60 protein-coding genes and 1 other RNA gene (2 of these 61 running past the window's edge) are annotated in these 57,671 nt (G+C 39.1%); 55 read left to right on the forward strand and 6 right to left on the reverse strand.

The window, feature by feature from the left end; translation table 11 throughout:
- A protein-coding gene (gene rpsA / locus NQZ71_RS09175) for a 30S ribosomal protein S1 (RefSeq protein ID WP_144452812.1) crosses the window boundary here: on the forward strand, positions 1 to 466 show its end. The gene continues 677 nt to the left of window position 1, outside the view; 466 of the gene's 1,143 nt are visible here — the last part of the coding sequence; the start codon falls outside the window, past its left edge; the stop codon is at positions 464 to 466.
- Between the two features lie 73 nt (positions 467 to 539).
- Here rpsA and NQZ71_RS09180 read toward each other — a convergent pair whose 3' ends face one another.
- Positions 540 to 686, reverse strand: a complete 147-nt coding sequence (locus tag NQZ71_RS09180; RefSeq protein WP_127737604.1) for a YpzI family protein — start codon at positions 684 to 686, stop codon at positions 540 to 542.
- Between the two features lie 143 nt (positions 687 to 829).
- Here NQZ71_RS09180 and NQZ71_RS09185 point away from each other — a divergent pair, with 143 nt between their 5' ends.
- The 26 genes from NQZ71_RS09185 (at position 830) to NQZ71_RS09310 (ending at position 25,934) form a co-directional block, all read left to right on the forward strand.
- The gene (locus tag NQZ71_RS09185; protein ID WP_275005759.1) at positions 830 to 1,438 is read left to right on the forward strand and encodes a YphA family membrane protein; all 609 of its coding nucleotides are present in this window, start codon (positions 830 to 832) and stop codon (positions 1,436 to 1,438) included.
- Entirely contained in the window at positions 1,438 to 2,328 is an 891-nt protein-coding gene (locus NQZ71_RS09190; protein ID WP_144453388.1) for a YIEGIA family protein, read from the forward strand. The genes NQZ71_RS09185 and NQZ71_RS09190 overlap by 1 nt, the downstream gene beginning before the upstream one ends.
- Positions 2,325 to 2,510 (forward strand): capping complex subunit for YIEGIA, encoded by a 186-nt coding sequence (locus tag NQZ71_RS09195; RefSeq protein ID WP_127737606.1) that lies wholly within the window; start codon positions 2,325 to 2,327, stop codon positions 2,508 to 2,510. Before NQZ71_RS09190 ends, NQZ71_RS09195 begins: the two co-directional genes overlap by 4 nt.
- A gap of 306 nt (positions 2,511 to 2,816) precedes the next feature.
- Positions 2,817 to 4,127, forward strand: coding sequence for a ribosome biogenesis GTPase Der (der, locus tag NQZ71_RS09200; protein WP_127737607.1), 1,311 nt, complete (start codon positions 2,817 to 2,819; stop codon positions 4,125 to 4,127).
- 14 nt (positions 4,128 to 4,141) lie between these two features.
- Entirely contained in the window at positions 4,142 to 5,191 is a 1,050-nt protein-coding gene (locus tag NQZ71_RS09205; protein ID WP_144452816.1) for an NAD(P)H-dependent glycerol-3-phosphate dehydrogenase, read from the forward strand.
- 581 nt (positions 5,192 to 5,772) lie between these two features.
- On the forward strand, positions 5,773 to 7,251 hold the full coding sequence (gene spoIVA, locus NQZ71_RS09210; protein WP_144452818.1) for a stage IV sporulation protein A: 1,479 nt from the start codon (positions 5,773 to 5,775) through the stop codon (positions 7,249 to 7,251).
- A 418-nt stretch (positions 7,252 to 7,669) separates the two neighbouring features.
- Entirely contained in the window at positions 7,670 to 7,942 is a 273-nt protein-coding gene (locus NQZ71_RS09215) for an HU family DNA-binding protein (RefSeq protein ID WP_016203034.1), read from the forward strand.
- A 231-nt stretch (positions 7,943 to 8,173) separates the two neighbouring features.
- Positions 8,174 to 8,737, forward strand: a complete 564-nt coding sequence (gene folE, locus NQZ71_RS09220; protein ID WP_144452819.1) for a GTP cyclohydrolase I FolE — start codon at positions 8,174 to 8,176, stop codon at positions 8,735 to 8,737.
- A gap of 133 nt (positions 8,738 to 8,870) precedes the next feature.
- Positions 8,871 to 9,662 (forward strand): heptaprenyl diphosphate synthase component 1, encoded by a 792-nt coding sequence (locus NQZ71_RS09225; RefSeq protein WP_144452821.1) that lies wholly within the window; start codon positions 8,871 to 8,873, stop codon positions 9,660 to 9,662.
- 6 nt (positions 9,663 to 9,668) lie between these two features.
- A complete protein-coding gene (locus NQZ71_RS09230; RefSeq protein ID WP_144452823.1) occupies positions 9,669 to 10,376 on the forward strand; it encodes a demethylmenaquinone methyltransferase in 708 nt (235 codons plus the stop codon).
- A gap of 46 nt (positions 10,377 to 10,422) precedes the next feature.
- Entirely contained in the window at positions 10,423 to 11,385 is a 963-nt protein-coding gene (gene hepT, locus NQZ71_RS09235) for a heptaprenyl diphosphate synthase component II (protein WP_317011697.1), read from the forward strand.
- Positions 11,386 to 11,473: 88 nt separating this feature from the next.
- Complete coding sequence (ndk, locus tag NQZ71_RS09240) at positions 11,474 to 11,920, forward strand: nucleoside-diphosphate kinase (RefSeq protein ID WP_144452827.1); 447 nt, start codon at positions 11,474 to 11,476, stop codon at positions 11,918 to 11,920.
- Between the two features lie 245 nt (positions 11,921 to 12,165).
- Positions 12,166 to 12,939, forward strand: a complete 774-nt coding sequence (locus NQZ71_RS09245) for a CheR family methyltransferase (protein WP_317011698.1) — start codon at positions 12,166 to 12,168, stop codon at positions 12,937 to 12,939.
- Between the two features lie 110 nt (positions 12,940 to 13,049).
- Complete coding sequence (gene aroC / locus NQZ71_RS09250; RefSeq protein ID WP_127737616.1) at positions 13,050 to 14,222, forward strand: chorismate synthase; 1,173 nt, start codon at positions 13,050 to 13,052, stop codon at positions 14,220 to 14,222.
- On the forward strand, positions 14,222 to 15,301 hold the full coding sequence (aroB, locus tag NQZ71_RS09255; protein ID WP_144452830.1) for a 3-dehydroquinate synthase: 1,080 nt from the start codon (positions 14,222 to 14,224) through the stop codon (positions 15,299 to 15,301). Before aroC ends, aroB begins: the two co-directional genes overlap by 1 nt.
- A gap of 3 nt (positions 15,302 to 15,304) precedes the next feature.
- Entirely contained in the window at positions 15,305 to 15,673 is a 369-nt protein-coding gene (gene aroH, locus NQZ71_RS09260) for a chorismate mutase (RefSeq protein WP_275005738.1), read from the forward strand.
- Positions 15,674 to 15,695: 22 nt separating this feature from the next.
- On the forward strand, positions 15,696 to 16,799 hold the full coding sequence (hisC, locus tag NQZ71_RS09265; protein WP_144452834.1) for a histidinol-phosphate transaminase: 1,104 nt from the start codon (positions 15,696 to 15,698) through the stop codon (positions 16,797 to 16,799).
- A 29-nt stretch (positions 16,800 to 16,828) separates the two neighbouring features.
- A complete protein-coding gene (locus NQZ71_RS09270) occupies positions 16,829 to 17,932 on the forward strand; it encodes a prephenate dehydrogenase (RefSeq protein WP_317011699.1) in 1,104 nt (367 codons plus the stop codon).
- A 26-nt stretch (positions 17,933 to 17,958) separates the two neighbouring features.
- Positions 17,959 to 19,248, forward strand: a complete 1,290-nt coding sequence (gene aroA, locus NQZ71_RS09275) for a 3-phosphoshikimate 1-carboxyvinyltransferase (protein WP_144452838.1) — start codon at positions 17,959 to 17,961, stop codon at positions 19,246 to 19,248.
- A 164-nt stretch (positions 19,249 to 19,412) separates the two neighbouring features.
- Entirely contained in the window at positions 19,413 to 20,318 is a 906-nt protein-coding gene (locus tag NQZ71_RS09280; RefSeq protein ID WP_260054817.1) for a hypothetical protein, read from the forward strand.
- Positions 20,319 to 20,330: 12 nt separating this feature from the next.
- Positions 20,331 to 21,593: a tetratricopeptide repeat protein gene (locus NQZ71_RS09285; RefSeq protein ID WP_317011701.1), complete on the forward strand. Its 1,263-nt coding sequence runs from the start codon at positions 20,331 to 20,333 to the stop codon at positions 21,591 to 21,593.
- Positions 21,594 to 21,670: 77 nt separating this feature from the next.
- Positions 21,671 to 22,222, forward strand: a complete 552-nt coding sequence (locus tag NQZ71_RS09290; protein WP_127737624.1) for a ReoY family proteolytic degradation factor — start codon at positions 21,671 to 21,673, stop codon at positions 22,220 to 22,222.
- Between the two features lie 151 nt (positions 22,223 to 22,373).
- Complete coding sequence (locus NQZ71_RS09295) at positions 22,374 to 22,961, forward strand: lipoprotein heptaprenylglyceryl N-acetyltransferase LhaT (protein WP_127737625.1); 588 nt, start codon at positions 22,374 to 22,376, stop codon at positions 22,959 to 22,961.
- An 85-nt stretch (positions 22,962 to 23,046) separates the two neighbouring features.
- Positions 23,047 to 23,841 carry a sporulation protein YpjB gene (gene ypjB / locus NQZ71_RS09300; protein WP_317011702.1) on the forward strand — a complete coding sequence of 265 codons (795 nt, stop codon included), beginning with the start codon at positions 23,047 to 23,049 and terminating at the stop codon, positions 23,839 to 23,841.
- Between the two features lie 66 nt (positions 23,842 to 23,907).
- A complete protein-coding gene (locus NQZ71_RS09305) occupies positions 23,908 to 24,582 on the forward strand; it encodes a zinc metallopeptidase (protein WP_275005727.1) in 675 nt (224 codons plus the stop codon).
- A 128-nt stretch (positions 24,583 to 24,710) separates the two neighbouring features.
- On the forward strand, positions 24,711 to 25,934 hold the full coding sequence (locus NQZ71_RS09310) for an MFS transporter (RefSeq protein ID WP_260054821.1): 1,224 nt from the start codon (positions 24,711 to 24,713) through the stop codon (positions 25,932 to 25,934).
- A gap of 30 nt (positions 25,935 to 25,964) precedes the next feature.
- On the opposite strand, the gene NQZ71_RS09315 is transcribed toward NQZ71_RS09310, so the two are convergent.
- The gene (locus NQZ71_RS09315; protein ID WP_144452844.1) at positions 25,965 to 26,843 is read right to left on the reverse strand and encodes a YitT family protein; all 879 of its coding nucleotides are present in this window, start codon (positions 26,841 to 26,843) and stop codon (positions 25,965 to 25,967) included.
- Positions 26,844 to 27,105: 262 nt separating this feature from the next.
- On the opposite strand from NQZ71_RS09315, the gene NQZ71_RS09320 reads away from it, so the two are divergent.
- The 17 genes from NQZ71_RS09320 to NQZ71_RS09400 all read left to right on the forward strand — a co-directional run bounded on the left by NQZ71_RS09320 (position 27,106) and on the right by NQZ71_RS09400 (position 43,808).
- Positions 27,106 to 27,426, forward strand: coding sequence for a nucleotide pyrophosphohydrolase (locus NQZ71_RS09320; protein ID WP_144453392.1), 321 nt, complete (start codon positions 27,106 to 27,108; stop codon positions 27,424 to 27,426).
- A gap of 63 nt (positions 27,427 to 27,489) precedes the next feature.
- On the forward strand, positions 27,490 to 28,296 hold the full coding sequence (gene dapB, locus NQZ71_RS09325) for a 4-hydroxy-tetrahydrodipicolinate reductase (protein WP_317011703.1): 807 nt from the start codon (positions 27,490 to 27,492) through the stop codon (positions 28,294 to 28,296).
- A gap of 11 nt (positions 28,297 to 28,307) precedes the next feature.
- Positions 28,308 to 28,730, forward strand: coding sequence for a methylglyoxal synthase (gene mgsA, locus NQZ71_RS09330; RefSeq protein WP_144452847.1), 423 nt, complete (start codon positions 28,308 to 28,310; stop codon positions 28,728 to 28,730).
- Positions 28,699 to 29,439: a bacillithiol biosynthesis deacetylase BshB1 gene (bshB1, locus tag NQZ71_RS09335; RefSeq protein WP_275005723.1), complete on the forward strand. Its 741-nt coding sequence runs from the start codon at positions 28,699 to 28,701 to the stop codon at positions 29,437 to 29,439. Before mgsA ends, bshB1 begins: the two co-directional genes overlap by 32 nt.
- Entirely contained in the window at positions 29,436 to 30,578 is a 1,143-nt protein-coding gene (gene bshA / locus NQZ71_RS09340) for an N-acetyl-alpha-D-glucosaminyl L-malate synthase BshA (RefSeq protein ID WP_144452851.1), read from the forward strand. Before bshB1 ends, bshA begins: the two co-directional genes overlap by 4 nt.
- Positions 30,575 to 31,771, forward strand: a complete 1,197-nt coding sequence (locus NQZ71_RS09345) for a CCA tRNA nucleotidyltransferase (protein ID WP_317011704.1) — start codon at positions 30,575 to 30,577, stop codon at positions 31,769 to 31,771. The genes bshA and NQZ71_RS09345 overlap by 4 nt, the downstream gene beginning before the upstream one ends.
- The gene (locus NQZ71_RS09350) at positions 31,756 to 32,739 is read left to right on the forward strand and encodes a biotin--[acetyl-CoA-carboxylase] ligase (RefSeq protein ID WP_317011705.1); all 984 of its coding nucleotides are present in this window, start codon (positions 31,756 to 31,758) and stop codon (positions 32,737 to 32,739) included. The genes NQZ71_RS09345 and NQZ71_RS09350 overlap by 16 nt, the downstream gene beginning before the upstream one ends.
- A 247-nt stretch (positions 32,740 to 32,986) precedes the next feature.
- The gene (gene panB, locus NQZ71_RS09355; RefSeq protein ID WP_275005717.1) at positions 32,987 to 33,820 is read left to right on the forward strand and encodes a 3-methyl-2-oxobutanoate hydroxymethyltransferase; all 834 of its coding nucleotides are present in this window, start codon (positions 32,987 to 32,989) and stop codon (positions 33,818 to 33,820) included.
- On the forward strand, positions 33,817 to 34,704 hold the full coding sequence (gene panC / locus NQZ71_RS09360; RefSeq protein ID WP_317011706.1) for a pantoate--beta-alanine ligase: 888 nt from the start codon (positions 33,817 to 33,819) through the stop codon (positions 34,702 to 34,704). Before panB ends, panC begins: the two co-directional genes overlap by 4 nt.
- Positions 34,689 to 35,072, forward strand: a complete 384-nt coding sequence (gene panD / locus NQZ71_RS09365) for an aspartate 1-decarboxylase (RefSeq protein ID WP_317011707.1) — start codon at positions 34,689 to 34,691, stop codon at positions 35,070 to 35,072. Before panC ends, panD begins: the two co-directional genes overlap by 16 nt.
- A gap of 242 nt (positions 35,073 to 35,314) precedes the next feature.
- Entirely contained in the window at positions 35,315 to 38,095 is a 2,781-nt protein-coding gene (gene dinG, locus NQZ71_RS09370) for an ATP-dependent DNA helicase DinG (protein ID WP_144452863.1), read from the forward strand.
- A 123-nt stretch (positions 38,096 to 38,218) separates the two neighbouring features.
- On the forward strand, positions 38,219 to 38,692 hold the full coding sequence (locus NQZ71_RS09375) for a cell wall elongation regulator TseB-like domain-containing protein (RefSeq protein ID WP_144452865.1): 474 nt from the start codon (positions 38,219 to 38,221) through the stop codon (positions 38,690 to 38,692).
- Positions 38,693 to 38,809: 117 nt separating this feature from the next.
- On the forward strand, positions 38,810 to 40,012 hold the full coding sequence (locus tag NQZ71_RS09380) for a pyridoxal phosphate-dependent aminotransferase (RefSeq protein ID WP_144452867.1): 1,203 nt from the start codon (positions 38,810 to 38,812) through the stop codon (positions 40,010 to 40,012).
- A 295-nt stretch (positions 40,013 to 40,307) separates the two neighbouring features.
- On the forward strand, positions 40,308 to 41,600 hold the full coding sequence (gene asnS / locus NQZ71_RS09385) for an asparagine--tRNA ligase (protein WP_150908953.1): 1,293 nt from the start codon (positions 40,308 to 40,310) through the stop codon (positions 41,598 to 41,600).
- Between the two features lie 177 nt (positions 41,601 to 41,777).
- Positions 41,778 to 42,482, forward strand: coding sequence for a DnaD domain-containing protein (locus tag NQZ71_RS09390; protein ID WP_275005707.1), 705 nt, complete (start codon positions 41,778 to 41,780; stop codon positions 42,480 to 42,482).
- A 157-nt stretch (positions 42,483 to 42,639) separates the two neighbouring features.
- Complete coding sequence (nth, locus tag NQZ71_RS09395; protein WP_144452871.1) at positions 42,640 to 43,299, forward strand: endonuclease III; 660 nt, start codon at positions 42,640 to 42,642, stop codon at positions 43,297 to 43,299.
- Complete coding sequence (locus NQZ71_RS09400) at positions 43,296 to 43,808, forward strand: YpoC family protein (RefSeq protein WP_260054828.1); 513 nt, start codon at positions 43,296 to 43,298, stop codon at positions 43,806 to 43,808. Before nth ends, NQZ71_RS09400 begins: the two co-directional genes overlap by 4 nt.
- A 34-nt stretch (positions 43,809 to 43,842) precedes the next feature.
- On the opposite strand, the gene NQZ71_RS09405 is transcribed toward NQZ71_RS09400, so the two are convergent.
- Together NQZ71_RS09405 and recU are read right to left on the reverse strand one after the other, a co-directional pair.
- The gene (locus NQZ71_RS09405; protein ID WP_317011709.1) at positions 43,843 to 46,581 is read right to left on the reverse strand and encodes a transglycosylase domain-containing protein; all 2,739 of its coding nucleotides are present in this window, start codon (positions 46,579 to 46,581) and stop codon (positions 43,843 to 43,845) included.
- A 46-nt stretch (positions 46,582 to 46,627) separates the two neighbouring features.
- Positions 46,628 to 47,233, reverse strand: coding sequence for a Holliday junction resolvase RecU (gene recU / locus NQZ71_RS09410; protein WP_275005702.1), 606 nt, complete (start codon positions 47,231 to 47,233; stop codon positions 46,628 to 46,630).
- Between the two features lie 90 nt (positions 47,234 to 47,323).
- On the opposite strand from recU, the gene NQZ71_RS09415 reads away from it, so the two are divergent.
- The 4 genes from NQZ71_RS09415 to NQZ71_RS09430 all read left to right on the forward strand — a co-directional run bounded on the left by NQZ71_RS09415 (position 47,324) and on the right by NQZ71_RS09430 (position 49,813).
- Entirely contained in the window at positions 47,324 to 48,316 is a 993-nt protein-coding gene (locus NQZ71_RS09415) for a DUF2515 family protein (RefSeq protein ID WP_144452876.1), read from the forward strand.
- Between the two features lie 136 nt (positions 48,317 to 48,452).
- Positions 48,453 to 48,710: a hypothetical protein gene (locus NQZ71_RS09420; RefSeq protein WP_260054830.1), complete on the forward strand. Its 258-nt coding sequence runs from the start codon at positions 48,453 to 48,455 to the stop codon at positions 48,708 to 48,710.
- Positions 48,711 to 48,761: 51 nt separating this feature from the next.
- A complete protein-coding gene (locus NQZ71_RS09425) occupies positions 48,762 to 49,118 on the forward strand; it encodes a YppE family protein (RefSeq protein ID WP_317011710.1) in 357 nt (118 codons plus the stop codon).
- Between the two features lie 149 nt (positions 49,119 to 49,267).
- The gene (locus tag NQZ71_RS09430) at positions 49,268 to 49,813 is read left to right on the forward strand and encodes a YppG family protein (RefSeq protein WP_260054831.1); all 546 of its coding nucleotides are present in this window, start codon (positions 49,268 to 49,270) and stop codon (positions 49,811 to 49,813) included.
- Between the two features lie 68 nt (positions 49,814 to 49,881).
- Here NQZ71_RS09430 and NQZ71_RS09435 read toward each other — a convergent pair whose 3' ends face one another.
- Entirely contained in the window at positions 49,882 to 50,034 is a 153-nt protein-coding gene (locus NQZ71_RS09435) for a YpzG family protein (RefSeq protein WP_144452884.1), read from the reverse strand.
- A 119-nt stretch (positions 50,035 to 50,153) separates the two neighbouring features.
- A complete protein-coding gene (locus NQZ71_RS09440; RefSeq protein ID WP_317011711.1) occupies positions 50,154 to 50,630 on the reverse strand; it encodes an Hsp20/alpha crystallin family protein in 477 nt (158 codons plus the stop codon).
- A 173-nt stretch (positions 50,631 to 50,803) separates the two neighbouring features.
- On the opposite strand from NQZ71_RS09440, the gene NQZ71_RS09445 reads away from it, so the two are divergent.
- The 7 genes from NQZ71_RS09445 to rnpB form a co-directional block, all read left to right on the forward strand.
- Positions 50,804 to 51,589 (forward strand): alpha/beta fold hydrolase, encoded by a 786-nt coding sequence (locus NQZ71_RS09445; RefSeq protein ID WP_317011712.1) that lies wholly within the window; start codon positions 50,804 to 50,806, stop codon positions 51,587 to 51,589.
- Positions 51,590 to 51,793: 204 nt separating this feature from the next.
- Positions 51,794 to 54,040, forward strand: coding sequence for a DEAD/DEAH box helicase (locus NQZ71_RS09450; protein ID WP_144453396.1), 2,247 nt, complete (start codon positions 51,794 to 51,796; stop codon positions 54,038 to 54,040).
- A 58-nt stretch (positions 54,041 to 54,098) separates the two neighbouring features.
- On the forward strand, positions 54,099 to 55,364 hold the full coding sequence (locus tag NQZ71_RS09455; protein WP_144452890.1) for a ribonuclease H-like domain-containing protein: 1,266 nt from the start codon (positions 54,099 to 54,101) through the stop codon (positions 55,362 to 55,364).
- A 329-nt stretch (positions 55,365 to 55,693) separates the two neighbouring features.
- Positions 55,694 to 56,050 (forward strand): CotD family spore coat protein, encoded by a 357-nt coding sequence (locus tag NQZ71_RS09460; protein WP_144452892.1) that lies wholly within the window; start codon positions 55,694 to 55,696, stop codon positions 56,048 to 56,050.
- A gap of 242 nt (positions 56,051 to 56,292) precedes the next feature.
- On the forward strand, positions 56,293 to 56,853 hold the full coding sequence (locus tag NQZ71_RS09465; RefSeq protein WP_144452894.1) for an SLOG family protein: 561 nt from the start codon (positions 56,293 to 56,295) through the stop codon (positions 56,851 to 56,853).
- Between the two features lie 73 nt (positions 56,854 to 56,926).
- Positions 56,927 to 57,232: a cell division regulator GpsB gene (gene gpsB / locus NQZ71_RS09470; RefSeq protein WP_144453398.1), complete on the forward strand. Its 306-nt coding sequence runs from the start codon at positions 56,927 to 56,929 to the stop codon at positions 57,230 to 57,232.
- Between the two features lie 76 nt (positions 57,233 to 57,308).
- Positions 57,309 to 57,671: RNase P RNA component class B (gene rnpB / locus NQZ71_RS09475), an RNA gene on the forward strand (it continues 20 nt past the right edge of the window).

A 57,671-nucleotide genomic window follows, 5' to 3' on the forward strand; every position in this document is an offset into this window, starting at 1 on the left:
ACCTTCTGATGTTGTCCAGGAAGGTCAAGAAGTGAATGTGAAAATCTTGAGTGTTGACCGCAATAATGATCGCATTTCCTTGTCTATTAAGGATACTTTGCCAGGGCCGTGGGCAAATATTGCTGAAAAAGCGGAAAAAGGCAGTGTTTTAGAAGGAACAGTTAAACGCATTGTGTCATATGGTGCATTTGTTGAAGTATTCCCAGGTGTTGAAGGACTTGTTCATATTTCACAAATTGCTCATAAACACATCGGAACACCGCATGAAGTTCTTAAAGAAGGTCAAACTGTTCAAGTGAAAGTACTTGATGTAAATGAAGAGGAACAACGACTTTCATTAAATATCAAAGACTTGACTGAAAAAGAGCAGGAAGAAGATGAAGTATATGAGCTTCCAGAAGAATCAAAAGGCTTCCAGCTGGGAGATATGATTGGGGAGCAATTGAAAAAATTAAAGCAACAATAATAGTATAGAGCTGTCTTAAAAAGAGCAGTTCCTTCTCCGTTATGAGAAGGGACCGCTCTTTTTTTATGGGAATTTATTCACTGTATTTATTATCGTTTAATGCGCGGCCTTCCGCAGGGCTTTGCAATCTTGTCGCCCCATTATAATGGATTGCCTGATCTCTGTCAGATTCTACACGATGACTTTTCTTTAACTTTTTTTCTTGTCGATCTTTACCCACTTAAACACACCCCCTAACAATAGAATGATATATAATACTACACTTTATACAGACAATTTCCCTGTGTTTTTACTTGCCTGCTTTTTTCTTAGTTTAAAGTACATATTAAATTGACATAATGGAAAAAGTAGGAGTGTGAACAGATGATGGAAGGTAATTGGTTTTATTGGTTCGCGTGGATGCTTTGGGTAATATCGACCTTTATGATGGACAAGGATAATCGAAATAGGTTTTTTTACGCATCCATATTATTAGTTGCAATGATTTTATTTCCTTATCATTTTTTTATAGGCGGTGTGGAAGTATCCGTCTTGTTGTTAATTCAATTAGTAGCAGCATTTATATTTGCCTCAAGACTGAAGCTATCTCTGCAGCTGTTTTCCGTGTTAACTTCGTTTATGACAATGCTTGCATATGTTTCTTTTCAGCTATTGAGCATTCTTGATCCAGTGTGGCTGATTGCTGACAAAAGGTTGCTGTTAGCTGCAACGCTTGTCCTATTAGCCCTTTTATTACATAAGTCTGTATTCTGCCAAGTCATAATGATTGTATTAGGAAGCTCATTTGGTGAGGTATTGTATGGCGGCTTGCTGCATTATTATCGTATGGATGCTGGAATTGGGACACCTGCCTATTTTGACAGTTTGCTTATAGGGATTAGCAGTGTGGCTGTACTTCACATGATGAAAGTCTTTCTTGCAAGATTGGAACAGCATATTTATTTACTTGAAAAGGAGAAGCAAAAACTATGATGACTACATTTACATATCCGATCATGTTCGGACTCGTGATTGGAACTGCCCTCCGCATGTTTATGCTTCGTACAGATTACCGACAGTATCCAACATATTTGCATGGGAAGATTATACATATTGCCCTTGGGTTTATCGCAGCTGGTCTAGGTACAGTCGCCATTCCCTCTATATTAGACAAGGATTTCACTGCAGTGACCTTCTTAACTGTCGCAGCATCACAATTTCGCGATGTTCGCAACATGGAGCGAAACACACTAACAGAGCTAGATAGCTATGAAATGGTTCCGCGCGGGAAGACATATATTGAAGGGATTGCAATTGCCTTTGAAAGCAGAAACTATCTTGTTATGTTTGCGAGCCTGCTTAGCACCTTTGGATATATAACCTTTCAAATCTGGGGAGGCATAGTCGCTGCTATTATCTCCTTTTTTATTAGCCGGAAGCTGATGTCTGGTGGAAAGCTTCGTGACATTGTAACAATCGATTATGTTGAGCCGAGATTCGATGGACCGGGTCTTTATGTTGATAATATTTATATCATGAATATCGGGATACCAGCACGGCAGGAGGAAGTATTGAAATATGGTATGGGCTTTATCCTGACACCAAAGAATTTCAATGCACGAACAACAATTGCTAATCTTGGGCAAAGACAGGCTATTTTGTATGATGTCTCAACAGCTTTAGGAGTGTACAGGGATTCGGGAACACCTGCATTGGTACCCTTGGCGAAAAGAGACTTAGAGGATGGAAGGGTTGCTGTGTTTATTTTGCCGCAAAACAACGAAAAGGAAAAAGCGCTTGAAATAATTGGCGCTGTCCCTACCCTTGAAAATGCCATCCGTATGCCGAGCAAAAGGCTGCGACGGGAGGAAGAAGCACGGTGACAATTGAAAAGTATATTTTAGCAGCTATTACAACAAAACCGGACAAAGTAGCACCAGGAACTGGCGTCTTTTATTGCAGTGATGTTAATGAAATGGAAGCAGTTGCAACAAACCTGGAGGCGATTCTTGACGGAATAGCCCATAAAATTAGTGAGGACGTATTTATTATCGTCAAGCATTGACTTATCAGGGTATTAGGAAAACTATGTATAGGCCATCTCCCCCTACAATAAACAAATTTCTAGCTCTTGCCTGTACAAGGCCACTCTGTTAAGATATATTAGTTAGGGGACTGCCTCAAAAAATAGGTAATCCCCTAATTGTTTTTAGTTAGTTTGAAAAAGGTGGCATTTAAACAATTTTTATTTCCTTATGATAGACACAAACACAAGGCAATAAATTAGCAGCTTGGAATAACAAATATACATAGTATTTTGTGAACATAAAGCAAAACAGACTATTTGAAGTATGGAAGGGTGTAAGTAAGAATGGCGAAACCTGTAATAGCAATAGTAGGAAGGCCTAACGTAGGTAAGTCTACTATTTTCAATAGAATTGTTGGAGAAAGAATCTCCATTGTAGAAGATATTCCTGGAGTAACAAGAGATAGAATATACAGCTCAGCAGACTGGCTGAATCATGATTTCAATCTAATCGATACTGGCGGAATTGACATTGGTGATGAGCCGTTTCTTGATCAAATTAGAGCACAGGCAGAGATTGCAATTGACGAGGCAGATGTTATCATTTTCATCACAAATGGCCGTGAGGGAGTAACAGCTGCTGATGAAGAGGTTGCAAAAATCCTTTATCGTGCAAAGAAACCTGTTGTTCTTGCGGTTAATAAAATTGATAATCCAGAGATGCGTGAGCAAATTTATGATTTCTACTCATTAGGATTTGGCGAGCCAATGCCAATTTCAGGATCACATGGCTTAGGTCTTGGGGACCTTCTGGATGAAGCAGCTAATCATTTCCCGAAAGGAAATGGACAAGAATATGATGATGATGTTATTAAGTTCTCCCTTATCGGACGCCCGAACGTCGGGAAATCCTCACTAGTAAACGCCATGCTTGGAGAAGACAGGGTAATTGTCAGCAATATTGCTGGTACAACAAGGGATGCGATTGACTCTCAAGTAACTGTAAACGGTGAAAAGTACGTAATCATTGATACTGCCGGAATGAGAAAAAAAGGGAAAGTGTATGAAAGCACAGAGAAATACAGTGTGCTGCGTGCATTAAGAGCGATTGAAAGATCAGACGTTGTTTTAGTTGTTATTGACGGAGAAGAAGGCATTATCGAGCAAGACAAAAAAATCGCAGGCTATGCACATGAAGCTGGCAGAGCTGTCATCATTGTTGTAAATAAATGGGATGCTGTCGAAAAAGACGAAAAGACAATGAAAACATTTGAACAAAATATTAGAGAGCATTTCCTATTCTTGGATTATGCACCAATTGTGTTCTTGTCTGCTAAAACGAAAAAACGTATTCATACATTAATTCCGATGATTAATGTTGCGAGTCAAAACCATACATTAAGGGTAGAGACAAGTGTATTAAATGATGTTGTTATGGATGCTGTTGCGATGAATCCAACACCAACTGATAAAGGAAAACGTTTGAAAATTTACTATACGACTCAAGTTGCAGTCGGACCGCCAACATTTGTTGTATTTGTTAATGATCCTGAGCTAATGCATTTCTCTTATGAGCGTTTCTTACAGAACCGTATACGAGATGCTTTTGGCTTTGAAGGAACACCAATAAGAATTTTTGCGCGTGAAAGAAAATAATAGAGGTGGATCTAATGGGTAATCAAACAAAAGTCGCAATGATCGGAGCTGGAAGCTGGGGAACAGCACTTGCACTTGTACTTGCTGACAATGGACACACTGTGCATCTTTGGGGGAAAAACGAGCAGGATATTGAAGAAATAAATAAAAACCATATTAACAAAAGATATCTTCCGGAAATTAAGCTTTCAGAAAACATCATTGGATTTACTTCCATGCAAGAAGCATTACAGGATGTCCATTTTATCGTCATGTCTGTGCCGACAAAAGCGATGCGTGAAGTAATGCAGCAAATGATTCCTTATTTGGATGAGCCGAAAACATTTATTCATGTTAGTAAAGGGATCGAGCCAGGCACGCTACTGCGTATATCTGAAATTATGGAAGAAGAAATACCGGCACAACTATTGAAAAGTATTGTCGTGTTGTCAGGACCAAGCCATGCAGAAGAAGTGAGCTTGCGCCATTTGACAACAGTTACCGTATCTTCAAAAAATATGGAAGAAGCAGAAAAGGTTCAAGATCTATTCATTAATTCTAAATTCAGAGTTTACACAAATCCAGATATAGTCGGAGTTGAGATTGGCGGAGCGTTGAAAAATATCATCGCTGTTTGTGCCGGTATAACAGATGGCTTAGGGTTTGGAGATAATGCAAAAGCGGCTCTTATCACAAGAGGGCTTGCTGAAATGGCAAGATTAGGAACGAAAATGGGTGCTAATCCCTTGACGTTCTCAGGCTTAACTGGGATTGGTGATTTAATCGTGACATGTACAAGCGTCCATTCACGCAACTGGAGAGCCGGAAATCTGCTTGGAAAAGGCTGCCCGCTAGAAGAAGTCCTTGAGAACATGGGAATGGTCGTAGAGGGCATCAGAACGACGAAAGCAGGACATCAGCTTTCTGTTAAATACGGAATTGAGATGCCGATAACAAATGCCTTATACGATGTGCTGTTTAACGGGAAGAATGCAAGGGATGTCGTTGAAGGCTTAATGACAAGAGACAAAACGCATGAGATGGAAGATCTTGTGAATATTCTTGCTTCCCAGTATACGGAATAATCATCATCTTTTCTAACATTTTGGTTTTTGTTTTTTAGAAAATGTTACATTACTTTAGGCATTTTCATGATACGAAATATATATTTATGCATACAATGCCTTGAAGCAACCTGGTGGAATGAACAGGTGATGGGCAATATAGTCATTAAATCAAAGTAAAGGTTCCCCTGCTTTTACTTTGATTTTTTTTGAGAAGAAAAATTAGCTGTTTAATTGGTGTACACAAGCAAAATTAAATAATTTTTTCGAAAACTGTCATAACCCTTTTTTTTCATGTGTATACATGATTTAGAAGGGTTATTTTTTTTGGCGTGAATAAAACCCTAAAAGAAAACTTCACTAGTAGCATTTCTTTTAAGGTTTGCGATAAAGTCCGCTATTTTCCTGTGTTTGTGCTAGTTAAGAGAATGGTTTAAAAGAAATTAAGGCTGTTGATTTACAAGTTGCCTAGCAAAAAAAAAGGGGGAATTTTTAAAAGTAGTCATAATGAGATAGGACAACATCATAAATATATAATGTCTAAATGTATTATATGGATTTTTGTTAATCTCTACACTAGGGAGAGTTCAGGAGGGGATCATTTGGAAAAGGTTAATATTTTTAAGGATATTGCCGAGAGAACTGGCGGTGATATTTACTTAGGTGTAGTAGGTGCTGTTCGTACAGGCAAGTCTACTTTCATAAAGAAGTTTATGGAATTGGTCGTGATTCCTAATATGGATAATGAAGGAGATCGTGCAAGGACGAAGGATGAGTTACCTCAGAGCGCTGCAGGCAAAACAATCATGACGACTGAGCCAAAATTTGTTCCTAACCAAGCAGCATCCGTTACTGTAGACGAAGGATTGGATGTAAATATCCGATTAGTTGATTGTGTCGGCTACACAGTTCCAGGTGCACAAGGGTATGAGGATGAAAATGGACCTCGAATGATTAATACTCCATGGTATGAAGAGCCGATTCCATTTCATGAGGCGGCTGAAATTGGTACAAGAAAGGTTATACAAGAGCACAGCACAATCGGTGTTGTCATTACAACAGATGGGACGATTGGGGATATTCCAAGAAGTAATTACTTAGAAGCAGAAAATCGGGTTATTGAAGAGCTGAAAGAGGTTGGTAAGCCTTTTATTATGATTATCAATAGTGCTCAGCCTTTTCATCCAAACACAGAAAAACTTCGCAATGAGCTGTCTGAAAAATATGATATTCCAGTCATTGCAATGAGTGTTGAAAGCATGAGAGAGTCAGACGTTCTTAATGTAATGAGAGAAGCATTATTTGAGTTTCCAGTATTGGAAGTTAACGTAAACTTGCCGAGCTGGGTTATGGTTCTCAGAGAAAATCACTGGCTTCGTGACAATTATCAAGAGGCAGTGAAAGAAACAGTTAAAGATATTAAGAGACTGCGAGATGTGGATCGTGTTGTTCAGCAATTCAGTGATTTTGATTTTATTGATAAGGCTGGTCTTGCTGGAATTGAGATGGGGCAAGGTGTGGCGGAAATTGATTTGTTTGCACCAGACGAATTATATGATGAAATCCTCAAGGAAATTGTTGGGGTGGAAATCAGAGGGAAAGACCATTTGCTTGAGTTAATGCAGGATTTTGCCCACGCAAAAACGGAATATGATCAAATTTCAGATGCATTGAAAATGGTGAAGCAAACAGGCTACGGTATCGCCGCACCATCCCTTGTGGATATGAGCCTAGATGAGCCAGAAATCATTCGCCAAGGCTCTAGATTTGGTGTAAGACTTAAGGCTGTTGCTCCATCCATCCACATGATAAAAGTTGATGTAGAATCCGAATTTGCACCAATTATCGGTTCTGAAAAACAGAGTGAAGAACTTGTCAGATACTTGATGCAGGATTTTGAGGATGATCCACTATCTATTTGGAATTCAGATATTTTCGGCAGAAGCCTTAGCTCCATTGTAAGAGAAGGAATTCAAGCTAAGCTTTCTCTTATGCCAGAAAATGCTCGATACAAACTAAAAGAAACGCTAGAGCGCATCATCAATGAGGGCTCTGGAGGACTTATAGCTATCATTTTGTAGGAAACTCTCTATTGGGAGTTTCTTTTTTTTTATTTTAAAATGATCAGCTATGAGATACGTGTAGAATTACGTAGGGGCCATTGTTACTATGGGTTTTGGCCGACTGTAAAATTGTGGTTTCCTTATTACACTTTTATATCAATTACTGAAAAGATTGCTATCATTATATAAAATTTCTTGATAAGCTCAAACGATTATGATAATCTTTTAAAGGAATCAGCGTCATTACAGCGATTAAAGCATTATGATGTTTCTTATTAATGCTTGTCATGTTAGAAGTAGCATCATTTTAAACAATGGTGTGAACGAGGAGAAAATATTCTTAATGACGTATAAAATTCCGATAAATTGTTTACAAATAATGATATGAAACGATTTTTTAGGATTTATTTGAAACATTTGGGAGGAGGTGAAAGGCATGAACAAGACAGAATTGATTAACGCGGTTGCAGAAGCAAGCGAATTATCAAAAAAAGACGCTACTAAAGCAGTTGATGCTGTTTTTGATACAATCTTGAATGCTTTAAAAGATGGTGATAAAGTACAACTTATCGGTTTTGGTAACTTTGAGGTTCGTGAGCGTGCAGCACGTAAAGGACGTAACCCTCAAACTGGTGAAGAAATCGAAATTGCAGCAAGCAAAGTTCCTGCTTTTAAACCAGGTAAAGCACTTAAAGACGCAGTGAAGTAATCTACATACATTGCATATTATTTCTCTAAAAACCGCGAATTACTCGCGGTTTTTTTGCTTTTTTTTTAACAGAATGGCATAAGTAGCAGCTGGCATTATTCTAGGATTTACAGAAGGTGTTGGATGTAAATGGATGATAAAAGAATTAGCAGCCATTCGTGGTGTTAGTTGTTTTTATATGCTAATATGGTTAAAGGAAATTGGATTGATAGCTTTAGGAGGAAAAAAAGAATGTCGAATGTTGATTTGGCCAAGATAGAAGATGCGGTAAAACAAATTTTGGAAGCAATAGGGGAAGATCCTGAAAGAGAAGGATTGCTGGATACCCCGAAAAGGGTTGCCAAAATGTATAGTGACATATTCTCGGGATTAAATGAGGATCCGAGAGAATATTTCCATACGATTTTCGGTGAAGAACATGAGGAGCTAGTGCTTGTAAAAGACATTCCGCTGTACAGCATGTGTGAACACCATCTCGTTCCGTTTTATGGAGTGGCTCATGTGGCATATATTCCTAGAAACGGCAAAGTAACGGGCTTGAGTAAATTAGCAAGAGCTGTCGAGGCTGTAGCAAAACGTCCACAGCTTCAAGAACGCATTACATCAACTGTGGCTGATGCCATTATAGAAATGCTTGACCCTCATGGTGTTATGGTTGTCATTGAAGCAGAGCATATGTGCATGACAATGCGAGGAGTAAACAAGCCTGGTGCGAAGACGGTAACTACCGCAGTGCGCGGAAGATACGCGGAAAATGCAGAAGCGCGCGCAGAAGTGCTTACTTTAATAAAATAAGACATGCCTATAGGCCTTTTTAAGTGGTGTTGTCAGGTGTTTATGCTATAATAATCTAGACTTTATACAAATATAATGACGATTGTGTTAAAAAAGATACAAAGAGAAATTTTGGGGGAACAAGGGTGATATTATGATGTTATTTCAAGAAATGGTGGAAATGGTGCGTGAAGAGGTTTTGCAAAAGATTGCTCATCCTTATCTTTTTAAGCATATAGACAACCCGGTAATTGATGAAGACAAGCTTTTGTTAACCGTATTTCTGTTAAAGCAGGCTGACTTAAACGACAGTCAGGTCATCACATATGCCACAACGAAGATGCTTATTCAAATTGCCCTTGATACCCATGAACTTGTAACAAATGACAGCGTTCATAAAGGAATAGAAAAGAACAGGCAGTTGACAATATTGGCAGGTGATTTTTACAGTGGCCAGTATTACAAGCTGTTGGCAGACCTGGAAGATTATGAAATGATAAAAGTATTCGCTGAAGCGATTAAAGAAGTGAATGAGAATAAAATGATCATTTATCAGCAGGCGTTTGCTGGACTGTCTGAAATGAGAGAGGCAATCGTAGCTGTGGAATTTTCCATCCTGGAAAAATTGATCGACCGTTTCCGCTTGGATAACTGGAAAAACTTTGCGCTGTCATTTCTATTTCTGAACAGAATGCTGCAAGACAGGAATACATATAATTTGACTGGTAATTCATTTTTATTCAACAGGCTGACTAATCATAGTGAAGAGCTCGCCCGTCTCGCAGAGGATAATAAATATCTTTTGTTCGAACCGTTTATTCAAGAGGCAGCTGACATGCTCACAGAAGCACTAACGAGCTCTAAAAATGTCGAAGCCAGCATTACAGCAAGGACATCAGCAATATTGGATAAAATAAAACAACAAATGTATGTGGAAGAAGGGTAAGAGGCAATGCGGGAGCACCAATCAAAAGAAGAAAAAGTGCACCATGTATTCGAAAAAATATATGGCAATTATGACAAGATGAATACGGTGATAAGCTTTCAACAGCATAAAATTTGGCGCAAAGACACAATGAAAAAGATGAATGTCACAAAAGGTGCTAAAGCTTTGGATGTATGCTGTGGTACTGCCGACTGGACAATCAGTCTTGCAGATGCTGTTGGGCCGACTGGTGAAGTCAAAGGGCTTGATTTCAGCGAGAATATGCTGAGCATTGGGAAAGAAAAAACCAAGGGCTACAGCAATATTGAATTGATACATGGGAATGCAATGGAACTTCCGTTTCCAGATGACAGCTTCGATTTTGTGACAATCGGATTTGGCTTGCGAAATGTGCCAGACTATTTGCAAGTTCTTAAGGAAATGAAAAGAGTAGTGAAACCAGGAGGAAAGGTTGTCTGTCTGGAAACATCGCAGCCTACAATGCCTGTTTTTAAGCAAGGCTATTACGTTTATTTTCGCTTCATCATGCCGATGTTCGGAAAGCTTTTTGCCAAAAGCTTTAAGGAATACTCATGGCTGCAGGAATCGGCACGGGATTTTCCCGGCATGAAGGAACTTGCTTCTCTGTTTGAAAAGGCAGGCTTGTCAAATGTGACGTTTAAACCATACAGCGGTGGTGTAGCTGCTGTGCATATTGGCTTTAAAGAAAAATAATGTCTGTATCTATTTTTATGCAGCAGTTAAAGACGGGTGAAGTTTAGTGAAATTAAAAATGATATATTCATTTTTGAATTCGGATTTGGAGATAATTGAAAAAACACTTGAAGAAACAGTGAACGCCAACACTTCCATTTTAAGAGATTCGTCACTTCATCTTCTCAAGGCAGGCGGCAAGCGGATTAGGCCAATTTTTGTCCTGCTTGCAGGCCAAATTGGCCAATATGATATTCATGTCATTAAAAAAGCAGCTGTTGCTCTAGAGCTCATTCACATGGCTTCCCTTGTTCATGATGATGTTATTGATGACTCAGACCTGCGCAGGGGCCAGCCGACGATTAAAGCAAAATGGGATAATAAAGTTGCCATGTATACAGGCGACTATATCTTTGCTAAATCACTTGAAATAATGAGTGAGCTAAAGAAGCCTGCTGCACATAAGGTGCTGGCTGATACGATAGTGGAGGTTTGCATAGGAGAAATTCAGCAGATTAAGGACAAATATTACTTTGAACAAAATGTCAGAGATTATTTCCGCCGTATAAAAAGAAAAACGGCCCTCCTCATTTCAGCTAGTTCTTTAGTAGGTGCAATTGCTTCCGATGTGGAAGAAAAGCATCAGAAAAAACTACATAAGTTTGGATATTACGTTGGGATGTCCTATCAAATTATTGATGATGTTCTGGATTTTGTTGGTACAGAAGAAGAGCTTGGAAAGCCTGCTGGCGGTGATTTACTGCAAGGTAATATCACATTGCCTGTTCTGTATGCAATGGAAGATGAAGGTATTCGTAAAAGGGTGTCCACCGTACACGAAGAGATGAATCGGGAAGATCTTTTAGAAATTATCGAGCTGATTAAGAGTACAGATGCTATTGACCGTTCGATGAAAATAAGTAACGCTTACCTCCAAAAAGCATTGGATGCAATTGCAGACCTGCCAAAGGGAAGAAGTAAAACAGCACTTATTAATATTGCGAAATACTTAGGTAAAAGAAAGTTCTAAGTTAAGCTTTGCAAAGTACTTCTATGTATGATATCGTTTTCATAAATACTAGTTTTTCTTTTTATATTCATACATAGGAGTGAATCAAATGGAGAAGACGTTTTTGATGGTCAAACCGGATGGAGTGCAAAGAAATTTAATCGGCAAGATTGTGGAGCGCTTTGAAAGTAAAGGATTCCAGCTTGTTGGTGCAAAATTAATGGTCGTGTCGCAAGACCTTGCCAAGCAGCATTACCAAGAGCATGTGGACAAGCCATTTTTTATGGAGCTCGTTGATTTTATTACATCAGGACCAGTATTCGCGATGGTATGGTCTGGCGAAGATGTAGTGACAAAGGCGAGGGCCATGATGGGCAAAACGAATCCGTTGGATGCGCCGCCTGGCACAATTCGAGGAGACTTTGGTGTAGTAATGAGAAAAAACGTCATTCATGGCTCTGATAGTGTGGATAGCGCTGCGAGAGAAATCGGTTTATTCTTTAAGGAAGAAGAATTAGTAGAGTATAATAAGTTAAGCAATACATGGGTCTATTAATCCAGTAATAACTGTCCTTTAAGGCGAAAGCTTCACATTAACTATTGTGAGGCTAGCTTTAAAGGACAGTTTTTTTAATTTCTAACAAGTATGAATGTGGGCACAATCCAAATAATAGGAATACACGTAATAGACGATATTTGCCTTTCGATTATAAACACACCTAAATTATTACCCCATTTTCAATAAATATCGTTTATACTAATAAAAAGAAAATTAATAGCATCAGGATGCGAGGTTTAACTATGGAAAAAGACTACCAAGAGTTCATCAAAAATTTTCATCAAGTATCAGGCATCGATTTATCTTTGTATAAGGAAGCACAAATGAAAAGAAGATTGACGTCCCTCTACGAAAAAAGAGGATATCGTTCCTTTAAGGAATACTCGATGGCAATCGGCAAAAATAAGGAGCTTCTTGAGGAATTGCTGGACCGCATGACGATTAATGTGTCAGAATTTTACCGTAATTTCAGAAGGTGGGAAGTTCTGGAAAATAAAATATTGCCAAATCTGATTAAAACCAGTGCTAATTTAAAGGTTTGGAGTGCTGCTTGTTCAACGGGCGAGGAGCCTTATACGCTTTCCATGATTCTGTCAAACCACCTGCGTCCATCTAACTTTCAGATAAAAGCAACTGATATCGACATAAATGCTATTGAAAGAGCAAAGGTAGGTCTTTATGTGGAGCGCTCATTAAATGAGGTTCCAGCAGTACAAAAGCAAAAGCATTTTAGTCAGTCGGGAAGTATGTTTAAAATTAGTGATGTAATAAAAAGGCCTGTTACATTTAAGCAGCAGAACTTATTGTCAGATCCATTCCAAGGGCCTTTTGATTTAATAGTCTGCCGCAATGTTATGATATATTTTACAGAAGAAGCAAAGGATATTTTATATCAAAAATTTGCGAATGCTTTAAGACCAGGCGGAATATTTTTTGTTGGCAGTACAGAGCAAATTTTTAATCCTGGCAAGTACGGATTAGAAACAGAGGATACTTTTTTCTATAAAAAGATGTAAAATTTAAGTTTTTTATAGCTTTCAAGGATTTTTTACTATTCATATTCGCAAACGTATGATATATTGAAACATATTTCCTTTAAAGCGTTGAAGGGAGAAAGGATTTTGATATGAGATATTTAACTTCAGGGGAATCACATGGTCCAAAACTAATTACAATTATAGAAGGTCTTCCAGCAGGTATGCCATTAACTGCTGAGGATATTAACGAACAGCTTGCTAGAAGACAAAAAGGGCATGGCCGAGGCAGAAGAATGCAGATTGAAACAGATACTGCTGAAATCGGTGGCGGAATTCGACACGGCCAGACACTTGGCTCACCAGTGTCGCTTATTGTTGAAAATAACGACTGGAAGCACTGGACAAAAGTCATGGGTCAAGGACCGATTGATGAAGAGGAATCAAGTGAAATTAAACGGAAGATTTCCCGTCCAAGACCAGGTCATGCTGACTTGAACGGTGCCATTAAGTATGGACACCGCGACATGCGCAACGTATTAGAAAGATCTTCAGCAAGAGAAACGACAGTTAGGGTTGCCGCAGGTGCAGCAGCAAAGAAATTATTGTCATTATTAGGAATCAAGATTGCTTCACATGTCTTGGAAATAGGCGGAGTGAAAGCCGACATACAAGAATATCCTTCCATTGATAAAATCATTGAATTAACGGAGCAGTCTCCTGTCAGATGCTTAGATCCTGTTGCAGAGAAAAAAATGATGCAAGCTATCGATGATGCAAAGACAAATGGAGATTCCATCGGCGGAATTGTAGAGGTTATCGCAGAAGGAATGCCTGTTGGCGTTGGCAGCTATGTTCATTATGACAGAAAGCTTGATGCGAAGCTTGCAGGTGCGATTATGAGTATTAATGCATTCAAAGGAGTCGAAATTGGCATTGGCTTTGAAGCGGCAAGCAAGCCTGGAAGCGAAGTACATGATGAAATCATTTGGGACAGCATTCACGGCTACACGCGCAAAACGAATCGCTTAGGCGGCTTTGAAGGCGGAATGACGACAGGTATGCCTGTTATTGTTAAGGGTGTTATGAAGCCGATTCCGACGCTTTACAAGCCATTAAACAGTGTTGATATTGAAACGAAGGAACCTTTTGCAGCAAGCATTGAGCGCTCAGACAGCTGTGCTGTTCCTGCAGCAGCAGTTGTTGCAGAAAGTGCTGTTGCATGGGAATTGGCAAGTGCAATCGTTGATCAGTTTTATTCTGACCGTTTTGAAGGCTTGCTTGAAAATGTGGAAAAGCATCGTCAATATGCGAGGGAATTTTAATGAAGACAGTTCAAGTTGATGCAGGTTCTAAATCGTATCCTGTTTTTATCGGCGATAACACAGTCACACAATTAAACGGCTTTATACAAACCCATTTACCTGAATGCACAAAGGTGCTTATTATAACAGACGAGACAGTTGCAGCGCTCCATTTACAAGCACTGCAGCGGGAAATAACAGGATTTCCTGTTGTTTCCCATATCGTTCCTGCAGGAGAACACGCAAAAACATTTGATGTGTTTTACAGCTGCCAAAGCTTTGCACTTGAAGAAAAGCTGGATAGAAAATCACTAATCATCGCTTTAGGCGGAGGGGCTGTCGGTGACCTTGCCGGTTTTGTCGCATCCTCCTATATGCGTGGCATTCCGTTTATCCAGGTTCCAACAACCATTCTTGCACATGATAGTGCAGTTGGCGGGAAAGTAGCCATTAACCATCCGCTCGGCAAAAACATGATTGGTGCTTTTTATCAGCCAGAGGCTGTTTTTTACGAGACTGGTTTTCTTCGTACATTGCCTGCGCTTGAGCTCCGAAGTGGATTTGGTGAAGTAATAAAGCATGCCTTGATAAGTGATGCACGCTTTTATGAAACATTGCTAAATGAGATTGATGAGCTAGAGAAAGTACCAGAAAAGACATGGGAAGTGCTATTGGAAAAGGGGATTCTTGTTAAAAGTAAAATTGTTGCCAAGGATGAAAAGGAAGCGAATGTCCGTGCATTTCTAAACTTTGGCCATACACTTGGCCATGCGATTGAAGCAGAAATGGGCTATGGGAATATGTCACACGGTGAAGCAGTTGTTATCGGCATGTTGTTTGCATTGCGCCTAAGCAAAAAGAAGCTTCAGCTTGATTTCTCCATCAACAACCTTGAAGCTTGGCTGCAATCATTGGGATATGAGACAAAGGTTCCAGCACATTTAAAGGTAGAAGCCCTGATAGATAGAATGAAACAGGATAAGAAATCTGTAAGTGGAACAATCCACTTTGTCCTGCTTGATGCCATTGGCAATCCGGTTATCGTTAAAATGGATGAAAAAGAATTAATGGAAGAACTACATATTTTCAAGGGAGAATAGAGCATGATTAGAGGAGTACGGGGAGCAATCACGGTTGAAGTAGATGAAGAAACGGTGATTTTGGATGCAGCAGAGAGGCTTGTAAAGGAAATGATAGGAAAGAATGCAATCATAGCGGACGATGTTGCGTCTGTATTCGTTTCTGTAACAGATGACTTAACTTCTGCTTTTCCTGCCAAAGTGATTCGCCTTCAAGAGGGATGGACTTATGTTCCTGTCATGTGCATGAAGGAAATTGATGTGCCGAATGCATTGCAAAAATGCATCCGCATTATGATACATGTTAATACGAATACGGCTCAAAAGGATATTAACCATATATATTTAGAAAGAGCAATCCAATTAAGACCAGATCTTAAGCAAGAGAATTAATACATTATAGAGGTGAATGTTGATGAAATGGAAAGAGCAGTTATTAGGGCTTCATGCATATCAGCCTGGTAGAACGATTGATGAAGTGAAACGTGAATTTAATCTAGAAAAAATTGTAAAGCTTGCTTCGAATGAGAATCCTTTCGGCAGCTCACCGCATGTTACAGAGGAACTAAAAAAAGTAGATGGTTCTTTTGCTTTATATCCAGATGGCTATGCAACAAACCTGCGCCATGCACTAGCTGAGTTCCTTCAAGTGTCTCCTACTGAGCTCGTGTTGGGAAATGGTTCTGATGATTTAATTCTCATGATTTCAAGGGCATTGTTGGCACCAGGCAGAAATACAGTTATGGCAAGCCATACATTTGGTCAATACAAGCATAATGCGATAGTGGATGGAGCAGAAGTAAGAGAAGTTCCATTAACTGAAAAGGGTGAACATAATCTGCCTGCAATGCTTGAAGTAATGGATGAAAATACAAGCGTCGTTTGGGTATGCAGTCCTAATAACCCAACTGGAACTTATAATTCAGAGTCGTCATTAGTCGAATTTTTGAAGCAGGTTCCTGAGGATGTGCTTGTCGTTTTAGACGAAGCTTACTATGAATATGTGGTAGCAGAAGATTACTATGATGCATTAGAGCTAGTTAAACAGTTCCATAACTTGATTGTGTTAAGAACATTCTCAAAAATCTATGGTCTTGCAGCGTTCCGTGTTGGATATGGAGTTGCTTCAGAAAGCTTAATCCAAACACTAGAACCAATTCGTGAGCCTTTTAATGTTAATACTTTAGGGCAAATTGCTACACAAGCTGCAATTTCTGATCAGGACTTTGTGACAAGCTGTTCTATCAAAAACCGCGAAGGCCTCACACAGCTGTATTCTTTCTGTGAGGAACACGGGTTGACATATTTTCCTTCTCAAACAAATTTCATTTTAATTGATTTTAAAGTGGACGGAAATGAAATATTCCAATACTTAATGAAACATGGATATATCGTGCGTTCTGGTGTGCCACTAGGTTTCCCGACATCTGTCCGCATTACCATTGGTTCAAAGGAAGAGAACGAAGGTCTGCTGAATGTTCTTACAAAGTTCTTGCAAGAGAAAGCAGCAGCCATTTAATTTTAGCAAAAAGAGAAGGCGGTGATAGGATGAATGGTCGCGTCTTCGTTATCGGATTGGGACTTATTGGAGGATCATTAGCACTATCCATAAAAAACAATCATCCACATTGTACGATAATTGGGTTTGATATAGCCGAAAAAAATAAAAAGCTTGGTAAAATGCTTGGCGTCATTGATGATTGTGTAGATACACTGGAGGCTGGAGCAGAAGAGGCTGATTTAATCATTATCGCAACACCAGTCAGACAAGCGGAAATGATGATTGAAAAATTAGCGCAGATGCCATTGAAAAACGATGTTCTTGTGACTGATGTTGGAAGCACAAAAGGAAAAGTCGTCGAAAAATCACGACTTCTTCAAGAAAAAGGCATCACCTTTATTGGAGGCCATCCAATGGCAGGCTCACACAAAAGCGGTGTGTCTGCCTCCAAAGCACTTTTGTTTGAAAATGCCTTTTATTTGCTGACACCAGAGGAAACGGTTGATAAGAATTCTGTTCAATTATTAATGAACTGGTTATCTGGAACAAGAGCGAAATTTTTAGTAGTATCTCCTGAAGAACATGATTTGTTGACAGGAGTAATCAGTCATTTGCCACATATTGTTGCAGCATCTCTTGTCCACCAAGCAGACGATGTCGCAAAATCAAACGAGCTTGTTACAAGGCTTGCAGCAGGTGGTTTTAGAGATATAACGAGAATTGCTTCAAGCAGTCCAGCAATGTGGCGTGACATATTATTGCATAATAAAACAGTACTTCTTGAGCTTCTCGACAAATGGACGAAGGAAATGGAGAAGGTCAAAACACTGATTAAGACAGAAGAGGCTAATGAGATATTTGATTATTTTCAAGTAGCAAAAAATGTCAGAGATGAACTTCCCCAAAATCAAAAAGGTGCAATTCCGGCATTTTACGATTTATATGTAGATGTACCTGACTATCCAGGAATCATTTCAGAGGTTACAGGATTTCTGGCAAAGGAAAATATAAGTATTACCAATATTCGTATCATTGAAACAAGAGAAGAGATATATGGTGTACTTGTAATCAGCTTTCAGACGGAAGAGGATCGAAAAAGGGCGCAAGCATGTATTGCTGCGTATTCCACTTACGAAACCTCTATCGGATAAAGACTTGTATGGATTAGGTGATAAAAATGGATCGAAAACAGTTGAAGCGAGCATCAGGACCATTGGCAGGGGAAATTGCAATACCGGGCGATAAATCTATTTCCCACCGCTCTGTCATGTTTGGCGCAATTGCAGAGGGTAAAACGACAGTTACTAATTTCTTAATGGGAGAGGATTGCTTAAGTACAATATCCTGCTTCCAAAAGCTCGGCGTCAGCATTCAGCATGACAATGAGAAGGTTATTATTGAGGGAAAAGGACTTGATGGTCTACAAGAACCACTGGAATTGCTGGATGTCGGCAATTCAGGCACAACCATCAGACTTATGTCAGGTATTCTTGCAGGCAGAGATTTTCACAGCACATTAGCAGGTGATAGCTCTATTGCTAAAAGACCGATGACAAGAGTTGTAGGTCCTTTAAGAGAGATGGGTGCTAAAATCGATGGAAGAAGCAATGGTGAATTTACACCTGTATCCATTCGTGGAAATTCGTTAAAGGCAATCTCTTATAAGCTTCCTGTTGCAAGTGCACAGGTGAAGTCTTCTATTCTATTTGCAGGACTGCAGGCAGAAGGAACAACAACTGTAATAGAGCCGGTATCCACTAGAGATCATACGGAAAGAATGATCAAAAGATTCGGTGGCAATATTAATGTCGATGGGAAAAGTATCCATATTACAGGCGGCCAGCGTTTAACAGCGGCCGATATTCATGTACCTGGAGATATTTCTTCTGCGGCATTCTTCCTTGTGGCAGCAAGCATTGTTCCTAATAGCTCTGTAATATTAAAGAATGTTGGCCTAAATCCGACAAGAACTGGTATTATGGATGTTCTCAAGAATATGGGTGCAAATGTATCCATTTTGGATTCTAATGATGAGTTTGAGCCGACAGGTGATCTACGCATTGAGGCATCTACTTTAAAAGGGACTACAGTTGATGGGGAAATTATTCCACGGTTGATTGATGAAATTCCGATTATCGCACTGCTGGCAACACAAGCAGAAGGAACGACCATCATTAAAGATGCAGAGGAATTAAAAGTGAAGGAAACGAATCGTATTGATACGGTAGTTAATGAATTAAAAAAGCTAGGCGCAAATATTGAAGCAACAGAGGATGGCATGATTATACATGGTGGTGCGCCACTTAAAGGTGCTGTAGTAGACAGCCATGGAGACCATCGCATCGGCATGATGCTTGCAGTTGCATCATTAGTTACAGATGGTGCTGTTATTCTTGAGAATGCGGAAGCTATTGCGGTTTCTTATCCTTCCTTCTTTGAACATATGGAAAGTTTAACAAAACAATAAACCAGCACTAAAACAGAGTGGAAAACTCTTAAGTGCAAATAAACCCCATTTTCGAATGGGGTTTATTACGTATTTAGCAGAAAATGAGAAAAACATTCACCAAACTAGGCATAAAACAAATAAAATCATCATAGCTTGTCTAAAAAAAGCATGGTGGTGAGAAAATGGCCTATATTATTGAAAATATAAACATTTTAAAAAAACAGGCTTTAAAGAAAACTTCTATGCTCGTAGACCATAATCGTATTGATGCGTTAAAGGAAACCTTTTGGAAGGGAATTATGAGAATGGATGGAAGTCCATATATTATGACTCCAACACCTATAGTTTACGACAATCATGTAAAGGAATTGCTGGATCCGAAGCAGCAACGAGACTATATTCAAGAAAACCTCATAAAAAAAGGCTGTACAATGTTCGCTACAGCATGTAATGTCAAAAAGGAAAGGGAGTTGTTGGGCGAGCTTAATAAGACAAAAAACAGGCTGTTGAATTGTGCAGTCGATTATGTTATATGTATTAAAATCCCTCTGAAAATCCTTACAACAAGTCTTATCAGAACCTGTAAAAAAGAAAAAATTCCTGCTATAATCATTGAAATAAATAATTCGAATGATTTATATAAAGTGCCATGGGGCTGGATTAAGGAAGCAATCTTTCCATTTAATTGTCCGCTTATCCCTGAATTTTTAATGAGTGATGAGGAAGAACAAAAAAAAGCACAAATAACATGGGCAGCAATTATGCGTGATACTAATATACCTTCTGTCAAAAAAGAATTGGCGGAATGTGATATCATTCCATATGAGGCACTCATTAAAATGGGCATTTACCCTTTTAAAGGCAATATTTATCAAAGCGGAGAAGTGACCTATAATCTTTATGAGAAAAGCCGAACAATCATAAATATTGATGAAAAGGAATTATTTCATTATCATTATAATAGAATCCTTGTCACTTACCATAAAGGCAAATGTATTAGAGCTGGCGAGAAAGTATTCTATTATCCGGGATTTGGGGAGCAGATGGAAATAAAAGTACCTTCCTTCTTTAGCGCAGGAGGAGTTTAGAAAGGATACAAGATGGAAAAAGTAAACGAAATACTATCATTATTAGAGAATGGTCAACAAGCAAAAGCTTTATCATATTATGAGGAAATACTTAATCAAGGTTCGAATGAAGAACGATTCGTGTTAGGGGAGGAATTGTTCCAGCTTGGTTTTCTTGAGGAAGCTAAAGCATTATTCCAAATTTTATTGGAGGCATACCCAGAAGAAGGAGAGCTTTTGGTTATGCTTGCAGAGGCAGAGATGGAAATTGGCAATGAGGAAGAGGCCATTTCACAGCTGGAAAAAATTAACCCGGAAGATGCTAGCTATCCACAAAGCCTTCTTCTGTTAGCAGATTTATATCAAATGGACGGGCTTTATGAGGTAAGTGAGCAAAAGCTTCTTCAAGCAAAAAAAATCCTTCCAAATGAAGTTATCATTGATTTTGCTTTAGGAGAGCTCTATTCCGAGCAAGGCAGAATTACAGATGCCATTAAAGCATACAAAGTTGTTGCCGCAGAGCAGTCAACAGTTGCCGGTGTTAATGTTAACGGAAGAATTGCCGACAATTTAAGTGCAGGTGGAGCATTCGAGGAAGCAATCAACTATTACGAGCTTGCGATTGAAGAAAAAGTGGAGATAAATACAGTGTTTAACTTGGGCTTAACAGCATTGCAAGCAGGACAGCTGACAATTGCCATCAATCGTTTTGAGGAAGTAAGAACTTTAGATCCATCCTTCCAATCCCTATACTTATATCTTGCTAGAAGCTATGAGCAAGAGGAAATGCTGCAAGAAGCGTATGAGACAGTACTTGAAGGCTTAAAGCATGATGAGTTCAATAAAGAACTGTTTTTGCTTGGCGGAAAACTGGCGCTTAAGAACGGGATCGAGGAAGGGGCCGAAAAGCATTTTAGAGAAGCATTGGCAATAGACCCAGAATTTGCTGAAGCTGTGTTGCTTTTAAACAAATTGTTTTTGACACAGGAACGCTTCGAGGATATTATCGAGCTAATAGAACTAATGGATTCTCAAGATATAGAGGAGCCCCAATTATTATGGGATGCAGCAAAAGCCTATCAAGGAAATGAAAATTATTCAGTGGCATTAAACAAATACCAAGAAGCATATACTTTCTTTAAAGAACTCCCAGACTTTTTATACGATTACGGATATTTTCTTTTGGAAGAAGGAAAAAGACAGGAAGCTGCAGAAGTGTTTAATAGCCTTTTAGAAAAAGATCCGAGCAATGAAGAATTTATCGAAATCGTGCAGCGTTTAACAAGCGGCCAGTAAACATTTAGCCAATTGCAGCAAGAAAGATTACGGTGTTAATACAAAAAAATGGTTGCAAGCAGAGGAGGGAAACAAACATGAAAACCCCTGTATCTGTCAACGAAAAAAAAGACTTCATTCGTTGGTTTCTGAATCACTATCAATTAAAAAGAAGAGAATGTGTTTGGATTTTAAATTATTTGATGAGTCATGATCAGCTTATGGAAAAAGTGCATTTTGTTGAAAATGCAGAGAAGTGCCCAAGGGGATTGGTCATGTCCACACATTGTGTTGATGAAGTCCCGTTTCGCTTTTATAAGGAAAATGTCATGACGACAGATGCAGAAAAGTCCTTTCATGATATTCGCTTAAACAGAGATGAAGACATCTATATCCAACTGAATTTTTATGGTTCCAATAAGGCCCATCAGTATGCTGCCGTGCTTGTAGAAAATCCTTTCATGCCAAAAAATCTGCATATTAGTGAAAAAGACCGATTCATTGCAGAGCAATTTCTCGTTGCCAGCATAGAAAAGTTCCAAAAGGAAAAGCTGCTGGAGCTAATAGACGAGGCGCTTGATAATGGAGACGAACATGCATTTCGGGAGCTGACGGATCGTCTTAAGCAATTACAAAGCACAGAGAGCTAAATACAAATACAATAAAAGCGGTCTGGCTAAGCGTTAAAACGTTTGCCAGACTGCTTTTTTGTTCTGTCCTATATAAAAAGACCAAAAACAAATGGAAACTTTTTATGCTATTATTAAAGAAAATAATAATATAAAGGAGGTGGCTGCCTGTATGAATTGGTTACGGTTTATATTAGGAAATCGGTCATTTATTTGGCTGCTGCTTATCGTAAACTTACTTGGGACAATCTATGGTTATTACTGGTATAGATTTCAATTGGCGGAAACGCCGGACATTTTCTTATTATTTGTCCCAGACAGTCCTACTGCAAGCTTGTTTTTTGTGATCGTTTTAATCGCATTTCTTTTCAAACGAAACACGCCTTTATTTGAGGCATTAGCACTCCTAACACTATTCAAATATGGTGTTTGGGCAGTTGTTATGAATTTCCTCGTTTTTGCTAAAACAGGCACTGTAGAGATAGAATCGCTTATGTTAATTGTTTCTCACGGTGCAATGGCCATACAAGGGCTTTTATACATACCATATTACCGAATAAAATGGGTGCATGTTAGCATTGCAGCTATATGGACATTACATAATGATGTCATTGATTATGTATTTGATATGATGCCAAATTATAGCATTCTCAATGAGTCTATGGACCAAATCGGTTATTTCACGTTTTGGCTGAGCATTTTAAGCATTGCGATTTGTTTTTATGCAGCTAAAAGAAAAAACACGTTAACGATTTCTTAAACAAGCAAGTCAAATCCAAAATTTTTTAGTCTATCCTTGTCCGTCCTGACATACATTTTTAATAGTATATCGGGGAGGGACAAGTATGAAGAAGGCTAAATTGGTTGTGTTATTAATGTTATTAATCCTGCTTAAGCCTATTTCTATATCTGTTTATGCAGACCAAGATTCGCCTATAGACGAGTTAGATACATTATCAGATGAAGCACTGCAGTTGGTAAAATCAGAAAGATACGATGATGCAAAAAAAATCCTTGATTATTTTTCTAACCAATTCAGTATAGTGAAGCAGCAACAACGGACATTTACAATGGATGAGCTCCAAATACTCACAGGTGCCCGTGATGAAGCAGTTGAGGTAATCACAAGCCCGTCTGCTGATACGAACGAGCGGATTAACTCTGCAATCAAGTTCAGATTAGCAGTTGATGCAGTTTCAAGCGGCCAGCAGCCACTATGGACGCAAATGGAAGAGCAAGTGATGGCATCCTACAGGGAAATGAAGGATGCTGCCATAAACCAAAACAAAGTGGAATATGAAGCGAAATTAAATTCCTTCCTGACGCTTTACCAAATTATAAACCCAAGCTTGAAGCTGGATGTGACAACAGCGCAATTTCAAAAACTGAATACACTTGTGGATTTCCTTGATACATACCGCCTTCAAGTCTTCACAAAAGCTGAGACAAAAGAGCTGGACGAGTTAGAAGCAGAGCTTGAGGACGTATTTAATCAAGTGTATGAAGATGAAGCAGATCCGTCCCTTTGGTGGGTAATTATTTCAACTGGAAGCATCATTATCCTTACATTATCCTATGTTGGTTGGAGAAAATATTTAGGAGATAAGGAAGAGAAGAGAAGAAGACATAAAAGGCCATAACATTTGACTCTTAGTTTCTCCCTGCTTAAAATAATAACTACTAACTCGAGATATGGGGGAAAAAGCATGTTTATTATCTACTTCATCATCATACTCATCATTCCTCTATGGGCACAAATGAGGGTAAGTGGGGCATACAAAAAATATTCAAAAGTAGCTGCTTCTTCTAATATGACTGGAAGGGAAGTTGCAAGAAGAATTTTGGATTCCAACGGATTATATGATGTATCTATTGAAGAAACGAGAGGCGTTCTGTCTGACCACTACGATCCACGGTCAAAAGTTGTCCGTTTGTCTACAAATAACTATCACGGGCATTCTGTTGCCGCTTGTGCGATTGCGGCACATGAAGTTGGCCATGCCATTCAAGACCAGCAAGAATATGCTTTCCTGCGTTTCCGGCATGCATTGGTTCCAGTTGCCAATATCGGCAGCAATTTTTCGTGGATACTTATATTAATCGGAATGCTGCTTGGTGCAAGCAATTTTGTTCTGTTAGGAATTATTTTTATGGCAGCAGCCGTCCTGTTCCAATTTATAACACTTCCAGTTGAGTTTAACGCATCAAACCGTGCAATGGATGAAGTGGTCGCATTAGGAATTATTCGCAATGATGAGGAAAAAGAAACGAAAAAAGTCCTAAATGCAGCAGCCCTTACCTATGTTGCGGCAGCAGCAGTAGCCATACTCGAATTGCTGCGACTAATTATGATTTATACAGGAATGCAAAGAAACGACTAGTCTATGGGATAATCTCCATAGACTTTTTTTTGCAGAATTTATTTCCATAAGCGAAAGGTAGTTGTATAATTATAGCTGATTTTATATTTAATGTACTTATTACATAACGAAAAGAAAGAAGGGTTAATTTGCAGGCTGAACGAGCATTACCTACTAACCAACCGATAACAGTCTATCGTATTCTGTTTGCGATAAGCCTGGGTCATTTTATCAATGATTGCATGCAATCAGTAGTACCGGCATTGTTTCCGATTATAGGGCCTACGATGAACTTGAATTATACAGAAATCGGTTGGATTGCCTTTACACTCAACATAACCTCCTCTATCATGCAGCCAGTTTTTGGCGTGCTGGCAGACAAAAAGCCGCTTCCCTATTTTTTGCCGATCGCAATGTTTTCAAGTTTGCTTGGAATGCTTGGCTTAGCACTGGCACCTAATTTTATAAGCGTGCTAGTTTCTGTCCTGTTTATCGGATTTGGATCAGCTATTTTCCATCCAGAAGGATCAAGAGTAGCTTACATGGCAGCAGGAAGCAAACGAGGCTTAGCACAAAGCATATATCAGGTCGGAGGCAATGGCGGCCAATCACTTGCCCCATTATTTACAGCTTTTATCTTTATAGGAACAGGTCAATTTGGAACAATCTGGTTCACACTGCTTGCAGCAGCAGGTATGTTTGTGTTGTTTTTTGTGTCTAACTGGTATAAACAAGAGCTTCTTGTCAAAGTGCCGGCAGCAAAAAAGACGCAAGCACATACAGAGAAACGCATGCTGAACAAGGAAATCATCATAGCAATTTGCTTATTAATCTTTTTAGTGTTTGCAAGGAGCTGGTATGGTGCTGGGATTAATAACTTTTTCCATTTTTATATGATTGAGAAATTTGATAGCAGCATTAAGCATGCACAAATATATGTTTTCTTATTTATGCTCGCAGGTGTTGTAGGCACATTCTTTGGTGGACCGCTGGCAGACAGATTTGGCAAACGCACGATTCTGCTTTTTTCTTTAATTGGCGCAGCTCCGTTTGCATTAATGCTGCCACATGTTCCTCAATGGCTAATCGCGCCACTACTTGTGCTTATCGGCTTTATTCTCCAATCGAGCTTTAGTGTAACCGTCGTCTATGCTCAAGAGCTGCTTCCAGGTATGATTGGACTTGTATCAGGACTAATTGTCGGCCTAGCGTTTGGGATGGGAGCATTAGGAGCTGTTATTTTCGGAGTAATTGGCGATTTATACAGTCTGCAGACAATCATGGTATTTTGCAGTGTGCTTCCTATTTTAGGAATACTAACTGTTTTGCTTCCGAGCGATGCAAAGGTTAGAGAAATTCATCAACGAACATAAAAAAGAAGGGGGATGGTAATCCTCCTTCTTTTAATGCTCAATCGGCCGTTTGTATTCATCTAAAGTAAAGCCTTCACCCAATACATCGTGAACAACGGTGACAGACACAAATGCATGTGGGTCAACACTTGTGATAATGGATTTCAGTCGGACAATCTCGGTTTTTGCAACAACACAGTAAAGGACTTCTTTATCTTGCTTCGTAAATGAACCGTGTCCTTTTAGCACAGTCACACCGCGATCCATTTCCTTCATGATTTTATCAGCAATATCTGGATTTTTATCAGAAATAATGATGGCTCCTCTTGCTGCATAAGCACCTTCTTGCATGAAGTCAATCAGCCTTGTGCCAACAAAAACAGCAACAAGTGTATACATTGCCTCTCTATAACTCAAGTATGTCAGCAAGGACAGCGTGATAACACATGCGTCAAACAGAAACATCGTTTTTCCAATACTCCAATGGAAGTATTTATTGACAAGTCTTGCAATAATATCGACTCCGCCAGTTGTACCGCCAAAACGAAAGATTATGCCAAGACCAATCCCAATAAAGGTTCCAGCAAACAAGGATGCGAGTGTTAAATCCTCCCGCAGTGGAATTTGCAGTTCAATTTGGGGCAGCTGGAAAAACCATAAAAACACAGATACGCTGATGGTGCCTATAATCGTGTAGATGAGAACATTTCTGCCAAGCAGTTTCCAGCCGATAAAAAACAGCGGGACATTTAAAATTAAATTTGTGATGGAAGGGTCCCAGTTGAATCTTGCGTACAAAAGGAGCGTGATTCCTGTGAAGCCACCCTCTGCCAAGTTATTTTGCATATTAAAATGTACAATTCCAAAAGAAAAGATAGCCGAACCGAGCATAATGAAGAAAATATTTTTGAGCTTTAACGTCTTAAACATCTTTTCGCCTGCTTTCTATGTATAGCTGTCATTAATATAGCCTTAGTATGGACCATTTATGTTGGAGCCTATCCATTATATCGAATAGGTGTTATATGAGCAATCTCCTATTGCTAAAAAGCCAGATTGCTGATAGCTTCATATAAAAGGTATTTTTCCCGTAAATAATAATCAAAAACATTTGTAAAAAAAGAAAATGTTAGCTAACATGAAGGGGAATAGGAAGAATAATGCAGCTTTGAGGTGAAAAGGTTTGAAAACAATGCAAGAGCTTCAAAAAGAAGTGGATGACTATATCGGACAATTTAAAGAAGGCTATTTCAGCCCATTGGCCATGATGGCAAGGCTCACAGAAGAGCTTGGAGAGCTGGCCCGTGAAATAAATCATTATTATGGAGAAAAGCCAAAAAAAGCTTCTGAAAATGAAAAAGAAATTGCTGACGAGCTTGGTGACATGTTGTTTGTGCTAATTTGCTTGGCAAATAGCTTAAACATTGATCTCGAAGAATCTCATAATAAAGTGATGCATAAATTTAACACGAGAGATAAAGACCGCTGGACTAAAAAAGACCAGGGTTCTTAAGTACGATTATTTTTAATAAATACAAAATACATAGAAGAAAAGCAATAAAGGAGCGTACGAATAGTGGAAAAAGTTAAAATTGTCATTGCAGGACCTAGAGGAAGAATGGGCAAGGAAGCGGTTTACCTGACAGGACGTACCGATCATTTCGAGTTAGTTGGTGTTTTGGATTATAAGCATGAGGGGAAAAGATTAAATGAATTAGATGATTTCACATCACCTGCTTATGATGTACCAATTTATACAGACATCGAAAAATGTTTGCAGGAAGTTAAACCAGATGTATTGATTGATTTAACTACTCCAGAGTTTGGAATGTTTCATGCTAAAACGGCTCTTCAATATGGAGTTAGACCGGTTGTTGGGACAACAGGCTTTACGAATGAAAATCTAGCAGAGCTTGAGGCATTATGTGAAGAGATGAATCGAGGCTGCATAATTGCCCCGAATTTTGCATTAGGCGCTGTTCTGATGATGAAATTTTCTAAGCTTGCCGCTAAATATTTTGATGATGTGGAAATTATCGAGTTGCATCATGACCGCAAGCTGGATGCACCAAGTGGCACTGCTGTTAAAACGGCCGAATTAATTGCAGAAGTAAGAAAACCGAAAAAACAAGGACATCCAGAGGAAAAGGAAACAATACAAGGTGCTAGAGGAGCAGACTTTGACGGAATGCGCATTCACTCTGTCAGACTTCCAGGGTTAATTGCCCATCAGCAGGTGATGTTCGGTGCTGACGGTGAAACACTTACATTAAAGCATGATTCCTACAACCGTACCTCCTTTATGTCTGGTGTTAGGTTTGCTGTCGATGAAGTGCTTAAGGCAAATGTGCTTATATATGGTCTTGAAAATATAATGGAGTAGAGGTGTAATTAATGAATATTGCATTAATAGCTCATGATAAGAAGAAAGATGATATGATTCGTTTTGTTGTTGCTTATAAAAAGATTTTTGAAAAGCATTCCTTGTTTGCGACAGGTACTACTGGAACAAAGATACAAGAGGCAACTGGATTGGATGTACATCGCTTTTGTTCAGGGCCATTAGGAGGAGACCAAGAAATAGGTGCATATATTGCCAACAATAATATGGATATGGTCTTTTTCTTTCGCGATCCGTTAACTGCACAGCCCCATGAGCCAGACGTAACGGCACTTCTCCGCTTATGTGATGTTTACTCTGTTCCATTGGCTACAAATATGGGAACAGGAGAAGTGCTGATAAGAGGTCTGGAACAAGGGGATATAGATTGGAGAAACATTGTACATGGAAATACAGACAGAGTTACAGACATTTAATATACAAGATGTAGATATATTGGCAATTGGCGCCCATGCTGACGATGTTGAGATCGGCATGGGTGCAACCCTTGCTAAATATGCAGCTGCAGGCAAAAACATTGTTATATGTGATTTAACACATAGTGAACTTTCCTCCAATGGGACAGTTGAAATCAGACAGAAAGAGGCGCTCGCTGCCGCAAAGCTGCTTGGCATTAAGGCACGTTTTACTCTCGACATCAAAGACAGAGGTCTTTGGAATGTAGACGATAATATTGCAAGCATAGTCGAGGTTATAAGAACAGTTAAGCCGAAAATCGTTTTCGCTCCATATTGGGAGGATCGCCATCCTGATCACGGTAACAGTTCCAAACTAATTGAAGAGGCAGTATTTTCGGCAGGTGTTCGCAACTTTATTGTAAAAGACACGGAGTCCCATCGTGCAAGCAGTCTTTATTTTTATATGATAAATGGGTTCCATAAGCCTGATTTTGTAATTGATGTTAGCGAATATATGGAAGCAAAAAAACAAAGCTTAAACTGTTATGCAAGTCAATTTATAAAAACAGAAGGCAGTGTGGATACACCGCTCGTCAACGGCTATATCGAAACCGTTGAAGCGAGGGAACGACTTTTTGGGAAAGAAGTCGGAACGTTCTATGCGGAAGGCTTTAAAACAAAGAAGCCTATAGTTATACATAATGATTTATTGGGTGGTAGTTTATGAAAAAGCTGAAGATAGGAATAACTTGTTACCCGACTGTTGGGGGATCTGGCGTCGTCGCGACAGAATTAGGGAAGCTGCTTGCTGAAAAAGGACATGAAATACATTTTATTTCATCAAGTATGCCTTTCCGTCTGAACAAAATGTACCATAATATATTTTTTCATCAAGTAGAAGTCAGTCAATATTCTGTTTTTCAATACCCGCCATATGATATTGCCTTAAGCAGTAAAATGGCTGAAGTGATAAACAGAGAGGAGCTCGATCTCCTGCATGTTCACTATGCGATTCCGCATGCTGTTTGTGCCATTTTAGCAAAGCAAATGAGCGGAAGAGACGTTAAGATTGTGACAACACTGCATGGAACAGATATCACTGTTTTAGGCTATGATTCATCACTTGCAGACAGCATTCGTTTTGGTATTGAAAAGTCGGATGTTGTGACAGCAGTATCGGAATCTCTTGTGAACCAATCATATGATGTAATTGGTCCGAAAAAAGACATTAAAACTGTCTATAACTTCATTGATGAACGTGTATATCGCAAGGTTGATTCCTCTCATTTGAAAAAGGAATTTGCCATCCATCCAGATGATAAAGTCGTCATTCATGTCTCTAATTTCCGCCCGGTAAAGCGTGTTACAGATGTTGTGAAGGCATTTAAAGGAATAGCTGAAAAGATGTCTGCAACACTTCTGTTAGTTGGGGATGGTCCTGAAATGTCGAATGTATGCAAGCTTGTCGACGAGCTCGGCTTAAAAGGGCAGGTCCGCTTTTTAGGAAAGCAGGAAAACCTAGAGGAGCTATACAGCATAAGTGATTTGATGCTGCTTCTATCAGAAAAGGAAAGCTTTGGTCTTGTTGCACTTGAAGCAATGGCTTGTGGCGTACCTTGTGTCGGCACAAATGTTGGCGGTATTCCTGAGGTAATTGTTGATGGTGAAACAGGTGTGATTTGCGAGCTTGGCAATATCGATGAAATAGCGAAAAAGTCGGCAGCTCTTCTCCTTGATGAGCAAAAGCATAGACAGTTTGCTGCTAACTCAGTGGTAAGAGTGAGAGATCATTTCCGCGGTGAAACGATTGTCAGTCAGTATGAGAAGATATATGAGGAATTAATTCTCTCTGGAGAATACATATGAAACAGCCATTTCTTTCTGCCATCCCGATAATTGAGGCAATAGAAAACGCAGGTTTTATTGCCTATTTTGTCGGCGGAGCGGTAAGAGACTATTTGCTGGAAAAACCTATTCATGATATTGATATAGCGACATCTGCAACCCCAGCTGAAGTGAAGAATATCTTTCACACAACCGTTGATATCGGAATAGAGCATGGCACCGTTATGGTCATATATGAGAATGAGACATATGAAGTAACTACCTTTCGAACGGAAAGCGAATATGAAGATTTCAGGCGACCAAAGGATGTAGCGTTTGTCCGCAATCTTCGTGAAGATTTGCAAAGAAGAGACTTTACGATGAACAGCTTAGCCATGGATAAAAACGGTACAATCATTGATTATTTTGACGGAAAAACAGCTCTTGCTAACAAAAGGATTGAAACGGTAGGATCAGCTGATGAGCGGTTTACAGAAGATGCACTTCGTATGATGCGTGCGATTCGATTTGTCAGCACACTCGGGTTTAAGCTAGAAGACCAAACGAGAATTGCCATTGAGGACAATAGATATCTCCTTGAAAAGATTGCAGTGGAAAGAATAACAGCAGAATTCGAGAAATTATTGCTTGGAAAAGCAAGGGATGAAGCAATTTTGCTGATGGTTCAATCAAAAATTTACGAACACCTGCCAATGCTGAAATCCCATAGAGAAGGGTTGATGCATATGGCATCCTTTTCTTTGGAGAGCTTAAATATTGAAGAAATGTGGTCTGCCCTTTTGATTGCTTGTAATGTCTCAGCAAAAGAAGCAGATGCTTTTCTGCGTAAATGGAAGCTTCCTGTAAAGAGGATTAAAACAGTCCAACATATTATCAAGAGTGTGTTTGAACGAAAGAATCAAGGGTGCTGGACAAGCTTGCATTTATTTCAATCTGGCTTGGATATTGCAATAAGCGCAGAAAAGGTATTCAGCGTAATAACGGCAAAACAGCAGGATATTGTCAGTGTAAAGGATGCCTTTGCTGCACTTCCGATTAAAGGAAGGGACGAGCTGCAAGTAACAGGACGCGACCTATTAGAGTGGAGCATCAAGCCTGCTGGTCCATGGATGAAGGAAACGATTGCTACTATTGAAAATGCTGTTGTGGAAAAGAAGCTTACAAATGAAAAACAGGCTATAAAGGAGTGGCTTAAGCAGTGGGAAATGATTTAAGAACAAAGCTGTTGCAGGCCTTCGCCGACAGGCCGAATGAATATATATCTGGCCAAGAGCTGGCCGAGGTTCTAAGGTGTTCAAGAACAGCTATATGGAAACATATCGAGGAATTGCGCAAGGATGGTTTTGTGCTCGAAGCAGTAAGGAAAAAGGGCTATCGAATTGTTGAGGTACCTCATAAAATAATACCAGATGAAATTAGATTTGGTTTAGAAACAAAACAATTAGGAAGAAGTATCCATTACGAGGAAACAGTTGATTCCACCCAACGAATTGCCCAAAGACTCGCTTATGATGGAGCTACAGAGGGAACGATTGTCATTGCAGAGGAACAGCTTGGCGGAAGAGGGAGATTAGAACGATCTTGGCATTCCCCAAAATACAAAGGGATATGGATGAGCATTATTTTGCGCCCTCGCATTCCGATTATGCAAACGCCCCAGTTGACATTATTGATGGCTGTCGCTGCAGTTAAGGGAATAGAGCAGGCAACTGGTTGTGAGCCTGGTATAAAATGGCCGAATGATTTGCTCCTGAATGGAAAAAAAATCAGTGGGATTTTAACAGAGCTTCAAGCTGACAGTGACCGCATACATTCCTTGATTATTGGAATTGGCATTAATGTTAATCTTGAATTAGAGGATTATCCAGAAGAACTCCGCAATACAGCTTCCTCTCTGTTTATTGAAACAGGGAAGGAATGGGACAGGGCAACAATTGTTCAAACCATTTTACTTGAGCTTGAGAAGCTGTACAGCCTGTACTTAGAAAACGGATTTTATCCGATAAAGCTTCTTTGGGAAAGCTATGCAGTCAGTATCGGCAAACGAGTGAAGGCGACGACCTTGAATGGCAGCTTTACAGGGATTGCTAAAGGGATAACAGATGAAGGAGTCCTGCTTCTAGAAGATGATAATGGCAAAGTCCATCACATTTATTCTGCCGACATACTGATTGAATCTTAATGTTTTTAGTAGTAAGACATTTAGTTGTCTGCTATAATGCTATTGCTGGGCGGTATCATAAGAACCGCACCAAAAATGCACGCAATAAAGTAAGATATGATAACGATGTATCTGCCTAGATCCAAACAAATAAGGACAAGGACAGAGGGATAAAAAATAAACAAGTAACAGTATCCTTCTATTTTTTTAGAGGGATTTTTTTGTTTTTTTTACGATTCCCCTCTTCCGATTAAAGGAGGAAAAAGAATTGAAAACAACAAGTGATTTCATCAAGATGAAAAATGCAGAGAAAATTAGTATGGTGACCGCTTATGATTATCCGTCTGCCAAACAGGCAGAACTTGCAGGGGTTGATATGCTGCTTGTCGGTGACTCTCTTGGAATGGTAGTGCTTGGCTATGAGTCTACTATTAAGGTGACGATGGAGGATATGATTCATCATGGAAAAGCGGTCAGACGCGGAGCGAAAAATAGCTTTATCGTCATTGACATGCCCTTCATGAGCTATCATCTTTCAGACAGAGACACTTTACTAAATGCAGCAAGGCTTATTCAGGAAACAGGAGCAAATGCTGTTAAGCTGGAAGGCGCAAATGATGTTTTTGATAAAATTCGATTGCTGACAAATGCAGGAATTCCAGTGATGGCACATCTTGGCTTAACGCCCCAGTCTGTCGGTGTATTAGGGGGCTATAAAGTACAAGGGAAAAGCAGGGAAGACGCTTTAGAGTTGCTCGAAAATGTGAAGAAATGTGAAGAAGCAGGAGCATTTTCGGTCGTTTTAGAATGTATTCCAATGCAGCTTGCAAGGGAAGCAGCAAAAGCGATTAATATTCCTACTATTGGCATAGGAGCCGGTGCAGACACAGACGGTCAGGTTCTCGTCTATCATGACATGCTCACATATGGTGTTGACAGGGTTGCCAAATTTGTTAAGCAATACACAAATATAGATGAGCCGATTGCACAGGCGCTTATAAATTATGTGCAAGAAGTAAAAACGGGCAAATTTCCGGAAGTAAAGCACAGCTACACGATGAATGAAGGCGTATTGGATGGTTTATATGGAGGAAAACGATGAAAATTATCACAACGAAGGCAGAACTGCAGGAATTGACATTAAGCTTGAAACAGCAAAAAACAATCGGCTTCGTACCAACGATGGGATACTTACATGAAGGTCATCGTGCTTTATTAAAGGAAGCGAGAAGAGAAAATGACATACTGATCTTAAGTGTGTTTGTCAATCCGCTTCAATTTGGTCCAAATGAAGACTTGGAATCCTATCCAAGAGATATAGAGCAGGATAAACTTACAGCAAAGAATGAGGGTGTCGACTATTTGTTTATGCCATCAACAGAAGAAATGTATCCGAGCACACCTTCTGTCACAGTTCATGTTCAGAAAAGAGCAGATGTATTATGTGGCAGAACAAGACCAGGCCATTTTGACGGTGTTGCCACAGTACTGACAAAGCTGTTCCATCTTGTTCAGCCTGATAATGTTTACTTTGGAAAAAAAGATGCACAGCAAGTTGCTGTTGTTGATGGATTAATACAGGATTTTCATTTTCCAATTACCCTTCATGCCGTTCAAACGGTCAGGGAAGAGGATGGACTTGCGAAGAGCTCAAGAAATGTGAAGCTGTCCCATAATGAAAGGCAAGAAGCAGGCATTCTTTATCAAACACTCTCCATGGCAAGAGAAGAGCTGATAAAGGGTAATCATGATGCCAGGGCTATTACGGATTCGTTAAGTAAAAGGATTGAGACAAATACGAGCGGTAAAGTTGATTATCTGGAAATCCTGACATATCCTGAGCTGCAAGAACCGAGCCATTGGGAAGGTTCGCTTATAATTGCAGTGGCTGTCCGCTTTAATAACGCTAGATTAATTGATAATATCATTTTTGATATAAATGAAATGGCTATTGGAAAAGGAGCAAGCACATGTTCCGAACAATGATGAATGGGAAGATCCATCGAGCGATAGTGACAGAAGCAAATTTGAATTATGTTGGCAGTATTACAATTGATGAGGACATTCTGGATGCAGTGAATATGCTTCCAAATGAAAAGGTACAGATTGTTAACAATAATAATGGCGCTCGCCTGGAAACATATATTATTCCAGGAAAAAGGGGCAGTGGAACAATCTGTCTAAATGGTGCAGCAGCAAGACTAGTGCAGGTTGGTGATACAGTTATCATCATTTCCTATGCAGTTATGACGAATGAAGAAGCACATCTTCATAAACCAAAGGTTGCCATTATGGGAGAAAACAATCGAATTGCAGAACTGCTGAGCCAGGAGCCAGAAAAGACAATTCTGTAAAGTTAAAATTAACAGGCTTTTTGTTATTATTCTGCGCATTTGTAAAAGCTATTAATGCGTGAGAAGAGGAACAAAAAGCCTTTTTGCAGCCTGTTTTAGCATTTCAATGGGAATACAGGCAGAGCAATCCGGTTGAAGAACACTTTTAAAGGTATTATTGGACAATAAATATGCAGTAATTTCTTTTCCTTTTCTCTATTTTATGATACCGTTTGAATGACTGAAAGTTAGAGGTGGATGTAATGGGGAATAAATATGTGGTGGTCGATTTGGAAACAAACGGGAATTCACCAAAAAAAGGAGATCGAATCATTCAGTTCGCGGCAGTCGTGATTGAGGATGGGAAAATAGTAGAGGAGTATTCCTCCCTGTTGAATCCTCTGCAGCCAATTTCTCCCTTTATAGAGGAACTGACTGGCATAAATGATGAGATGGTGGAGTCGGCGCCATTATTTGATGAAATTGCAGAAAAGGTGCAGTCCTTACTTAAGGATGCCTACTTTGTTGCACATAATGTAATGTTTGATCTGTCATTCTTGTCAGATGAATTGGAACAGGCCGGTTTTGAAGGGTTTTATGGACCGATAATTGACACGGTGGAAATGGCTAGGATTTTGTTTCCTACAGCGGACAGCTACAAGCTGACAGATTTGGCAATTCAGGAAAACATCGAGCATGACCGTCCACATCAGGCTGATAGTGATGCGTATGTAACAGCAGAGCTGTTGCTTATTATGTTAAATAAACTAGAAGAACTGCCTTTGCAAACAATTAGGCAATTAGAAAGCTTGAGCGGTGCATTAAAAAGCGATCTGGACCAGCTTCTGGATCAAATAGCTATCAAACAGCAGAAAACGAATTCTTTTATGCGTGAAGGGCTGGAGATATACAGAGGATTGGCGCTCAAACTGGAAGATACGGAAAAAGCTGCAAAAAAGAATTTGCAGGATTACATAGAGTTTAACGAAAAAGATATTGAGAATAGAATGAGGCAAGTGTTGCCGAACTATGTTACAAGAGCTGGTCAGCAAGAAATGATTCAAGACGTTCTTAAGTGCTTTAATGGGAATATGCATGGGCTAATCGAGGCTGGAACGGGTATTGGCAAATCATTGGCCTATTTGCTTGGAGCAGCCTATTTTGCCAAAAAGGAAAAGAAGCAGATTGTCGTCAGCACCTTCACAACACAGCTGCAGGAACAGCTTACTCACAAGGATTTACCGATCCTTGAGAGCATTATTCCATTTCCTATCATGTCCACTGTGCTGAAGGGAAGAAACCACTATATCAGCTTAGATAAGTTTGAGGTTTCTCTTAAGGAACAGGATGACAACTACGATATCGTTTTAACGAAAATGCAAATTTTAATCTGGCTGACAGAAACGCAGACAGGTGATAAGGATGAACTGAATCTGTCGAGCGGGGGCCTTAAGTTTTGGCATAAAATAAAAAATAACGGCAACTTTTCCTTGCCTTTTTCTAAAGAATGGGCTCCAAAGGATTTTTACCGACGTACAAGAAATGCGGCACAAAAGGCTGATATTATCATCACAAATCATGCTTTAATGCTTAATAATCTTACAGCAGACAAGGGGCTTCTGCCTAATTATGAGTATGCGATAATTGACGAAGGACATCATTTTGAGAAAAATGCCATAAAGCATTTTGGGCACCAGTTTTCCTATGTCAGCGCAAAGCTTAGCTTCCAAGCTATTGGAACATACGAGCAGAAACAGCTGCTTTATAAACTGCTCTCCAATTTTGATGAGGTTCATGATGAAAAAATCAAGCTGAATAGACTGCTAGCAGATCTTCTATTGGAGCTTGATGAGCTGTTTAGGACAATATTAAGATATGTTAAAAGGACTGCAAATAAGTCTTCAAGTAAAGCAAGCATTCGTATTAAAAGAGACGGATCTATTCAATGGAATCAAATTGAAATTGTCGCAGAGCGATTTATTTTTTTACTGAAGGATTGTAAAAACGCGCTTTTACAATCACTTGAAGCTTTTTATGGAAAAACCGATATATCCGCACTTCCCATGAATCAAGTGTTGGCAGCGGATAGAATAAAAGGAATCCTTGAAGAATGGGATAAATACATGCTGACACTGCGCCAGATTTTTTTGCGAGAGGAAGAAAATATAACATGGCTTGAGGTTGATTGGAAAAGCTATCCCCATCAAGCAGTGCTTTATGCTCAGCCTCATTCCGTATCAGAGCTGCTTTTACAGCATTTGTTCGCAAAAAAGAAAAGTGTTGTGTTCGCGTCTGCGACATTAACTGTAAATAACAGCTTTGATTATTATGTAAAAGCATTAGGGCTTGCTGAAACAAACCATGTTGAAAAACAGATTCCTTCTCCGTTTCAATATGACAAGCAGGTCAGGCTGATAGTGCCAGATGAAGTGCCGGAGATTAATAATGTACCGCTTGATGAGTATATAGAGGCAGTAACAGGACATATTGTGACAATCGCACAGGCAACGAGCGGACGTATGTTGATTTTGTTCACATCCAATGAAATGCTGAAGAAAACATATGAGCTTATAAAAGAAAAAGGAAGCCTTCCTGATTATGCTATTCTTGCTCAAGGCATCACGACTGGAAGCAGGATGAGGCTGACTAGAAATTTTCAGCGCTACGATAAAGCCATCCTTCTTGGAACGAACAGCTTTTGGGAGGGTATTGACATTCCGGGAGAAGATTTGACCTGTTTGATTATTGTTAGGCTGCCATTTTCTTCACCGGATGAGCCTTTGAATGAAGCTAAAAACGAACGTATCAAATCTTTGGGAGGCAATCCGTTCCTTGAAAACAGCTTGCCTGAAGCGGTACTTCGATTCAAGCAAGGCTTCGGCAGACTGATTCGGACTGAAACAGATAAAGGGTTCATCGTGATACTTGATAGAAGGATTTTGACAACAACTTATGGGGAGACGTTTTTGAAATCAATTCCACATGTGCCGTTGATTAGAAAGAAACTCGATGATATTGAATTTTTTATTAACGAATGGATTTAATGCTTTTCGTCTTGTGATAAAATAATAGACGAAATATACAAGTACTCCTTATACTAAGGATTAGTTAAGAGGTTATCATCTGATCCTTAGTAACTAAAAAAACATATATAAAGAAGTGATGAAATGAAAAAATGGATTTGGTCTTGTGCTGGGCTTGTCGTGATTGTGCTGGGCATTGTCGTCTATACATATGTAACAGCATATAAGCCTGTATCAAAAGCAGAGGAGACCGCAGAAAAAATCGCAAAAGAAGAAGCTGGGGTTGTGAGTATTGATAAATTTTCGCTTTATAACGGTAATGATAGCTACTATGTTGTAGAGGGGAAAAACAAGGATAAAGAAGATGTAATTGTTTGGATTGAAGAGAAGACCCATGGTATTACTGTTGAAAACAAAAAAGATGGGCTGACAAAACAAGCGGTTATTAATAAAATATCATCGGAGAGGGAACTCAAAAAAATTGATACTGTCCGACTAGGCATGCTTGAGGGTATTCCGGTTTGGGAAGTATACGCACATACCGATGATGATTTGATAAATTATTTTTATTTTGACTTTGAAACAGGAGAATTACTTAGAAATATTGAAAATATTTAGACAAATGCTTACCTAGCATCTATAATTTAATCATCCTGACCGACTCTGCTCCCTTGTCAGAGTCTCGCTGGAATAAATCGAATTTTTCGGAGAATGGATATTTGGAGGAGAAAAACAATGAATGTTCAATTAGCAAAAAGAGTAAATGCTTTAACACCATCAACAACTCTTGCGATTACAGCAAAAGCAAAATCCTTGAAAGAAGAGGGGCATGATGTAATCGGTCTGGGGGCAGGCGAACCAGATTTTAATACTCCTCAAAATATCATTGAAGCTGCTGTGAAAAGCATGAATGAAGGTCATACTAAGTATACGCCGGCGGCAGGTCTGCCACTATTGAAAAAGGCGATTATCAATAAGCTTCAAAGAGATCAGGGTCTTGCCTATGAACCTAATCAAATCATCGTTACAAATGGTGCTAAGCACGGTTTGTATACTTTATTTCAAGTGCTGTTGGATGAGGGAGATGAAGTCATCATTCCTATTCCTTACTGGGTGAGCTATCCGGAGCAAGTAAAGCTTGCTGATGGTGTGCCAGTATATGTGGATGGACTAGAAGAGAATGAGTTTAAAATTACTCCTGACCAACTAAAGTCAGCAATTACTGCAAAAACAAAAGCAGTTATCATCAATTCACCAAGCAATCCGACAGGTATGATTTATACGAAAGAAGAATTGCTTGCACTTGGAGAAATTTGTCTTGAGCATAATGTTCTGATCATTTCAGATGAAATATATGAAAAGTTAGTCTATGGTGAAAACGAGCATGTTTCCATTGCTTCCCTTTCACCAGAGTTAAAAGAAGCTACAATCGTTATAAACGGTGTGTCTAAATCACACAGCATGACAGGTTGGCGTATCGGCTATGCTGCAGGAAACAAAGCTATTATATCTGCAATGACGAACCTTGCAAGCCATAGCACTTCCAATCCGACAACACCTTCCCAGTATGCAACAATTGAGGCATATGAGGGACCACAGGATTCTGTTGAGGAAATGAAAGACGCATTCAGTCAAAGACTGGATATCATTCATCAGAAATTGAATGATATTCCTGGTGTTACTTGCCTTAAGCCAAAAGGAGCCTTCTATTTATTCCCGAATGTGGAGAAGGCTGTGAAATTGACAGGCTACACAGATACAGATGAATTTGTAAGTGCCCTGCTGGAAGAAGCGCTTGTAGCTGTTATTCCTGGCTCTGGTTTCGGTGCGGACAATTATATTCGCTTATCTTATGCAACAAGCTTGGAGCTGCTTGAAAAAGCAGTGGACAGAATCCATCATTTTGTCGAAAGCAAAGCAGCAAAAGAAACAGTATAATAAAAAAAAACGGCAAGCTGAGTCTTGTCGTTTTTTTATTTAAGAACAGAATTTTCTCAAAATACGCTCCTGTTAGCGATTATGTTGATTGTGAAACTTAAGAAGGGTATAATGTAATGATAGATAGCAAGTAAAAATAGACTTTATATCTGCAAAAAATATTGCTTTTTTAGCAATACTGCCTTAAAGGAAAAGAGTGGATTATTTACTTTTTTCTTTAAAAAAAGGTCTGCCTAAAGGCATTGCTATTACATATAAAATTTTGATTTTATCGGTTTTGGAGGAGTATATTGTGATTAAATCAACTATAGCTGAATTACCTAAACATGTTGATAAAGAAGTAAAAATCGGCGCTTGGATTGCCAATAAACGTTCAAGTGGAAAAATCGCGTTTTTACAGCTGCGTGACGGTACTGGATTTGTACAAGGTGTAGTCGTAAAAAGTGATGTGCCAGAAGAAGTTTTTCAAGCAGCTAAATCTGTAACACAGGAATCTTCCGTTTATGTGACTGGAAAGGTACAAACGGACGAGCGTTCTCCATTCGGATACGAGCTTCTTGTATCTGGAGTTGAAGTGATCCATGCATCTGTCGACTATCCAATCACACCAAAAGAGCACGGAACAGAATTTTTGATGGATAACCGTCATTTATGGCTTCGTTCTAAACGCCAGCATGCGGTTATGAAGATTAGAAATGAAATCATACGTGCGACATATCAGTTCTTTAATGAAAATGGTTTCGCGAAGGTGGATCCGCCAATTTTAACAGGCAGCGCACCTGAAGGAACAACAGAGCTATTTGCAACGAAGTATTTTGATGAGGATGCTTACTTGTCTCAAAGCGGACAGCTTTATATGGAAGCTGCTGCAATGGCATTAGGAAAGGTTTTCTCCTTTGGTCCGACATTCCGTGCCGAAAAATCGAAAACTCGCCGTCACTTGATTGAGTTCTGGATGATTGAACCGGAAATGGCTTTCTATGAATTTGAGGATAATCTTGTAGTTCAAGAAGAGTATGTTTCCTTTATTGTTCAATCGGTTTTAGCAAACTGCCAGCTTGAATTGAAAACATTAGGAAGAGATTTGTCAAAGCTTGAGCAAATTAAAGCACCATTCCCGCGTATCAGCTATGATGATGCTATTAGCTTGCTTCATGAAAAAGGCTTTGATGATATTCAATGGGGAGATGATTTTGGGGCTCCGCATGAAACAGCAATTGCAGAAACATACGATAAGCCTGTGTTCATTACACATTACCCAACTTCATTAAAGCCATTCTATATGCAGCCAGACCCGAACAGAGATGATGTTGTTTTATGTGCTGACTTGATTGCACCAGAAGGCTATGGAGAAATTATCGGCGGTTCAGAACGTATTCACGACATGGACTTGCTTGAACAGCGTGTACAGGAGCATCAATTGGATGCAGAAACATATAAATGGTATTTAGAGCTTCGTAAATATGGCTCTGTTCCACATTCAGGCTTTGGATTAGGCTTGGAAAGAACAGTTGCTTGGATTAGCGGTGTGGAACATGTAAGAGAAACAATTCCATTCCCAAGATTGCTGAACCGTTTGTATCCATAATATAAAAAACAGATAAGGGCAGAATGCATCTATTGAATCTTTAAGATAATATATGCATTCTCCCTTTCCTTTTGTCTGTTATTAGGAAGCAGCACCCAAAATATTTCCTTCAATTGCCTGTGAATCCATGATACAAGCAATCTAATGAATTTGGTATACTAGATTAGAGGTGTTTAAATGAATAAATCAGTAATGTTAAAATGGCTTCAAGAAGGAAACATCCATATTCCAACCACACTTCTAACCCATTATCACACACTTAAACTTAATGAAAAGGAACTAGTTCTTTTGCTTCAAGTTCTAGCTTTTTTGGACAAAGGCAAGGAATTTCCTACCCCTTCCGAAATTGCCGCAAATATGTCGATAGACTCAGTTGAATGCCATGAAATGTTAAGTCAGCTTATTCGTCGGGGCTATATTACGATCATTGATGGTGTTAATGAGTTTGGCATCCGCTTTGAACGATATTCTATTGAGCCACTATGGGAAAAATTAATTGATCAATATATAGCGGCAGACAGAAAAGAAGAAGTGGATGTCGATCATAAAAAAGAAACAGATTTATATACATGCTTTGAACAGGAATTTGGCAGACCGCTGTCTCCATTCGAAATAGAGACATTAGGAATGTGGCTTGACGATGATCATCATGATACGGTCATCATCAAAGCTGCCTTAAAAGAGGCTGTTATTTCCGGAAAGCTGAACTTTCGCTATATTGACAGGATATTATTTGAATGGAAAAAGAATGGAATCAAAACAATCCAACAGGCGCAGAACCATGGAAAGAAATTCCGTTCTTATCAAGGAAGTAATAAGGAGCAAGAGCCAGAGGCACCAAAAACAAAATCTGTTCAATTTTATAATTGGCTGGAGCAATAAAAAAGCAAAAGGAGGCTGTTGGAATTCTCTTTTCCTAATGTGGTATAAGGAGAAGGGAACGGCAGTCTCTGCTTTTTTTAAAAAGGAAAACTAATAGAGATTATCTATAGCCAAAGAGCTGCTTCTTTGGGAAAACTAGCAAAAAGGGCTGAAGAAAATGCTGAAAAAAGATCAGATTAGACATTGTCTTGATGTAATGGGTGAAATGTTTCCTGAAGCACATTGTGAGCTTGTGCATGCAAACCCATTTGAACTAGTAATCGCGGTTGCTTTATCCGCCCAGTGCACCGACGTTTTAGTAAATAAAGTAACAAAAAACCTATTTCAAAAATATAAAACACCAGAGGACTATTTAAGTGTGCCATTAGAAGAATTGCAAGATGATATTCGTTCTATTGGTTTATTTCGAAATAAGGCAAAGAATATTCAAAAGCTGTGTCAAATGCTTTTAGAAAAATACAATGGCGAGGTTCCAAAGGATAGAGATGAATTGATTAATCTTCCCGGGGTTGGAAGAAAAACAGCTAATGTTGTTGTGTCTGTTGCCTATAATATTCCGGCGATTGCTGTTGATACCCATGTGGAAAGAGTTAGCAAACGATTAGGCTTTTGTCGTTGGAAGGACTCTGTGCTTGAGGTAGAGAAAGCATTAATGAAAAAAGTGCCAGAAGAGGAATGGTCTGTTACACATCATCGAATGATATTTTTTGGAAGATACCATTGTAAAGCCCAAAACCCGCAGTGTGAGGTATGCCCACTTCTAACAGAATGCAGAGAAGGTAAAAAGCGAATGAAAAAAGCCGGTGTTCTTGTATGACGAACCCCATTCTCCTTGATATACCTAATGAGTTGAAGCATCAATCCCTTAAATCAGAAGACGAAAAAATAGAGGTGATTTGTGCTGAGTCCTTTCAGGCAGAACGTCCCTTTATGCATGATGCAGCCTTTTATCATGGCCATAAAACTATGCTCCCTTGGCAAGCAGAGAATGTAAAAGAATGTGTTTCTGCTGTTTTTATCTTGTGGAAAGGGATAAGCTCAGAAGTAGAGGAAGCCGTTAAAAGCAGGGATAAAAAGAACACGGTTGTTCTTATGGAGAAAGGCATCCGGTTGTTTTTGGAATGCTTGTATTGGTCCAATGATATGCCTGTTAACATTAAAGATGGTATATTCGCACAAGAACTTAAGATAAAGCCGTTTAACGGTCTGGAGAGGCTTTTATACATCCTATCAAGACCAGGCGGCTATCATTCCTATCGCCAGCTGGATGAGTTATTTAAAGAATTGGAAAAACAGTTTGCCATAAAAATGATTAAGCGTAAATAAAAAAATCGTTCCCCTATAGGAGAACGATTTTTTTTTATGGTGTTGTTGTGCTTTGTTGAGATTGGTCAGCAGAATCTTCTGTCTGTGTCGATTCATCAGCCTCATTTTCATCTGGCTCAACTTCATTTTCATCAGGTTCTTCAGCTTCTTCTTCATCTTCATCTTTATTGTTGCCATTACCATTACCGTTGTTGCCGTTGTTGTTACCATTGCCATTGCCATTGCCGTTGCCGTTATTACCGTTGTTGTTACCATTACCATTATTATTGTTCTTTTTATCCTCTTCAGTGCCTGTATTTTGGTCATCTGTTGTTGTGTCCTCGTCGACCGTTTCATTTTCATCTGTTGCAGGCTGTTCCTCAAGCTTCGCAGGAACCTTAACTGATGCGGAAACAACGTCACTTGTCATGCTGCTGCTCTTAGCTGTAATCGTAAAGGTGTAAGTACTGTCAGGATCAGGTTTAGCAATCTTGAGACTCGTATCAGATGTGGTTGTCAGCTGCTCTGCAGCACCACCATTTATGCTTACACTCACATCGAATTTCACATCACTTGTATCTCCATAGCTCCATGACAGATTTACGGCATCATTATCTTTATCATAAGAAGCTTTTGCGTTTTTGGCCGGATCTAGCTTATTGTACTTCTCCGAAACCTTTTGAACCATATTGCCCTTGACCGCATATTCAGTCAAGATTTGGCTGCTAGGTGTGTAGCTGCTTGCAAGTCTTGCCGGATATGTGCCTTTTTCAATGCTGACCTTTTCTACACTGTCAGGCATTTTGAAATCGGCTGTTTCCACATCTTGCGAAATGTATTGCATGATGTTTTTAAAGAGCAGCTGGGCAATTCTTTGGTCATTGCTGACCGTGTTTGAACGCAAGTAGTTCTGCCTTTTTTCATAACCGGTCCAAACTGCCATTGTGTAATTCGTTGTATATCCCGCAAACCAGGCATCAGGTGAAGCGCCTGCTGGAATATTATATTTTTGCATTTCATCAGTAGAATAGTTTGTCGTACCTGTTTTACCTGCCATCGGCAAGCCAGGAACGTTTGCAGTTGATCCTGTACCATATGATGAGTTAACAACGCTTTTCAGCATGTCTGTAATCATAAACGCTGTATAATCCTGCATTGCCACTTCTGATTCAGGCTCCATATTAATTTTTGTGCCATCATTTAATGTAAAGTAGCGGACAGAGTGAGGTGTATTGTATACTCCTTCATTACCAAACGCACTATACGCTCCGGCAAGCTGAAGGCTAGTAATTCCTTGATCTTTACCACCAAGTCCACCGATAGAATATGATTCGTACATTTCATTAAGTGTAATACCTAAGTTGCTTGCGAATTGCTGCGCGTTATCGGCCCCAGCCGCACGGAATGCTTCCAATGCTGGAATATTTCGAGATCGTGCTAATGCCTCACGAATAGACATCGAACCAAGGAACTTGTTATCAAAGTTATTGATAGGCGTTTTAGCTGTATCATTATACGTTGTCGGCTTATCCTCAACCGTTTCATATGTTCCCCATTTTAAATACTCAATTGCAGGACCATAGTCAAGGATTGGTTTGATTGTTGAACCAGGCTGACGCGGATTTTCTGTTGCGTAGTTGAAGCCGAGCTTCACATCAGGATCACGGTCACCGCCAAGTGCGAGAATTCCGCCAGTTTTCGTATCAAGCAAGCTGATACCCGCTTGGAAGTCCTCATCAGGGAATTCGACGATATTGCCTTCATACATAACTTTATCAACATAATCCTGTGCCTTTGTATCCAATGTTGTATGAATTTCCAAACCATCTGTATACACATTCACATCTGGATATTTATCCTCGATTTCGGAAATAACTTGCTTAATAAATGGATCATATTTCATATCAGAAGTTTCTCTTTTATCTTCTGCTACAAGTGAATCTGTTAATGAGGCAGCTTGTGCTTCCTTCATTTCAGAATCATTAATATATCCATGCTGATTCATTAATGACAAGACAATATTACGGCGCTTTTCTGCTCTATCCGGGTTTTTAAATGGATTGTATGCGTTTGGTGCCTGTGGCATACCTGCAAGCATTGCCGCTTCTGGCAATGTTAGCTCATCCAAGTCCTTATCAAAGTAAATCTTTGCAGCTGTTTTAACACCGCTCATGTTTTCTGACATGAATATTTTGTTTACATACATTTCGAATATTTCCTGCTTCGTATACTTACGCTCAAGCTGGATTGCAAGCCAAGCTTCCTGTGCTTTACGAGACAGTGTTTTTTGCGGCTGGTTAAAGAAGAAGTTTTTCACAACCTGCTGTGTGATTGTACTTGCTCCTTCGGATCCAAAGCCGTTTGTAAAGTTGGCAATAACTGCACCGCCTAAACGAATCGGATCAATACCATGATGCTTAAAGAATCGGGAGTCCTCTGTAGCGATAAATGCATCCTTAACAAGCTCGGGAATATCCTCATACTTAACATAATCCCTGTTAACGGCTCCGATCTTTTCAATTGGTTTGTCATCCATGTCATAAATAGTCGAGGAAATGGAGTCCTTTAAGACACTTGCATTAAGCTCAGGAGCATCCTTTACCATCACCGCAAAGGTAATTGCCCCTGCAATTATCCCGATGATACCAAGGCTGATTAGCACGAGAAAAACTCGTTTGAAGATCTGCTTCGCGCCTTTCTTTTTGCCCTTTGGCTTTTTTTCCTTCGGCTTTTTATTGTTCTCTGATTGGAGCTGCTTACGGCGCTCCTCTCGCGTTTGGTATTTATCTGTCATACTAGTTCCTACCTTTCTCTTCCAAAAACAAAAGCAAAGAAATCACTTAATTGAAGCTATAAAGATAATCTATTACTCTAATATAGTCAATCCTCGCCTGAAAGCCAAGTGCTATCGGATGGGCGCTTGTGTTAAGCTCATCCTTTGTTATAGACTTTCTTCCTCCCTCTATCATTCTATCCCAAAACAGGAAGAGCTTTTCCGCCTCTAAATAGAATATCTCATCTGTTGTGGAAAATCGAATAATAACAAAACAGATTCCATTTTGATCGCAAACTGAACGCATATGCTTAATTTGATGATCATGGAAGTTATTAAGCGGGAAGGATGTCCCGTGCTTTGTTTCCTTAGCTTCAAAATCAATGTATTTGCCTTTATATACCCCATTATAATCCGTTGTAGACGCCTGTTTAAAGTATGCCTCTTTTATAACAGCGGCACTCCTTTTTGGGTAATCTACTTTAACAATTTGGACAGGAGTCGGCTTTTTATGGATGACTGCTTTACCAAGTTCCAAATAGTATTGGTTGGTTATGTTAATGTCCTCTTCTAGTGTCATGCCCCGATTGCTGTAGCTTTGTTTTTTTACAGATGGGCTAATTGATTTTACAGCAGGGATGTATTTTTTTCCGTTTGGATAATGAAGTTTCACCTTTTCACCTCGCAGCTTCTAACCTTAAAGAATAACTTCGTGATAACAACAAACAATATAACATAATTTCCGAAAAAGAAGGTGTCTTTTGTGATAGGTATAAATGAGCATTTCTTATCAGTTGAAGAGAAGCAACTTATAAAAGACATACGCTATTTAACAGAAAAAAATAACTTGGATAATATATCAAGAACAAATTGTTATCTCGAGTATTATACCATGAACAAAGAAATCCACTGGTCCTTACTTGCGAGCCTAGTGTCACGTAATGCAGGCTGGAATATGTGTGACTTGGCTGGCACTTGGTTTCCTTTGTCTTTAAACGAGCAAACCAGACTCAATTTATTTGCCACATATGAACGGGCAAACTGGATGATTTTCCAGGATGCATACCCACAGCTGCTCCTCTATGAGTATTCGACGAAAAAGAATGTGCCAATGTTTCATTTACTGCAATATTTTTCTGTTTCCTCCTTTATGGAAAAGGAATGGCTGCACTTTTGGCGCTATAAAAATAAGGAGAGGCTTGTCTATAGTCTTATCATTAACGAACAAAATGTGATCGAGAACCCAATAATAAAAAATAAGCTGTTCCAAAAAGAGGTTTTTCATACATTGGCTTACAGGTTTCAAGACCTGCTTCGCTTTAGCTCTGTGTTTTTTCCAACATTAAATGGCGACATATACGGAAGAAGTGTTTCTTCCTTCCGTTCACTGGACCGCAGGATAGAGCTTGGCAAAGAACTGTATATGATTCTCTTTCAAAAGAATCTGCATCCTTTCTTTTTAGAGTTTGCTTTAAAGGTTGTTCACACTGGATCAAGGGCGGATTATGAAAAATACGTTTACCCTAAACACCGTAACAACACACCGATGCTGCGAATGAGCTATCCTATAATGACACAAAAACCATTTACAAGTGTAGATTGGAGCAAGACAACGAAAGTGAAGGCAAAGTGGAAAAAACACGCACCCCCATTTAAAGAAGCTATTTTAATTACAGACTGGTATAAAAATAAACAAGAACAGCTGCATAAGCTCATAAAGCTAGAAACAATTTTTTTATATTGGAAGAAAAGGTAAATGTCGAATCAATGAAGGGGGGATTGGTGAATTCTTGCTTTCTTTGACGAATCACTTCTAGTTTTGTCATGCGTGCAGGAGTTAAAAGGAAAAAGGAGAATTCAGTATACACAAAATGGCGCTTGGAGGGGATTAAATGTCTGTTTATAATAAAGAGGAATTGCTGAAAATGCTGCAAGGAATTCAAGAGGACGTGGAAGAGCTCGATTTTTTATTAAGAAACAGAACCGAATCAGTTAAGAAGGATATTATTTTGCATGAAAGAACACTTGATGATTTGGAAAGAGAGCTTACAGATATAGAAAGCAGGTGCTTTAATACGCACGAGGAAAAAGAGTATGTAACAGCAATCTTAAAAAGGCCAGTATCTTTAAAACTTGAACTAGGATCATAAAAGCAATAAAATAGAGGGAAAAACATGTGTTACGGGTAATGGAGTGCAGTTATGATGAATAGTCAACGTTTGAGAGAATTAACAGAAGAATTACATGCTTGTGCTGAGTATTTGGTTGACGTCTTCCAAAAAGTTAAAGCAAGCCAGAAAAGCAAGGATTTTTACGAGGTAGTTAGGCCATATGCAAACAAAGTAGCAGAACTGAATGCAGAGTGGAAGGAAATAGCAGAATTATGGGTGAAAACAGAAAAGCCGCTTTATCTTCATCCAAGTCAAATTAGCACAGCGTCTGATCATTTGGAAGTTATGTCAATTCAAGCCTTTTATAAGGAAACAAGTAGAAAAAGATTTATGGATTCAGCCAAGTCAGTACAATATATATTACAGACTGTTTTAGACAGACTATAAAGATCAGCATAATGTTTCTGGCAATGATGGTACACTTGTACCTTGCCAAGGAAGCATTATTTTTTTTGATGTTGTTACAATACCAAGTAGGCACCAATGGGCACATTTTTCATAAGATAAAAAGGGAGTATGAACAGGAGGGGTTTTCTATGAACCAAAATATAAATATGCATGCACCATATTACGAGCATGCCTACATGAACGGCCATGCTTCATACCCCCAAAACATTCACTTACAGCAGCATGGCCGCGCATTCAATCCATACATGAATATGAATCAAGGCTGGAACGGGATGATGAATCAGAATCATGCCGCACAAATGTACGGCAATGAAAACAATCAACCGTATTATCAGCAGCAACAAGCTTATTCTGGTTATGAACAAAATTATTTCCACCCGCAAAACGGCTATAAGCCAAACCATCAAAATGTGTTTCAAAATCCGCTGCAACAGCAAGAAGAGGCATATCAACCAATGATGCAAAACATGCAACAGCAATATATGAATCCGTATCCGAAGCAATCATTTATCCCCAAAAAACAAGGCAATATGAAAGGGTTAATGAATTCATTCAAAACCCAGGATGGCACATTTGACTTCAATAAAATGCTTGATACAGCAGGAATGATGATGAATGCGATGAATCAGGTTACAGGTGTGGTCAAGGGGGTAGGAGGAATATTCAAAGTGTAGCAGGCAGGTTAGAACATAAAAAAACTTGCTGCCAAAAGCAGCAAGTTTTTTTTGCCTTTTCTTTTCTCTTACCAGCGATGGGCTTTTGCATTGCTTCGCAAAATAAGATTATTCCTAGAAATTTCCGTATGTCCATTTACTTGAGACTTGGAACGTTTAGGTCTAGTCCAATTGTGATGAAAAAGCTCAGAATGAGAATCCAAATTATCTTTGTAGCTCATCAAATCACCTCTTAGCAAGATTTAAAGAAAAAGGAATGTCCAAAAAGGAATGAACCTTTGTGGAACATCCTTTAGTATGTGTCAATTATCATTTCTTTAGTCTCGACTAGATTTTTATATTATGAATGGATACTGATTTTTTTCCCTTTTTGTTTTTTGACAGTGATTGTCAACAGTCCATTTTGATAAACTGCTCTTACTTTATTTTCGACGACAGGATAGGGGAGAGCTATTGTTCTTGCATTTTGCTTGTATGTTTGGCTTTTATGAATGATTTGCTGCTTATTATTTTCCTCTTGAACAAGCTCTAAATGGGTAACACTAATTGTAATACGGTTATCAATTATATCTATGTGTATTTGTTCTTTGTTTACTCCTGGCAGCTCTGCTGTGATGACATGTTCGTTCTCTGTTTCCTTAACAGAAACAGGAAAGGAAACATTAGGAAAAGGATTGCTGAAAAACTCATCCATTGATTGCAGGAAGTTCTTTACAGGCTTTTCCTGAAAAAATTGGTTCATGGATTTTTTGAAAAATCCAAAGTTCTCCTGTCTGGTGGCATCGTTTTTTTTAGGGTCTATTGGAAATTGCGACATCTTGCGACATCCTCCTTTTTGTTAAGCATTTTTGATTTAGTTTATGCACATATGAAAGGTGGGTGCTTATCCAATAAAATTGGGTAAAATAAACTGGAGAATTACCTATTTTAAAATAATCGAGAAATAGCTAAAATAAAATTAAAAACAAAGCATATAAGGAGTTAATAGTTATGGAAATAGTAACAATAGACAATCGGGAGCTGGCATATGTAGAAAAAGGAAAAAGCCATGCAAACACAGTTGTCCTTATTCACGGATTTTGTGGAAGTTCTGATTACTGGAAAAAAATAATCGAACCATTGTCTAATACATATCATATAATTGCAGTTGATCTGCGTGGCCATGGTCGTTCAACCTTTGATGGAGCAGCATTTGAAATGGAGGATCTAGCAAGGGACGTGAAAGTCCTCTTAGACAGGATAGGATTAGATTCTGTGTATCTTTTTGGCCACTCGCTTGGCGGATATGTCACATTGGCATTTGCAGAGCTATTTCCAGAAAGCCTGAAAGGATATGGGCTTATTCACTCGACAGCTTATCCAGATAGTGATGAAGGGAAAGCAGGCAGGCTAAAAGCAATTGAAAAGATTCAAGATTTAGGAATACAAACGTTTATTGATGGTCTTATCCCTAATTTGTTTGCAGATAAGTATATGGCTGCAAATCCCGCAGATGTCGAAGACGTGAAGGAGATTGGATATAACACAGATCCTCTTGCTGCAATGGAAACATTGGCAGCTATGAGAAAGCGCTCAGACCGGAATGCAGTAATCGATAATCAGGAGATTCCATTTCTGCTTGTGCAGGGACAGTTTGATAAGATTGTTCCTAAAGACAGGGCAATAAACTCCTCAGCTCCATTTGTAGTGGTGAAAGACCTTGATGCAGGACATATGGGCATGATTGAAAACCCAGACGGCCTTCTTTCTATACTGGCAGAATTTATCGGGAGCTAAAAAGTTCAAGGTAATTGCTGGAAGGATTTATGATCGGTTTAAAGGCAAAAAACCTTAAAGTGCTTGTGTGCCAACATAATTTTAGATGTGAAATATTGGAGAAAAGGGCTTGATGAAAACAGGTCCTTTTTCTTTTCATTTATATGCTGGAAAACCAAACGTTTATTCGGTATATTAGGTACAAGAGGTGAAGGGATAAGCATGATAAGAAAAAAATCACTTTCTGAACTTATTGAAGAATTAAGGAAAAATGAAAATATCATCAACTGGCATGAGATGGAGCCACAGGAAGCAAAAACCAGGCCAATGCCAGAAAGTGTCGACAATAGAATTAAGCTTGCATTGCAAAAAAGGGGGATTGGCGAATTATACAGCCACCAATATTCAGCTTACGAAACATTGCAAAAGGGTGAAAATATCGTTGCAGTAACCCCCACTGCTTCAGGTAAAACATTATGCTATAACTTGCCTGTTCTTCAGTCCATTGCAGAAAATGACGCAAATCGCGCCCTTTATATTTTTCCAACAAAGGCGTTGGCACAAGATCAAAAAAGTGAGTTGAATGAAATTATCAATGAGATGGGCATTGACATTAAAAGCTACACGTATGATGGTGATACGTCACCAACAATTCGTCAGGTTGTCAGGAAAGCCGGACATATTGTCATTACAAATCCTGATATGCTTCATTCAGCCATATTGCCGCATCACACAAAGTGGGTCAGCTTATTTGAGAATCTAAAGTATGTCGTTATAGATGAACTGCATACATATCGGGGCGTTTTTGGTAGCCATGTGGCTAATGTAATTAGGAGACTGAAGCGGATTTGCAAGTTTTATGGCAGTGAGCCAATCTTTATTTGCACTTCTGCAACCATTGCAAACCCAAAAGAATTGGCAGAACAGCTGACAGGCAATCCAATGCGTCTCATTGACGATAACGGGGCACCAAGAGGCAGAAAGCATTTTGTTTTTTATAACCCGCCAATTGTAAATAAACCGCTGAATATCCGCAAAAGCGCAACAGTTGAAGTAAATCAGCTTGCTAAAAATTTCTTAAAAAACAAAATCCAGACAATTGTTTTTGCTCGGAGCAGGGTGAGAGTTGAAATAATTTTGAGCCACATACAGGAACTCGTCAAAGATAAAATTGGACCGAAATCGATTAGAGGCTATCGCGGGGGATATCTTCCGAAACAGCGCCGGGAAATTGAAAAGGGACTGCGCGATGGCGATATTTTAGGGGTAGTGAGCACAAACGCTCTAGAGCTTGGTGTTGATATCGGACAATTGCAGGTGTGTGTGATGACAGGATATCCTGGCAGTGTTGCAAGTACATGGCAACAGGCAGGACGCGCTGGCAGAAGGCATGGGGAAGCACTTATATTAATGGTGGCAAGCTCTACACCAATTGATCAGTATATTGTTCAAAATCCAGACTATTTTTTTGACAAAACACCAGAATCAGCAAGAATCAACCCAGAGAATTTGATCATTTTAGTTGATCATTTAAAATGCGCGGCGTATGAGCTGCCATTAAAAGAAAAGGAAGAATTTGGACCGCTCGATGTTCAAGATATTCTTGAATATTTAGTAGAGGAAAAAGTAATTCACCAAAATGGCAATACGTTTTACTGGGCTAACCAGTCTTTTCCTGCAGGCAATATCAGTTTGCGCTCTGCTTCACAGGAAAATGTAGTAATTATTGATCAATCGGATACAGCAAACCATAAAATTATCGGAGAGATGGACAGATTTAGTGCGATGACCTTATTGCATGATGAGGCTATTTACTTGCATGAAGGTACGCAGTTTCAAGTGGAAAAGCTTGATTGGGACCATAAGAAGGCGTACGTTCGCGAGGTGGATGTTGAATACTACACAGATGCAAATCTCGCCGTACAGCTGAAAGTTTTGGAAATAGATAAGAGTGAAAACAGGCAAAAAACAGCTATTCATTATGGAGACGTCTCCATTAATATTCTTCCTTCCATCTTTAAAAAAATCAAGCTGTCAACATTTGAAAACATCGGATCTGGTCCGATACATCTGCCAGAAGAAGAGCTTCATACAAGTGCTGCCTGGCTTGAACTAAAAGAGATAGATGAAAGTATTGGGGAAAAGACTTTAGAACAGCTGCTATTAGGAATCTCCAATGTTCTTCAGCATGTAGTACCAGTACATGTAATGTGTGATCGTAATGATATTCATGTTGTTTCACAAATTAAAGCAAATCATACAGGACTGCCGACAATCTTCTTGTACGATCACTATCCAGGTGGAATTGGACTGGCAGAAGACGTTTATAAGCGGTTTGAACATGTGAAGGCCGCAGCAAAAAACCTCATCCAAAAATGCCCGTGCGACGATGGCTGCCCTGCATGTATCGGAACCGAAATAGAAGGGATTGCCGCAAAGGCAAAAAGCATTAGAATACTTGATATGTTTTAACATGATAAATTAAAAGATTAATATTCATGTTTAATAGGAACTTATTATAGGAGAAGCCATGTCTATTAAAAATAAATTGCAGCGTTTAAAACCACATTTAAATACTGGCACAAGCAGTCAGGAGCCACCAGTTTCTGAGCCTGAGCCAAAAGGAGTAGAAATTCCTTTTTTGGATGTATGGGCAAGTGAGAATGTCACTCCTTATTGGGTGGATGATAAATACTGCCTCATACGTGAGGTCAGATATCCAATTTCCTTTGAACACGGCAACTATGCCTTTCAAGATTTTTTGACAAGTGTACATGCATGGAATCAGTCTGATTATCGTCATCCGTTGTCCGCTAAAGGACACAAGGCAGAAGACCTGTTCTTTTTTGACACGGAGACGACTGGATTAGGAGGAGGAGCTGGCAATAGTATCTTTATCCTTGGGTATGCAGTTGTGAAGGATGCAGAAATTGTGCTGAAGCAGCATATTTTGCCGAATCCCGGTGCAGAGGTGCCACTGTTTAAAAGCTTTTTGGAGAATGTGGATTATACAACACTAGTTACCTATAATGGCAAAGCCTTTGACTGGCCACAAGTTAAGACAAGGCATGTGTTCGTGAAGGAGCATGTGCCGAAGCTTCCTGAATTTGGCCATTTTGATTTATATCATGCTTCACGAAGAATGTGGAAGCATAAGCTAGAACGAACAAAGCTTTCCATTGTTGAAAAGGAAGTCCTTGGTGTGGAAAGACATGATGATATTCCTGGTTTTCTTGCGCCAATGATATATTTTGATTTCGTAGAAAGAAAAGACCCAGAAGGCATGCTTGGGATATTAAAGCATAACGAGATAGATATTCTCTCCCTCATAACACTTTACACACATATCAGCTTTCAATTATTAAACAAGGATGTCAATATGTCGGCTAGAGAAACATACGAGGTCGGCAGATGGTATGCTTCCTTAGGAGAAAACGCACAAGCTGTTGAAAGTCTGTCAGCCATCATAGATGGAAGCAGTGAAGAAAATGTAATGGCAAAATTCATCTTGGCAAAGCAATACAAAAAGGAAAAAAACTATACGGAAGCAACATTACTATGGGAGGGTATTATTGAAGCAGAGGGCAAGGTAGACAATAAGATAGTGTTTGAGTCCTATATTGAAGCAGCAAAACTCCTGGAACATAAAGTGAAGGATTTAGAAAAAGCATTAGCGTATACAAAAAGAGCATTTATGCTGATAGAGGGAACAGAATATGCTGAAAAGCCCCGCTTATTAACAGATATTCACAAAAGGGAGCTGCGCTTGCAGAGGAAAATAGGTATATTAACCTAAGTGGGAAAATTAAAAAGCCACTATTTACCTTGTTGTCTTAAGCAACCTTTCCTATTAAAATAAGATAGAACTGATAAATCCCTTCATTTTCAAACAATATTTTACAAGTTATTGGAGTGTGCATGTTGTATAAAGTCGTAATGTTCATGTTTTTTGTTGTTGTTTGCCTGACTGCCATCCTATTTTCGTCATTAAAAGAAAATCTATACGCTTTATTATGAATAAATAAATTAACTGAAATTTAGGTGTTTGTATTAGTACAAGATAACCTCTCCCGACATAAGTTGTTACTGTAAGATAATTATACAAAACGGAGAGGAGATTTTAAAATGCATTGCAAACCTAATGTATTACCAGCAATCTGTCACCCAACTAAATGTTGCGTGAACCACACGTTCCAAAACAATATTGTTCCTCATATTCACCCAACTCATACTACTACAGTAAACCACGTGAATTATGAGCACCAACATTTCTTCCCACAAACACAATCTGTACAAAATGTGGTGACAAACACGCAAGCAAATATGGGGCCAGCACCAGTTCCATTCCCAATGCCTCAACAACCTGCACAAACTGGTGGCGTTCCATTTACAGCTACTGGAACAGCTTTTCCTGGAGGAGCTCCAGGCGGTTTCCCAGGTGGATTCCAGGGTGGATTCCCAGGTGGTTTTCCTAGAAGATAAAACTTACTAAAACTTTCATGGCTGCCAATTTTCACTCGGCAGCCATTTAATATGAACTCGAGGAAAAAAATTTCTCTTTTTGCCAAAAATGCTTATAATGGTTCATATGGAGAAATAACTAAGTCTTATTTGCAAAAATTGTAAATAATGTGGTTATTTTTTATAAGGAACAGAAATAGATTAATTAAGGTTAAATAAGTGCAGAAAAATAAGAAGTTTATAGGCAAGGGAATGGGCAATTCATGAAGGTAGCAGCTATTTCAGGCTATAAGCCATTTGAAATTGGCTTGTTTAAAAAAAATGATCCTGCAGTCGAGTACATAAAAAAAGCGATACGAAAAGAACTGGAGCAGTTGCTTGAAGAGGGGCTTGAATGGGTGCTAATAAGCGGCCAGCTAGGTACAGAGCTCTGGGCAGCTGAGGTTGTATATGATATGCAGATAAATGGTCATTCAGAATTAAAGCTTGGAGTTGTGACTCCATTTTTAAACCAAGAGCAAGGTTGGAAGGAAGAAAATAAAGAATGGTATGAAGAGATTTTGATGCAGGCAGACTTTGTCGATTCTGTATCAAAAAAGGATTATGAAGGTCCGAACCAGCTGCGAATGAAAAATGTGTTTTTGTTGCAAAAAAGTGATGTGTTGCTGATGTTTTACGATACAGAAAAAACAGGGAGTCCTAAATATTTATACGATCTTGCAGCACAATATAAGGAAAGAAATAATTATGACATCCGGTTAATCGGTTTTTATGACCTGCAAGCAATTGTAGATGAAGAACAATATAACAATGACTTCTTCTAGAAAAATTGACAAATCGGTAAATGTTTGAAAAAATTACTTAAATACGGCAATTGACTGAGGTGAGCGGAATATGATGCTATCAGATAAGATTAAATTAACGGCTAAGGATATTCTCGAAAAGGAATTCAAAACGGCAATGCGAGGATATAAGCCAGAAGAAGTAGATCAATTTTTAGATTTAATTATCAAAGATTATGAAACATTGCACCAAGAAATTGAGGAGCTGCAGCAGGAGAATATGCGCTTGAAAAGACAAGTAGAAGACAGCTCCAAAAGGCCGCAGACACCAACAACCACGGCTGGGACAACTAATTTTGATATTTTAAAAAGGTTGTCTAATCTGGAGAAGCATGTTTTTGGCAGCAAGCTTTACGATTGAGTAAGGTCTGTTATCCAAAATCTGCTATTGCTATTATTGTGTGGACATACTATAATAACCTTTGTAATCAATAACAACGCTTTGGTAATCGCTGCAAACTTTGTTTGTAGAGGAAAGTCCATGCTCGCACAGGCTGAGATGCCTGTAGTGTTCGTGCCTAGCCAAAAAATAAGCTAGGGCAGCAATTTATTGCTGACGGCAGGGAAAATGCCTAAGTCCTTTGGATATGGCATGAATACCTTGAAAGTGCCACAGTGACGGAGCCTGTTCAGAAATGACCAGGGTGGAACGAGGTAAACCCCGCGAGCGAGAAACCCAAATTTTGGTAGGGGAACTTTCTCTGAGGAACTGAACGAGGAGAAGGACAGATTTTATAATCTGTAGATAGATGGTTACCGCCTTTATACGAGGCCTTTAAAGGTCGTTACAGTACAAAGGA

It is taken from the genome of Niallia taxi, assembly GCF_032818155.1.
Lineage (GTDB): Bacteria > Bacillota > Bacilli > Bacillales > Cytobacillaceae > Niallia > Niallia taxi_A.

Coding starts and splice junctions, on each gene's coding strand:
- NQZ71_RS09315 (WP_144452844.1), bottom strand. CDS start 26,843: ATGTTTAAGACGTTAAAGCTCAAAAATATTTTCTTCATTATGCTCGGT.
- bshA (WP_144452851.1), top strand. CDS start 29,436: ATGAAAAAGCTGAAGATAGGAATAACTTGTTACCCGACTGTTGGGGGA.
- hisC (WP_144452834.1), top strand. CDS start 15,696: ATGAAATGGAAAGAGCAGTTATTAGGGCTTCATGCATATCAGCCTGGT.
- NQZ71_RS09295 (WP_127737625.1), top strand. CDS start 22,374: ATGAATTGGTTACGGTTTATATTAGGAAATCGGTCATTTATTTGGCTG.
- NQZ71_RS09460 (WP_144452892.1), top strand. CDS start 55,694: ATGCATTGCAAACCTAATGTATTACCAGCAATCTGTCACCCAACTAAA.
- NQZ71_RS09290 (WP_127737624.1), top strand. CDS start 21,671: ATGAAAACCCCTGTATCTGTCAACGAAAAAAAAGACTTCATTCGTTGG.
- NQZ71_RS09420 (WP_260054830.1), top strand. CDS start 48,453: ATGTCTGTTTATAATAAAGAGGAATTGCTGAAAATGCTGCAAGGAATT.
- gpsB (WP_144453398.1), top strand. CDS start 56,927: ATGCTATCAGATAAGATTAAATTAACGGCTAAGGATATTCTCGAAAAG.
- panC (WP_317011706.1), top strand. CDS start 33,817: ATGAAAATTATCACAACGAAGGCAGAACTGCAGGAATTGACATTAAGC.
- aroA (WP_144452838.1), top strand. CDS start 17,959: ATGGATCGAAAACAGTTGAAGCGAGCATCAGGACCATTGGCAGGGGAA.
- NQZ71_RS09215 (WP_016203034.1), top strand. CDS start 7,670: ATGAACAAGACAGAATTGATTAACGCGGTTGCAGAAGCAAGCGAATTA.
- aroC (WP_127737616.1), top strand. CDS start 13,050: ATGAGATATTTAACTTCAGGGGAATCACATGGTCCAAAACTAATTACA.
- NQZ71_RS09225 (WP_144452821.1), top strand. CDS start 8,871: ATGATGTTATTTCAAGAAATGGTGGAAATGGTGCGTGAAGAGGTTTTG.
- NQZ71_RS09435 (WP_144452884.1), bottom strand. CDS start 50,034: ATGAGCTACAAAGATAATTTGGATTCTCATTCTGAGCTTTTTCATCAC.
- NQZ71_RS09400 (WP_260054828.1), top strand. CDS start 43,296: ATGACGAACCCCATTCTCCTTGATATACCTAATGAGTTGAAGCATCAA.
- NQZ71_RS09375 (WP_144452865.1), top strand. CDS start 38,219: ATGAAAAAATGGATTTGGTCTTGTGCTGGGCTTGTCGTGATTGTGCTG.
- NQZ71_RS09390 (WP_275005707.1), top strand. CDS start 41,778: ATGAATAAATCAGTAATGTTAAAATGGCTTCAAGAAGGAAACATCCAT.
- NQZ71_RS09280 (WP_260054817.1), top strand. CDS start 19,413: ATGGCCTATATTATTGAAAATATAAACATTTTAAAAAAACAGGCTTTA.
- NQZ71_RS09455 (WP_144452890.1), top strand. CDS start 54,099: ATGTCTATTAAAAATAAATTGCAGCGTTTAAAACCACATTTAAATACT.
- aroH (WP_275005738.1), top strand. CDS start 15,305: ATGATTAGAGGAGTACGGGGAGCAATCACGGTTGAAGTAGATGAAGAA.
- NQZ71_RS09425 (WP_317011710.1), top strand. CDS start 48,762: ATGATGAATAGTCAACGTTTGAGAGAATTAACAGAAGAATTACATGCT.
- ndk (WP_144452827.1), top strand. CDS start 11,474: ATGGAGAAGACGTTTTTGATGGTCAAACCGGATGGAGTGCAAAGAAAT.
- NQZ71_RS09345 (WP_317011704.1), top strand. CDS start 30,575: ATGAAACAGCCATTTCTTTCTGCCATCCCGATAATTGAGGCAATAGAA.
- NQZ71_RS09270 (WP_317011699.1), top strand. CDS start 16,829: ATGAATGGTCGCGTCTTCGTTATCGGATTGGGACTTATTGGAGGATCA.
- NQZ71_RS09230 (WP_144452823.1), top strand. CDS start 9,669: ATGCGGGAGCACCAATCAAAAGAAGAAAAAGTGCACCATGTATTCGAA.
- bshB1 (WP_275005723.1), top strand. CDS start 28,699: ATGGAAATACAGACAGAGTTACAGACATTTAATATACAAGATGTAGAT.
- NQZ71_RS09185 (WP_275005759.1), top strand. CDS start 830: ATGATGGAAGGTAATTGGTTTTATTGGTTCGCGTGGATGCTTTGGGTA.
- NQZ71_RS09285 (WP_317011701.1), top strand. CDS start 20,331: ATGGAAAAAGTAAACGAAATACTATCATTATTAGAGAATGGTCAACAA.
- NQZ71_RS09320 (WP_144453392.1), top strand. CDS start 27,106: ATGCAAGAGCTTCAAAAAGAAGTGGATGACTATATCGGACAATTTAAA.
- NQZ71_RS09245 (WP_317011698.1), top strand. CDS start 12,166: ATGGAAAAAGACTACCAAGAGTTCATCAAAAATTTTCATCAAGTATCA.
- der (WP_127737607.1), top strand. CDS start 2,817: ATGGCGAAACCTGTAATAGCAATAGTAGGAAGGCCTAACGTAGGTAAG.
- NQZ71_RS09465 (WP_144452894.1), top strand. CDS start 56,293: ATGAAGGTAGCAGCTATTTCAGGCTATAAGCCATTTGAAATTGGCTTG.
- NQZ71_RS09190 (WP_144453388.1), top strand. CDS start 1,438: ATGACTACATTTACATATCCGATCATGTTCGGACTCGTGATTGGAACT.
- NQZ71_RS09205 (WP_144452816.1), top strand. CDS start 4,142: ATGGGTAATCAAACAAAAGTCGCAATGATCGGAGCTGGAAGCTGGGGA.
- NQZ71_RS09430 (WP_260054831.1), top strand. CDS start 49,268: ATGAACCAAAATATAAATATGCATGCACCATATTACGAGCATGCCTAC.
- aroB (WP_144452830.1), top strand. CDS start 14,222: ATGAAGACAGTTCAAGTTGATGCAGGTTCTAAATCGTATCCTGTTTTT.
- NQZ71_RS09445 (WP_317011712.1), top strand. CDS start 50,804: ATGGAAATAGTAACAATAGACAATCGGGAGCTGGCATATGTAGAAAAA.
- nth (WP_144452871.1), top strand. CDS start 42,640: ATGCTGAAAAAAGATCAGATTAGACATTGTCTTGATGTAATGGGTGAA.
- panD (WP_317011707.1), top strand. CDS start 34,689: ATGTTCCGAACAATGATGAATGGGAAGATCCATCGAGCGATAGTGACA.
- ypjB (WP_317011702.1), top strand. CDS start 23,047: ATGAAGAAGGCTAAATTGGTTGTGTTATTAATGTTATTAATCCTGCTT.
- NQZ71_RS09305 (WP_275005727.1), top strand. CDS start 23,908: ATGTTTATTATCTACTTCATCATCATACTCATCATTCCTCTATGGGCA.
- NQZ71_RS09440 (WP_317011711.1), bottom strand. CDS start 50,630: ATGTCGCAATTTCCAATAGACCCTAAAAAAAACGATGCCACCAGACAG.
- NQZ71_RS09380 (WP_144452867.1), top strand. CDS start 38,810: ATGAATGTTCAATTAGCAAAAAGAGTAAATGCTTTAACACCATCAACA.
- mgsA (WP_144452847.1), top strand. CDS start 28,308: ATGAATATTGCATTAATAGCTCATGATAAGAAGAAAGATGATATGATT.
- NQZ71_RS09405 (WP_317011709.1), bottom strand. CDS start 46,581: ATGACAGATAAATACCAAACGCGAGAGGAGCGCCGTAAGCAGCTCCAA.
- folE (WP_144452819.1), top strand. CDS start 8,174: ATGTCGAATGTTGATTTGGCCAAGATAGAAGATGCGGTAAAACAAATT.
- dinG (WP_144452863.1), top strand. CDS start 35,315: ATGGGGAATAAATATGTGGTGGTCGATTTGGAAACAAACGGGAATTCA.